Raw genomic sequence first — 57,215 nt, 5'->3', positions numbered from 1 at the left:
ACGCGGTGCGTGCCGCGCCCCACGTCCTGCATGATGCCGTTCATTTTCTGGGCGCCATGGCTCATGCCGATGGCGAACACAAGGAAGGGCACCAGCACCGAGTAGGGATCGAGCTCGTAGCCCAGCGTGGCCAGCAGGCCGCACTGCCACAGCACCGCCACCAGCGAGCACACCACCACCAGCGAAGTGCTGCGCCAGCAGCGCGTGTACCAGAACAGCACCGCGCCGGCGATGGCGATGGCCAGCAGGAAGAACAGCAGCACCTGCTGCAGGCCGTCGATCAGGTCGCCGACGATCTTGGCGAAGCCGGTGATGTGGATGCGCACGCCTTCCTTCTCGTACTTGGCGCGGATCTGTTCCAGCCGCGCCGACAGGTCGCCGTAGTCGAGCGCCTGGCCGGTCTGCGGATTGCGTTCCATCAGCGGCACGAACACGATGCTGGACTTGAAGTCGGCCGCCACCAGCTGGCCGATTTCGCCGGAGCGGGCCACGTTGGCGCGCAGCTGCGCCAGGCTGGCGGGCGAGCCGTCGTAGCCGTCCGGGATGACGGTGCCGCCGTCCAGGCCGTCCTCGGTGACGGAGGCCCAGCGCGTGCTGGGCGTCCACAGCGATTTCATGAAGGGGCGGTCCACGCCGGGCAGCAGGAACAGTTCATCGTTCAGGCGCTGCAGGGTGTCCATGTAGCTGCGCTCGTAGATGCTGCCGCCGCTGGCCGCCACGGCGATGCGCACCGAGTTGCCCAGGCCGTTCAGGTCCGACTTGTTGGCCAGGTAGTTGAGCACGTAGGGATGGGCGCTGGGGATCATCTTCTCGAAGCTGGCATTGAGCTTGATGCGCGTGGCCTGGTAGCCCAGCAAGATGGTCGCCAGCAGGCATAGCAGGATGACCAGCGGCCGGTAGTTGAACAGTGCGCGCTCGCCCAGGTTGCCCGAGGCGGTGTCGAAGTCCTGCAGCCGTTTCACCACCGGCTGTTGTTCCAAATCTTGATCTGTATGCATGATGTTTCAACCGTATTCGTGTGAGGGGACGGGCTAGCGCGGGGGCGCCGCGGCCGCTGCGGGCGGAATTGCCACGCGGCGCAAGCCGCGCAGGCCGGCCAGCACCAGGGCGCCGTCGCGCGCCTGCGCCACGGCCGCCAGCGGCAGGGCCGGCGGCAGCGCGGCCCCGGTCTGCGCGGCAAAGCTGCGGCCCTGGTCGCGGCTGAGCAGCACGTCGCCACCCTGGCTGACCAGCACCAGCGTGCCGTCCGCCAGTTCGGCGCCGCCGGCCAGCGCCGCCTGCACGCCGGTTTCGGCCTTGCTCCAGCTGGCGCCCTGGTCGCCGGACCAGAAGGCGTTGCCGCGCAGGCCGTAGACGACCAGCGCGCCGCCGCGCGCCGCCAGCAGGCCGAAGTAGCTGCCCTTGTACGGGGTGGCCAGGGCGCTGAAGTTGGCGCCCTGGTCTGTGGAGCGCAGCAGCAGGCCTTGTTCGCCCGCCAGGTAAAGCGCGCCGCCGGCGCCGCGCATGCCGTACAGGTGCAGGGCCTTGGGGTTGGCGGCGCGGCCCTGCCACGGCTGCCACGTGGCGCCGCCGTCATCGGTCCTGAACAGCAGGTTGTAGGCGCCCAGCACGTAGCCATTTCGCGGGCCGTCGAAGTAGACGTCGAGGAAGGGTTTGTCCGGGCCGTCGTCCACCAGGCGCTGTGCGTCGGCCTGCGCGCGCTCCTGCCCGGGGCCGGCGGCGCCGGCCGCAGCGCGCAGCGCCAGCTGGGCGGCCTGGATGCCGTCCAGCTGCTTGCTCCAGGTGGCGCCGCCATCGGCGCTGTGCAGCACCACGCCCTGGTGGCCAACGGCCCAGCCGCGCTTGGCGTCGACGAACTGCAGCGCCGTCAGGCTGACGCTGACCGGCACGCTGGCCTGGCGCCAGGATACGCCGGCATCATCCGAGTACAGGATGGTGCCGCGCTCGCCGGCCGCCACCAGCCGCTGGCCGGCGCTGGCCACCGCCAGCATGGCCGCATGCAGCGCCTTGGGCGTGACCAGCGCCGGCTGCCGCAGCGCCGCCGGAAGGGCGTTGGCGGGCGCGCTGGACGCGGCAGCCGTGGCGGCCGGGCCGCCGGCGCTGGCGATGTGCGCATCCTCGGCCCATGCCCCGGGCGCGAACGCCAGGGCCGCCGCCAGGGCCGTGTATGGAGTCAGTCTGTTCATCGAACGCCTCCTCACTTAGCGCGAACCCTGGTTGGCCAGTTCCTCGGGGCCGAAGTAGCTGGCCGGCAGGCGCGGGATTATCTTGTACTGCGACGACAGCTCGTTGGACGCCTCGTTCAGCAGGTAGGCGCCGGTTTGCACGTTGTATGTGCCCCACATGACGTTGCCCACCACGGCCGGCACGTCCGGCGCCAGCAGCGTCAGCGTGTAGTTGCCGCGCCAGATCTGGCCCTGCGCGTCGTAGCCGTCCACCAGGATGATCTGCCAGGTGTCCTCGTCGAGGTAGTAGCGGCGCTTGGCTACCACGTGGCGCTTGCCCGGCACCAGCGTCGCTTCCACTTCCCACACGCGGTGCAGCTCCCAGCGCACCAGGTCCGGGTTGAGGAACTGCGGTCCCACCAGGTCGCTGATCTTGGCCGAGGCGGCGCGGTTGTTGTTGTACGGGATGTACATCTCCTTCTTGCCGATCAGCTTGAGCTCATGGTGGTCGATGGGGCCGAACAGCATGAACGCTTCGTCGAATAGGCCGATGCCCGAGGTGACGGAGTCCGGCGTGTCGTAGGACACCGACGGCGCGCGCCGCACGCGGCGCTGGCCCACCAGGTACTGCCAGATGGCGCGCGGCTGCGCCTCGCTGATGCCGTCATGGACCAGGATGCCTTCGCCCGCCTTGGAGGCCGGCGCGCGCGTGATCAGGCGTCCCATCTGGTAGATGCCGTCGAATTTTTCCAGGCTGCCGTCCTTGAAGTAGTAGGGCCGCATGATGGTCTGCTCGGCCTCGGTGGCGGTGGCGCGCTTGCCGTCCGGGGTGACGATGGTGGTGCGCAGCGGGAACACGGTGGTCTCGCCGGTCCAGGCCAGGCGGTGGTTCATCAGGGCTTCGTAGCCGGTTTTCGGAATCGGGAAAGGAATGCCGCCGAATGCGCCTTCCACGCCGAAGCCGCCATCGATGGACTTGGCGCGCGTGGCGTTCTTGAAGGTGTTGTCATATACCCAGCCAGGGGCGCCGCCGGTGCGGTGGGTCGGGTAGACGTCGAGCCGGTAGTTGGGATACTTTTTCAGCAGCGCGACGGTGGCGGCCGACAGCTTGGCCGCATGCTGGTCGACGTTGCTGCCGGTGATGGCCAGCGTCGGCTTTTCGCCGGCGAAGGGATCGGCGCGGAAGTCGCCGGCCTTGAAGCCGGCGGGCACCTTGGCATACACGCCGTCCCAGGCCGGGATGGTGCCTTCCTTGTTGCCGGCCTTTTCGGCGCCCAGCGGCGTGAGCGTGGAGCGCAGCTTGGCCGCTTCATCCGGGGAAACGGCGGCGCCGGCGTGCGGCAGGGCGAAGGCCAGCGACAGGGCGGCGGCTGCGAAAGTCAGGGTCGTCTTCATCATGGTCTTGTCCTTAGAATGCGCGTTTGATATTGAAGGAGATGTAGTCGCGGTCCGCCAGCGACTGGGCGTAGCTCAGGATGGGCGTGTTGGTGGCCGGGTTGTTCTTCAGGAAGGTGCCGCTGGAGCCGAGGAAGCGCACGTAGCTGATGCCGAACTTCCAGTCCTGGCGGTAGGTGGCGTTGACGCCGATGTTGAAGTCGCCGCCGTGCGAGCTGCCGCCGTTGAAGTTGAACACCGCGCGCGAACGGCCGTCGATGTTGTAGCCGAGGCCGACCGGGATCGAGATGTCCAGTCCGTCCATCACCTGGTAGTACGCCGGTTCGAAGATCACGCGGGCCGAGGTGGCGTCGCGCGTGGTGTTGGGATCGAGCGAGCCCTGGAACCCCACGCTGGTGGCGCGGTTCCATGCCAGTTCGCCCAGCAGCGAAGCGCCCTGGAAGAAGGGATTGGTCGGCATCACGTAGATGGCGGACAGGTTGACGTGCGCCGTGTTGCCGACCGCGTAGGCCGGGTTGCCGCTGTTGTCGGCGAACCGGCCCACGCCGGCGCGCGACAGGAAATTGGGCGTGGGGTCGCTGACCAGCGGCGTGTTGCGGCGTACCGAGATTTCTGCCGCCACGTTGGCGCCCAGCAGCACCGTGCTGGCGCTGGCGCCGAAGGTGCGCACGCCTTCCGCGTACACCGCCTGCACGGTGGACGGCGCGCCGGGCGGGAAGGCGGGCGCGAAGCCCAGGTAGAAGTAGGGCGTCTTGTCGTGGTAGCGCGCCGCGTAGAAGCCGTATTCCACGTCCGAGCCGGTGGGCGTGTATTTGAGCTGCAGGCCGCCCTGGCCGGAGTTTTTCGCCTTCATGTCCGGCACGGTGCGGAAGGCCGGCGCGCCGCTGTTGGTGGGCGCCACCAGGAAGGCGGTGCTGCCGGCGCCGGCGGCGTCGTAGGAGCTGAGGTAGCTGCCGGCGCCAGGGATCTGCGTGGCGCGCCACTCGAACTGGTAATAGCCGCCCAGCGAGACGTTGGGCAGCAGCTGCAGCTGGCCGGAAATCTGGTTCACCGGCCGCAGGATTTCCTTGAACTGCGCGCCGGGAACGCTGAGCAGCTTGACCAGGTCCACCGGTCCCTGCGCGTTGGCGATGCCGTTGGCGCCGAAGAACAGGCTCTCGCCATACTGCAGCGTGTGGCGGCCCACGCGCACGGTGCCCGGCAGTTCGCCCAGCGAGCCCTTGGCGAAGACGAAGGCGTCCAGCAGCTCGGCGTTGCGGCCGTGCAGCAGGCGGGTGCCCTTGGCGAAGCTGTTGCCGGCCTGGCCGGCCAGCGTGACGGCGTTGCTGGCGGGGGAGGCGTTGTCGTTGCTGCGGTTGTAGACGCTGTCGTACCAGCCTGCCGCGCTGATGCGCATGCCCAGCGTGCGGGTGCCGGCATCGAACTCGGACAGCCAGTCGATGCGGCTGGACACGATGCCCTTGTTGCGGAAGTTCTGGTTGCCGTCGTCGAGGTTATAGCCGGTGAAGTCGCCCGGGCCGGCCGATGGATAGCCGCCCGCAAGCAGGCCAGCGTCGGCGTCCTTCAGGCGGTAGGCGGCGCTGTATTTGAAGGTGTTGTTCCAGCTGACCTTGAGTTCCGGATTGCCGGTGTCGAACTCGTGGGCGTGGGCCGGCAGGGTGGCCATCACGGCCAGTGCGAGCAGGGTCGGGCTCAGGCGCTTGTTCGCTTGCATTTTTGTCTCCTCGTTATAGTTGTATTGGCCGCTGACGCGCGGCTGGGCGAATCCTCAACAGATCAAATAAAGGTCGAAGCCAGCCCTCCGTCCACCGGCAGGTTCACGCCGCTGATCCAGCGCGCGTCGTCGCTGCACAGGAAGCCGATGGCGGCCGCCACTTCGTCGGCATAGGCCGGGCGCTTCATGCGGTGCGCGTCGCGCTGCACGCGTTCCTGGCCCAGCATGGAAACGAAGTCGCCCAGGATGGGCGTGAACACCGGGCCGGGCGCCACGCAGTTCATGCGCACCGAGTGGGCCAGGAACCACTTCTGCGACTGGGCGGCGTTCCACACGATCAGCGCCTCCTTGAAGTACTGGTAGCAGGTGTCGGCCGGCACCGGGTGCGCGTCCAGCCAGGCCTGGCCCTCCGCGTAGCCCTGCACGGCGGCCAGCTGCTTGTGCAGCTCCAGCCGCTGCGGCCACTCGGCGCCCAGGATGGAGGCCACGTTGACGATGGAGCCGCCGGCCGGCATGCGCGGCAGCACGGCTTCGGTCAGGTGGCGCAGGCCGAGGTAGTTGACCTTCGCCAGCAGCGCCGGGTCGGCGGTGCCGGGCACGCCGGCGATATTGCACAGCGCGTCCACGCGCTGCGGCAGCTGGGCGACGGCGGCGTCGATGCTGGCGGCCGACGCCATATCGACGGCGATAAAGCCGTCCAGCGTCAGGCCGGCCTCGTTGCGGTCCATGCCGATCACGGTGGCGCCTTCGAAGCGCGCCAGGCGCGCCACTTCGGCGCCGATGCCGGAAGCGGCGCCGGTGACGACGATGGTCTTGTTGCGTAACTTCATGTGGTCTCCTCGTTGGTGTGGTCAGTGGTTCAGAACGGGTAGCGCGGCGCTTCGGTTTTCACCGTCATCCACTGCCACTGGGTGAACTCGTCCCAGTCGGACGTGCCGCCGTGGCGGCCGCCGTTGCCCGAAGTGCCGCCGCCGCCGAAGGGCGCATGCGCCTCGGCCAGCACGGTCTGGTCGTTGATGTGGACGTGGCCGGCCGGCACCTGGTCGGCGATGAACATGGCGCGCGCCAGCGACGGCGAGATCACGCCCAGCGCCAGGCAGCCGGTGGTGGCCGAAGCCAGCGCGATGGCTTCCTGGTCGGTGTCGAAAACGGTGACCGAGGCCACGGGGCCGAACAGCTCTTCCTCGAAGCAGCGCATTCCGGGCCGCACGTTGGCCAGCACGGTGGGCTGGTAGAACTGGCGCTCATAGCTGCCGCCGGCCAGCAGCGTGGCGCCGGCCGCCACGCTGTCCTCGACGATGGCGTGCAGGCGCTGCACCTGGCGCGGGTTGATCAGGGGGCCGAGCGCCACCCGGCCGCTCATCGGGTCGCCCACCGGCAGCGCCTTGGCCTTGGCCACCACGCGTTCGATGACGGCGTCGGCGATGCCGCGCTGGAGCAGGATGCGGCCTGAGGCCATGCAGATCTGGCCCTGGTGCAGATAGGCGCCCCAGGCCACGTTGGCGGCGGCGAGGTCGGGATCGGCGTCGTCCAGCACGATCAGCGAATTCTTGCCGCCCAGTTCCAGCGACATCTTCTTCAGGTTGCGCCCGGCCAGCTCGCCGATGCTGCGGCCCACGGCGGTGGAGCCGGTGAAGGCGATCATGGCGATGTCGGGATGGCTGCACATGGCCTGGCCCGCCTCGGCGGCGCCGGGCAGCACCTGCAGCACGCCCTTGGGCAGGCCGGCCGCTTCGAATACGCGGGCGATCAGCACGCCGCCGCTGATGGGGGTTTGCAGATCGGGCTTGTGCACCACGGCGTTGCCGGTGGCCAGGGCCGGCGCGATCGAGCGGATCGACAGGATCAGCGGGAAGTTGAACGGCGAGATCACGCCCACCACGCCGTGCGGCACGCGCCGCGCAATGCTCATCTGGCCGGCGGCGGAGGCCAGCAGCTGGCCCTTGGGCTGGGTCAGCATGGCGGCCGCTTCCTGCAGGTGGGCGCCGGCCTCGCGCAGTTCCAGGTCGGCCTTGGGGCGGATGGCGCCGGTTTCGCGCACGATCCAGGTAGCCAGTTCGTCGTGGTGCTCGGCGATGACGGCGGCGGCGCGGCGGAAGATGGCGGCGCGTTCCTTGTAGTCGCTGGCGGCCCATGCCGGCTGGGCGGCGCGCGCCTGGCCGGCGGCGCGCGCCACGTCGTCGGCGTTGGCCAGGCCGACGCGGCCCAGCTGTTCGCCGGTGGCGGGTTCGGTGAAAGTGTGGGCGCCGCCGTGGGCGGCGATCCAGTCGCCGTTGAAGATGCGGTCCTGCCAGACGGCGGGGCGCAAAAGCGCATTAGCGTCAGTCATGCTGTCTCCTGTCGTTGATGGGTGGTGGGGAAGTCGGCCTGTTTGCGCTCGTTAGCACACAAGTTGCATCCAGGTCCGCTTGCCGCTCTTGCCTTAGCTATTACAAGTTGCGTGCCAGCTCGCCGCAACACGGCGCCGCTGCGGCGCAGCACACGGCCGGCGCGCTATGAAGATGGCGCCGTTCCGGGGCCGGCGTGGCGCGGCGCAGCAAAGGAAGAGGCGCCCGGCCGATTGATGAAATGATCAAATGGGAGGAATACCGATGTATGATTTGGTGAAAGACAAACAAGGCGGAGACATGAGCAAACCCCATCGCGTATCGCTGGCGGAGGTATCGCGCGCCACCGGCAAGATGCTGCAGCACGGCGACAGCCAGCACCTGAGCGCCGGCGCGGCGCCCTCGCTGGAAGACCTGACGCAAAGCCTGCACTTCTCGCCGGGCGACGGCCGCATCTGGCTCAACGGCCAGCGCATGCAGCTGCTGCATACCACCTCGCTGGGCGCGCTGCGGCGCGAGCTGCTGGAGAGCATAGGCGCCGAACGTACGCGCGGCCTGTTGACGCGGGTGGGCTATTCGGCCGGCGCGCGCGACGCGCAGCTGCTGCGCGAGCGCTGGCCGGAGGCCGAGCCGGGCTCGCTGTTCGCGGCCGGGCCCCGCATGCATTCGCTGGAAGGCGCGGTCAAGGTGGAGCCGGTGCATTTCGAATTCGACTTCGAGCGCGGCACCTACCACGGCGAATTCCTGTGGCACCACTCCAGCGAGGCCGAGGTGCACATGGCCGATTTCGGCATCGGCACCGCGCCGGCATGCTGGATGCAGACCGGCTACGCCATCGGCTATACCAGCGCGATGATAGGGCGGCTGACCGTCTACCGCGAGATCGAATGCACCGCCATGGGCCACAAGCACTGCCGCCTGATCGGCAAGCCGGCCGACGAATGGGACAACGTGGAGGAGGACCTGCGCTTCCTGAACGCGGAATCGTTCGTCAGCACCACCGCCTACGGCGGCCCGGGCCAGCACCAGCAGGCGGCCGAGCTGCCGGGCGACGACGGGCGCACCTACGGCGAGAAGGAGATGGTGGGCGTGTCATCGGCCTTCAACGCGGCCTGCCATATGCTCAAGCGGGTGGCGCCCACCGCCGCCACGGTGCTGTTCACCGGCGAGTCGGGTGTGGGCAAGGAGCTGTTCGCCTACATGCTGCACCAGATCGGCTCCCGCAAGGAGCAGCCCTTCGTGGCGGTCAATTGCGCGGCGATCCCGGAAACGTTGATCGAGTCCGAACTGTTCGGCGTGGAGCGGGGCGCCTTCACCGGGGCCAGCCAGTCACGGCCCGGCCGCTTCGAGCGCGCCTCCGGCGGCACGCTGTTCCTGGACGAGATAGGCACCCTCAGCCTGGTGGCGCAGGGCAAGCTGCTGCGCGCGCTGCAGGAGGGCGAGATCGAGCGGGTGGGCGGCGTGCGCAGCGTGAAGGTGGACGTGCGGCTGGTGGCGGCCACCAATGTCGACTTGCGCGAGGAGGTGCGCCTGGGCCGCTTCCGCGAAGACCTGTTCTTCCGCCTGAACGTGTTCCCCATCCGCCTGCCGCCGCTGCGCGAGCGGCGCGATGACATCCCGCTGCTGATGGGCTATTTCATGCGCCACTACGGCCAAAAGCACCAGCGCCGCGTCACCGGCTTCACCGCGCGCGCGGTCGACGCGTTGCTCAACTACCATTTCCCGGGCAATATCCGCGAGCTGCAAAACCTGGTGGAGCGCGGCGTCATCTACGCCGACGAGGACGGTCCGATCGACCTGCCGCACCTGTTCACCAGCGGCGAGGAAGCGCAGACGTCCTACTTCTCGCTGGCGCAGACCGGGCGGTTGACCAGTCACGGCGCGCCGGAAACGGCGCAGGCGGAGGCGCAGGCGGCGTCGGGCGGCGCCTTGCTCGATGTGCTGCCGGCCATGCTGCGCCAGCAGGCGCCGGAGCAGGGGCAGGAATGGTCGCTGGACCACCTGGAAAGCACGCTGATACTGGCGGCGGTGAAGCGGGCCGAGGGCAACCTGTCGGCGGCGGCGCGCACGCTGGGCATCACGCGGCCGCAGCTGTCCTACCGCATGAAGAAACTGCAGCAGGGCCAGGAATAAATCACTGCATGTAGATCTTCTGCAGCAGCCGGATCAGCTGCGCGCGCTCGTCGTCGGTGAGCGCGGACGTGGCGTCCATTTCCAGCTCGCTGGCTGTCTTTTCCGCCTTGGTGCACATGCTCAGGCCTGCGGGGGTCAGCGCCAGCGTCTGCGAGCGCCGGTCCAGGGGGCTGCGCTGGCGCAGCAGCAAGCCGCGTTCCTGCAGCCTGTCCAGCAGGATGGCCAGGTTCGGCGGCGACACATTCACCGCGTCCGACAGCCGTTTCTGGTTGATGTTGGGGTTCGCCTTGAGCAGGCTCAGAACACTGAAATCCACCGGCCGCAGCTGGTACTTCGCCATGCGCTTTTCAAACAGCGGCAGGATGTTGATATAGGCGCGCCGGCAGTTGTAGCCCACCAGGCCCGACAGGGTGCTCTGGTCCAGCGGCTGCTCCGCCGCCTCCTGGACGGCGTCGATCAGTTCGAGTTTCTTCTTGGGCTGCTTGGTCATGTCCCGATTCTAGCAAAGATGCCGCACGCCGGCCATCCAAAAGCTTGCAATGTGGCGAAAATGCGTATAGCCTATAATCATTATAAAACATAACTAAAATCCGAAAAACCTTCCACCCATCGAGGAGACACGATGAAGACCGCCGCAATCGCTACCGCGTTCCGTACCGCATTCGCTACCGCGTTTACAACCGCATGCACGGCCATGCTGGCCGCCAGCCCGGCCCAGGCCCAGGACACCATCCGCATCGGCGTCATCGCGGCGCTCACCGGGCCGTTCGCCAACACCGGCAAGCCGTTCGAGGACGGCATCAAGACCTATATGCAGCAATACGGCGACAAGGTGGCAGGCAAGAAGATCGAAATCATCTACCGCGACGACGGCGGCACCAACGTCGACCATTCCAAGCGGGCGGCGCAGGAGCTCATCACGCGCGACCGCGTCAGTTTCCTGGTCGGTTTTTCGCTCACCCCGAGCGCCCTGGCGGTGGCGCCCATCGCCACCCAGGCCAAGATGCCGATGATCGTGATGAACGCCGTCACCAACGGCATCACCGCCAAATCGCCCTACATGCTGCGCACCAGCATGACGATGCACCAGATGACCGGCCCGTTCGGCGACTGGACCGCCAAGAACAAGATCGGCAAGGTGTACACCCTGGTGAGCGACTACAGCACCGGGCTGGACGCCGAGGCGCGCTTCAGCAAGACCTTCAGCGCCGGCGGCGGCAAGGTGGTGGGCACGGCGCGGGTGCCGCTGGCCAATCCCGACTATTCGCCCTTCATCCAGCGCATCAAGGATGAAAAGCCGGACGCGCTGTTCTTCTTCGCGCCTGGCGTGGAGGACGGCGTCGGCCTGCTGAAGGCCTTCAGCGACAAGGGGCTGGACAAGGCCGGCATCAAGTTCCTCGGCGTGGGCGACATGACCAGCGAAACGCCGACGCTGGACGCGCTGGGCGACCGCGCGCTGGGTGCGGTGACGGTGCTGAACTACGCCCCCACGCTGGACAACGAGGCCAACAAGGCCTTCCTGAAAGCCTATGCGGCGGCCAATCCGGGCCGTCCTCCGGCCACCTTCGTCACCGTGGCGGCCTACGACACCATGGGCATGATCTATGAAACCATCCGCACGCTGGGCGGCACGGTCAGCGGCGACAAGGCCATGCAGGTGCTGGCCGGGATGAAGCGAGACAGTCCGCGCGGCCCGATCAGCATCGACCCTGCCACGCGCGACATCGTGCAGAACATGTACATCCGCGAGGTGAAAAAGGTCAACGGCAAGCTGGTGAACGAACCGATCGCCGTGCTGCGCGACGTCAGCCCTAACTGAGGAGAACCGCCATGACCATCGAACGACGCAACCCGAAAGGCGCGCCGCTGGCCGCGCTCGGCCTGGCGGCAGCGGCTTTGGGCACCCTGGGCGCCTGCGGCAGCCATAGTGGCGGCGCCGCTCCCGGCGGCGCGGCGACGCTGCCGCAGATGAGCGCGGCCAGCGGCGCCAAGCTGGCCTCCTGCGCCGATTTGGCCGGCAAGATCAACTATCCCAACACGGCCATCGCCAGCGCCGCGCCGGTGGCGGCAGGCGTGCTGACGGTGGCCGGCAAGCCGGTGCCGGCGCATTGCCTGGTCAAGGGCGCGATGCACCAGCGTGTCAGCCCGGTGGACGGCAAGAGCTACGCGATCGGATTCGAGATGCGCCTGCCGGTGGACTGGAACGGCCGCTTCTTCTACCAGGCCAACGGCGGCCTTGACGGCGCCGTGGTCACGGCGGTGGGCGAAGTGGGCGGCGGCGGGGCGCTGGACAACGCGCTGAACCAGGGCTTCGCCGTCATCAGTTCCGACGCCGGGCACGGCGCGGCCACGCCCCTGTTCGGCCTCGATCCGCAGGCGCGGCTGGATTACGGCTACCAGGCCTCGGGCAAGCTGGCGCCCATGGCCAAGAGCGTGATCCAGACCGCCTACGGCAAAGGGCCGGACCGTTCCTATTTCGGCGGCTGCTCCAACGGCGGGCGCCACACCATGGTGGCGGCGGCGCGCTACGGCGAGCAGTTCGACGGCTACCTGGTTGGCAATCCCGGCTTCCGGCTGCCGCTGGCGGCCATCGCCAATATCGCCGGCGGCCAGGCTTACGCGTCGCTGGCCACCACGCCGGGCGACCTGGGCACCGGCTTTACGGCGGCCGAGCGCGCGCTGGTGTCGAATGCGGTGCTGGGCAAGTGCGATGCGCTCGACGGCGCCACGGACGGGCTGGTGCAGGATACCGCCGCCTGCCAGGCCGCCTTCAGCCTGGAGCGCGACGTGCCGGTGTGCGGTGCGCAGGGCCGCGACGGGAGCTGCCTCAGCGCGGCGCAAAAGACGGTGATCGGGCGGCTGTTCTCGGGCGCCGTCACCGGCAGTGGCGCCAAATTCTATTCCAGCTTCCCGTACGATGCGGGCCTGGGCGCCGGCAACTGGGCGTTCTGGAAGTTCTTCAGTCCCTTGCAGCTGGACTCGGGCGCGGTGGCGATGATCTGGAAAGTGCCTCCGGTGGACCCGGCCACCTTCAACGGCGCGGCGTTCGCGTTGAGCTCCAATATCGACACGCTCCTGGCGCAGGTCGCCGCGACCGACGCCATCTACACGGAGAGCGCGCTGTCCTTCATGCTGCCGCCGCACCTGGCCGACTACAGCGCCATCAAGAACCGGGGCGCCAAGATGATGGTCTACCACGGCACCAGCGATGCGATCTTCTCCAGCGACGACACCACCGCGTGGTACGACAATCTGCGCGCCGCGAACGGCGGCGACGCCTCCGGCTTCGCGCGATTCTTCCGGGTGCCGGGCATGAACCACTGCTCCGGCGGCCCGGCGGCCGACCAGTTCGACATGCTGACGCCGCTGGTCAACTGGGTCGAGAAAGGCCAGGCGCCGGAGCGGGTGGTGGCCGGCGTGCGCGGCGCCGGCAATGCAGGCGGCGCCAATGCCGAACTGCCGGCTTCCTGGTCCGCCACGCGCACCCGGCCGCTGTGCCCTTATCCGCAGGTGGCGAAGTACAGCGGCAGCGGCAGCATCGAGGATGCAGCGAACTTCAGCTGCAAATAATGTGCACGCGGCGCGCCGGGCCTTACTTGCCCGGATCCTTCTGCTCGGCGAACTGGTCGAACTCGATGTTGTAGACCTCGTTGCCGACCTTCTCAACCTTGCGCACGTAGACCGTCTGCACGATGTCGCGCGTGGCCGGATCGATGGAGATCGGGCCGCGCGGGCTGTTGAGGCGCATGTTCTTCAGGATGGCCATGGCCTGGTCGCCGTCGATCTTGCCGTTCAGCTTGCGCGCCACCTCATAGATGGCGGCCATGCCGTCGTACGCCGCCACGGCCATGAAGTTGGGCCGCCCGCCGCTGGGGTTGGCCGCCGCGAAGCTTTTCAGGAAGGCCGCGTTCTCGGGCGACTTGTGCGCCGCCGAATAATGGAAGGTGGTGATCACGCCCAGGGTGGCGTCGCCCATGGCGGGCAACACGTGGTCGTCGGTCAGGTCGCCGGTGGCGATTACCTTGATGCCGGCCGCCGCCAGGCCGCGTTCGCGGTAGCCCTTCATGAAGGCGATGCTTTGCTCGCCGGCCGGCACGAAGATGAACACCGCGTCCGGCTTGGCGTCCTTGATGCGCTGGATGTAGGGCGCGAATTCCGGATTGCGCAGCGGTACGCGGATCGCCTCGGTGACCGTGCCGCCGCCTTTCACCAGCTCGTTCTTGAAGGCCGCTTCGGCGTCGATGCCCGGGCCGTAGTCGGCCACCAGCGTCACCACTTTCTTGATGCCGTTCTTCGCCGCCCAGGTTGCCATCGGCGCCGAGACCTGCGGCAGCGTCATCGAAAAGCGCGCGATGTAGTTGGACTTGGTGGTGATCACCGAGGTGGCGGCGTTCATGATGATCATCGGCTTCTTCGCCTGCTCGGCGATGGGCGCGACCGCCAGCGCCTCCGGCGTCAGGCCGAAGCCGGCCAGGAAGTCCACCTTGTCGCGCACCACCAGTTCCTGCGCCAGCCGCTTGGCGATCTCGGGCGCGGGGCCGGTGGTGTCCTTGAGGATGATCTCCACCTTCTTGCCCGCGACGGTGGCGCCGTTCTGCGCCATCCAGGCCTTGATGCCGCCCTCCATCTGCTTGCCGTAATCGGCGAAAGGACCGGAGAAGGCGGCGATCACGCCCACCTTGATGGTGTCCTGTGCCTGCGCCAGCGGCATGGCGCACCAGGCGGTGGCTGCAAGTGTCGCAATTGGTACAAGTTTCTTGATCGTCATGCTGGTCTCCTTTATGTAGTTGTTGACAGTGTCCCGCCTGATCCATAGTATCCAATATATGTGCGATTAACAAGCGAATGTGCGGTGATCGAACATTTCATCGGTGAGTATCAAAACGAAGTACCAAAACAATACTGGAGACTGGAATGAAGAAAGCAATCCGATGCGCTGCGGCGCTGCTGGCCGGTGCGGGGGCATCCGCTGCCATGGCGCAAAGCAATGTCACGGTGTACGGCCTGGTGGATACAGGCCTGGTGTACACCACCAACGTCAACGCCGCCGGCGGCAACATGACCAAGATGCCGTCGCTGACCGGTTCCTTCCCGTCGCGCGTGGGCTTTCGCGGCACCGAGGACCTGGGCGGCGGCCTGCAGGCCGTGTTCACGCTGGAGACCGGGCTGTCGCTGGACACCGGCGCCATGGGGCAGGGCAACCGCATCTTCGGCCGCCAGGCTTCGGTGGGCCTGAAGGGCGCCTTCGGCACCGTGACCTTGGGCCGCCAGATCAACATGACCTATCTGGCGATGATCAAGGCGGACGTGCTGGGTCCGAACCTGTTCGCCATCGGCAGCATCGACGCCTATCTGCCGAACGCGCGCAGCGACAACGCCGTGGGCTACCTGGGCAATTTCAACAACTTCGTGGTGGGCGCCACCTACAGCACCGGGCGCGACGCGTCGGCCGCCGGCGGCCCGGCCGCCACCAACTGCCCGGGCGAGGCGGCCGGCAATTCCAAGGCCTGCCGCCAGGTCACCGGCCTGTTCGGCTATGAGGCGGCGGACTACGGCCTGAACGCCTCCTACGACATCCTGTACGGGAACACCGGCGCGGCCGGCGGCCTGACCAGCAGCGGCAACAGCGACAAGCGCATCACCGTGAACGGCTATGTGAAAGTGGGGCAGGCCAAGATCGGCGCCGGGGTGGTGGACCGCAGCACGCGCGCCGCCACGGGCCTGAGCGAGTCGGACCTGTACTACCTCGGCCTGAGCTACCCGGTCACGCCGCTGGCCACCTTCGACGTGCAGGTGGCGCGCCGCGACACCAAGCGCAGCGCTTCGGACGTGAGCATGCTGGTGGGCCGCATGACGTACTTCCTGTCCAAGCGCACCGCGGTGTACGGCGCGCTGGGCCGCATGAAGAATTCCGGGACCTCCGCCGTGGCGCTCGATGCGGGCGGCACCGTGGGCGCGGGGATGACGCAGAACGGCGTGATGGCTGGCCTGCGCCACCACTTCTGACACGCCTAAGGCAGCAGTATCGAGAGTTCCTGGGCGCCGCGCAGCAGCACGGGCAGGAACTCCTGCTCCAGCTGCTGCACGCTGACGCGCGAGGCCTGCGCGCCGACGTTGAGCGCCGCCAGCACCGTGCCGGATGCGCCGCGCACCGGCACCGCGATGGAACGCAGCCCCAGTTCCAGTTCCTCGTCGTTGATGGCGTAGCCGGCCTGGCGCACGCCGGCCAGGATTTCGCGCAGGCGCTTCTGGTTCACCACCGTGTTCTCGGTCATCGGCCGCAGGCGGGTGGTGGCCAGGTAGTGGTCCAGTTCCTTGGGCGGCAGGTGCGCCAGCATCACGCGGCCCAGCGAAGTGCAGTAAGCTGGCAGGCGGCTGCCGGTATTGAGCGCCACCGACATCACGCGCGACGTGGCGGCGCGCGCCACGTACAGCACTTCGCCCTCGTCCAGCACCGCCAGCGAACTCGATTCGTTCAGGGTGCGGCTGATGCTGTTCAGGTAGGGCTGGGCCGACACCGTCAGCGGCGTCGACGACAGGTAGGAGTAGCCCAGCGTGAGCACCTTGGGGCGCAGCGAAAAGTTGTTCAGCTCCGCGTCCACGTAGCCCAGCTCGCGCAGCGTGTGCAGGCAGCGCCGCACGGCGGCGCGCGGAATGCCGGTCTTCTGGCTGATGTTGGCGATGGTTTGCGGCTTGCGCGAATCGCTGAAGGCCTGCAGCACGGCCAGGCCGCGCGCCAGCGAGGTCATGAAGCTGGGATCGGTGAGCGCGTCGATCTGCTCGGAGATGGTGGGCTCGCGCTGCTGCTCCGGCTGATGATCAGATTCCGGGCTCGGCTCGCCGGCAATGAGTTTGGTAGTCTTGGGCATGGCGTGATTCTAATCCAGACGGCGGATTCGATAGGCGTTTTTTTGTTGACCTCGGCGAGAGGGCGTTGCTAAACTGAGTGTGCGATAAACAATCATAAGTGCGATAATCGCACATGGAGACAAGATGAATCAAGATTACCTCAGCGTATACCTAGACGGATACCTAAGCGGATACCTAAGCAGGAGGCCGACATGCTAGCCAACTTCGCCGGCGTACTATTTGACGGCATCGCCTACGGCAGCCTGCTATTCCTTATCAGTGTCGGCCTGTCGGTCACGATGGGCATGATGAACTTCATTAACCTGGCCCACGGCGCCTTCGCCATGCTGGGCGGCTATGTCAGCGTGACCGTGCTGGCGCGCCTGGGCGTGCCCTTCCTGGCCTCGCTGCCGCTGGCCTTCCTGGCCTCCGCCGTGGCCGGGCTGGTGCTGGAGCGGCTGCTGTACCGCCGCCTGTACCAGGCCAGCCACCTGGACCAGGTGCTGTTCTCCATCGGCCTGACCTTCATGTCGGTGGCCGGCGCCACCTGGCTGTTCGGCCCCACGCAGCAGCCGGTGACCCTGCCGGACTGGCTGCGCGGGCAGGTGCCGCTGCTTGGGCTGGAAGTGGGCGCCTACCGCCTGTTCCTGATCGGGGTGGTGGTGCTGGTCACGCTGGCGCTGGGACTGCTGATCGAGCGCACCCGCTTCGGCGCGCAGATCCGCGCGGCGGTGGACAACCAGACCGCCTCCGCCGGCCTGGGCATCAATGTCGGCATGGTGTTCAGCCTGACCTTCGCGCTCGGCTCCGGCCTGGCTGGCCTGGGCGGCGGCCTCGGTATCGACGTGCTGGGCCTGGACCCCACGTTCCCGCTCAAATACATGGTCTACTTCCTGCTGGTGGTGGCCGTGGGCGGCGCCGGCACCATCAAGGGGCCGCTGCTGGCGGCGCTGATACTGGGCGTGTTCGACGTGGCCGGGAAATACTACGTGCCGCAGGTGGGCGCCTTCGTCATCTACGGCTTGATGGTGGTGCTGCTGATCCTGTTCCCCGCAGGCCTGATCAGGAGGAAAGCATGAACGCCTTCGCGCAAGCCGCCGTCAAACCGGCGCCCGCCGCTACCGAACAGGTGCAGAACACGCAGAACATGAATGCAAAAAATATGAACCCGCTCCGTTTGCCCAACGACCGCTGGACGGCGCTGGAAGTCGCCTTCTGGCTGCTGCCGGTAGCCGCCTACTTCGCCTTCCCCGGCTACCTGGTGCTGATCAGCCAGATCATGATCATCGGCCTGTTCGCGCTGTCGCTCGATCTGCTGCTGGGCTACGCCGGCATCGTCTCGCTGGGCCACGCCGCCTTCTTCGGGCTGGGCGCCTACACCGCCGGGCTGCTGTCGGTGCACGGCTGGAGCGAGCCGTTCAGCGGCCTGCTGGCCGGCGCCGCGGTGGCGGGGCTGGCCGGCTTCGTCATGTCCTTCCTGGTGGTGCGCGGCCAGGACCTGACGCGCCTGATGGTCACCCTGGGCATCGGCTTGATGCTGTTCGAGGCGGCCAACAAGGCCTCCTTCCTCACCGGCGGCGTGGACGGCCTGTCCGGCATGGTGGTCGGCAAACTGTTCGGCGTGTTCGAGTTCGACCTGAACGGCAACGTGGCCTTCTGTTACAGCCTGGCCGTGCTGTTCATCGTGTTCGTGCTGCTGCGCCGGGTGGTGAAGTCGCCGTTCGGCCTGAGCCTGATCGGCATCCGCGAGGGCGCGCGCCGCATGCCTGCGCTGGGCGTCAACGTCAACCGCCGGCTGGCGGCCGTGTTCACGCTGGGCGCCACGGTGGCCGGCCTGGCCGGCGCGCTGCTGGCGCAGACCACCCAGTTCGTGGGCCTGGATTCGCTGGGCTTCCCGCGTTCGGCCGAGCTGCTCATCATGCTGGTGCTGGGCGGCACCGGACGCCTGTACGGCGCGCTGATCGGCGCCGCCGTGTTCATGCTGGCGCAGGACTATATCTCCGGCCTCAATCCGGCCTACTGGCAGTTCTACATCGGCCTGCTGCTGGTGGCCATCGTGCTATTCGCGCGCGGCGGCATCCTGGGCGGGCTGGAAAAACTGGCCGCCCGTTTTACACGCAAGGAGCAGCCATGAGCATGGAGACGAACATGAGCACGAACATGAGCACGAACATGAGCACGAACATGAGCGCCGACATCACGCTGCGCACCGAAGGCCTGAGCAAGCGCTGGGGCGCCTTCGCCGCCAACAGCGATGTGAGCCTGACCTTCGCGCCGGGCGCGCGCCACGCGCTGATCGGCCCCAACGGCGCCGGCAAGACCACCTTCATCAATCTGCTGACGGGCGGCCTGATGCCCAGCGGCGGCAAGGTCTACCTGGGCGGCGAGGACATTACGCAGCTGCCGCAGCACCAGCGGGTGCAGCGCGGCATGACGCGCACCTTCCAGCTCAACACCCTGTTCGCCGGCATGACGGTGCTGGAGTCGGTGGCGCTGGCGATCTGCGAACGGCGCGGCCTGCAGTCGGTCTGGTACAAGACCGTGGCCAGCCTGACCGACGTGATCGACGAAGCCATGGCCCTGCTGGCCGCGCTCAAGCTGGCCGACCAGGCCAACAGCGTCACGCGCAGCATGGCCTACGGCAAGCAGCGCCTGGTGGAGATCGCCCTGGCGCTGGCCACCAAGCCGCGCATCCTGCTGCTGGACGAACCGGCGGCCGGCATTCCGCAGGCGGAGAGCAAGGAGCTGTTCGAGGTGCTGGCCCAGCTGCCGCGCGACGTGACGGTGCTGTTCATCGAGCACGACATGGGACTGGTGTTCCGCTTCGCCGACCGCATCACGGTCATGGTGGGCGGCAAAGTGCTGACCGAGGGCACGCCGGCGGAAATCGCGGCCGACCCGCGCGTCAAGGAAGTCTACCTGGGGGAGGCCGAACATGGCTGAATTGCTGGCGCTCGATAAGGTCACGGCCGGTTACGGCGAATCCATCGTGCTGGAAGAAGTATCGTTTGCGCTGAACGAGGGCGACAGCCTGGCGCTGCTGGGTCGCAACGGGGTGGGCAAAACCAGCCTGTTGGTGACGCTGATGGGATTGACGCGGCTGCACGGCGGCGCCATCCGCTGGGCCGGCGCCGACATCGCGCGCATGCCCACCTACCGCCGCGCCCGCGCGGGCCTGGGCTGGGTGCCGCAGGAGCGGCATATGTTCCCCTCGCTGACGGTGGAGGAGCACTTGACGGTGGTGGCGCGTTCCGGCCCGTGGAACCTGCAGAAGATCTACCAGCTGTTCCCGCGCCTGTTCGAGCGCCGCGCCAACATGGGCAACCAGCTCTCCGGCGGCGAGCAGCAGATGGTGGCCATCGCGCGCGCGCTGATGACCAATCCGCGCATCCTGCTGCTGGACGAACCAATGGAGGGGCTGGCGCCCATCATCGTGCAGGAGCTGGTGCGGGTGATCCGCCAGCTGGTGCGGGAGGAGGGCATGTCGGTGATCGTGGTGGAACAGCACGCGCGGCTGGCGCTGTCGCTGACGCAGCGCGCCATCGTGCTGGACCGGGGCCGCATCGTGCACGACTCGGACAGCGCCAGCCTGCTGGCCGACGGCGACCAGCTGGACCGGCTGGTGGCGGTGGCCTGACGCGCCGCCGCCGGCCGGGACTGGATTATTTGGGCTTGTAGATGCCGGCGCCGACGGTGTATTTATCCTCGGCCTGGCGGATATAGGAAGTCTTGCTTTCCAGCGCCTTGGTAACGGGATTGACCCAGACATAGTCGACCCAGCCGGGTTTCTTGGACTGGGCCACTTCCCGCATCTGCTGCACGAACTGCTTGCCGTCGGCGTCCTTCAGCTGCGACATGTCCTTGCCGTTCATGCGGGGCGTGGTGGCGTGGCACACCATCATCATCTGCGCGTCCTGCACGAACACGTACAGGTCGCCCTGGATATATCCGCCCTTGGGATCGGCGAAGTCCTTGCAGGCCTCCTCGATACCCTTTTTTTGGATGTTGGCCACGGCCTTGTCCACCAGGGCGACGGCGTCGGCCTTGGTGGCGTTTTGCGCGGACGCGGGCAGCGCGGCGGCCAGCAGCAAAGCGCCGGCCAGGCCGGTGATGCGGGTGAGGGGGGCGAGGCGGGAACGTTTCATGGTGTCTCCTTTGTATGTGAGAACTGCGTTGCGGCCCACCTATATTGCACCAGAATCAGCGCGCCGGAATCGGCCCTTGCATCAACTGTCGCGCGCTGCCAGCGGTGCGCGGCTTTGTTCGTTGTTTTCCTGCACCAGCTTGGTCAGCAGCTCCATGAATTGCAGCTGTTCCGGGCCGCTGAGGGGGGCCAGCAGGCGCCGCCGCAGGCGCTGCGAGCCGGGGATCAGGTCGGCCAGCAGCTGCTCGCCGGCCGGCGTGATGGCGAGCGCGCGCTGGCGGCGGTTGGTGGGGATCACGGTGCGCGTCAGCAGGCCCTTTTCCGCCAGCCGCGCGCACACCGTGGCGCCGGTCGAGGTATCGATGCCGCTGGCGGCCGACAGCGTTACCTGGTCGATGCCCGGATGGCGCTCCAGGTTGCGCAGCATGGCGTACTGCACCGGCGTGAGTTCGCTGCCCATTTCGTCGTAAAAAATCGACACCGAGATCTGCTGCGCGCGGCGCAGCAAGTGGCCAGGATGTTCGTACAGGTCTATCAGTTTGCTTTCGGTTTCTGGCATGGCGTACCGTAAAAAAGATTTCAAGCCGGGTGTTTACTTCTCCGGTTTCCGGTCTATACTTTACAACATTCAGTGCACTGAATATCAAAAACAGACAAGGAGACGAGATGTACCCGAAAAATACCTGGTACGTGGCTTGTACCCCGGACGAAATCGACGGCAAGCCGCTGGGACGCCAGATCTGTGGCGAGAAGATCGTGTTTTACCGCGGCGCCGGCGGCAAGGTGGCGGCGGTGGAGGACTTCTGCCCGCACCGCGGCGCGCCGCTGTCGCTCGGCTTCGTGCGCGACGGCCAGCTGGTGTGCGGCTACCACGGCCTGGAGATGGGCTGCGACGGCAAGGTGATCAGCATGCCGGGCCAGCGCGTGCGCGGCTTCCCGTGCATCCGCAGCTATCCGGTGGAAGAGCGCTACGGCTTCATCTGGGTGTGGACCGGCGAGCGCGAACTGGCCGATCCGGCCCTGATTCACCACCTGGAGTGGGCCGACAATCCCGAGTGGGCCTATGGCGGCGGCCTGTATCACATCAACTGCGAATACCGGTTGATGATAGACAACCTGATGGACCTGACGCACGAAACCTATGTGCATGCGTCGAGCATCGGCCAGAAGGAGATCGACGAGGCGTCGGTCAGCACCCGGGTCGAGGGCGAGCAGGTGGTCACCAGCCGCTACATGGAGAACATCATGGCGCCGCCGTTCTGGCGCGCCGCGTTGCGCGGCAACGGCCTGGCCGACGACGTGCCGGTGGACCGCTGGCAGGTGTGCCGCTTCACGCCGCCCAGCCACGTGATGATCGAGGTGGGCGTGGCGCACGCGGGCAAGGGCGGCTACAACGCCGCGCCGGAGCACAAGGCCTCCAGCATCGTGGTCGACTTCATCACGCCCGAAACCGAGACGTCGCACTGGTACTTCTGGGGCATGGCGCGCAACTTCAAGCCGGAGGACAAGGAGCTGACGGCCACCATACGCGAAGGCCAGGGCAAGATCTTCGCCGAGGACCAGCAGATGCTGGAGCTGCAGCAGGCCAACATCCTGCGCCACCCGGAGCGCAAGCTGCTGATGCTGAACATCGACGCAGGCGGCGTGCAGTCGCGCCGCCTGCTGGACCAGTGGCTGGAGCGGGAGGAGAAGAAGGAGCGTCAGCAGGAGCAGGCCGCATGAACACCGGGCTCCTTCAGGTCCGCGTCGAGCGCAAGCACCAGGAAGCGGAGGACATCTGCAGCTATGAGCTGGTAAGCGCGGACGGCGCGCCGCTGCCGCCCTTTACCGCCGGCGCCCATATCGACGTGCACACCGGCGTGGCCGGCCTGGTACGCCAGTACTCGCTGTGCAATCCGCCGCACGAGCGCCACCGCTACCTGATCGGCGTGCTGCGCGACCCGAATTCGCGCGGCGGCTCGAAAGCCATGCATGACGAGATCCACGCCGGCGCCACGCTGCGCATCAGCGCCCCGAAGAACCATTTTGCGCTGGCCGAAGCGCCAGGCAGCCTATTGCTGGCGGGCGGCATCGGGGTGACGCCCATCCTGGCGATGGCGGAAGCGCTGTCGGCCCAGGGCGCCGCCTTCGAGATGCATTACTGCGCGCGCTCGCCGGAACGCGCCGCGTTCCGCGCGCGCATCGCCGCCGCGCCGTTCGCGCCGCAGGTGCATTTCCACTACGACAGCGGCGAGGCCGCGCAGAAGCTGGATTTACCCGCGCTGCTGGCGACGTTGGACCGGCGCACCCGCATCTACCTGTGCGGCCCGGCCGGATTCATCGACTACGTGAAAGCCACGGCCAAGGCGCACGGCTGGCCGCAGGAACAGCTGCACCTGGAGTACTTTGGCGCCGGCGCCGGGATGGCGGAGGCGCAGGCCGCCGAAGGCGACCAGCCCTTCGACGTGAAGCTGGCCTCGAGCGGCAAGGTGTACGCCATACCTGCCGGCAGCACCGTGCTGCGCGTGCTGACCGATGCAGGCGTCTTCATTCCCGCCTCCTGCGAGCAGGGCGTGTGCGGCACCTGCCTGACGCGCGTGCTGGACGGCGTGCCGGACCACCGCGACCTGTATCTGGACGAATCCGAGCAGGCCGCCAACGACCAGTTTACCCCCTGTTGTTCCCGTTCCAAGACGGCCACGCTGCTGCTGGACCTATAACCTATAACCTATAACCTGTAACGAGGAGACACCATGCCAGAAAATATCAATCACCAGCGCCGCCAGCTGCTGCTGGGCGCGGCCGCCTTGTCGGCCGGCGTGCTGCCCGCGGTGCCAGCCGCCGCTGCGGAGCCGCTGAAGATAGGCCTGATCGTGCCGATGTCTGGCCCGTTCGCCTCCACCGGCCGCCAGATCGAGGCCGCGGTGAAGCTCTACCTGCAGCAGAACGGCGCCAGCGTGGCCGGCCGTCCGGTCGAGATCCTGCTCAAGGACGACGGCGGCGTGGCGCCGGACGTGACCAAGCGCCTGGCGCAGGAGCTGGTGTCACGCGACAAGGTGCAGGTGCTGGCCGGCTTCGGGCTGACGCCGCTGGCCTTTGCCGCCGCGCCGGTGGCCACGCAGGCCAAGGTGCCGATGATCGTGATGGCGGCCGCCACCTCGGTGATACCGCAGCGTTCCCCCTACATCGTGCGCACCGGCTTCACGCTGGCGCAGGTGACGGCGCCGATGGCGCAGTGGGCCGCCAGGAACAAGATCCGCAACGTGGTCACGCTGGTGAGCGACTACGGACCGGGCCTGGACGCGGAGAAAGTGTTCGTGAAGGACTTCGGCGAAGGCGGCGGCAAGGTGGCGGACAGCCTGCGCGCGCCGCTGCGCAACCCGGACTACGCGCCGTTCCTGGCGCGCGTGAAGGACTTGAAGCCGGACGCGCTGTTCGTGTTTGTGCCGTCGGGCGAGGGCGCCGCCGTGCTCAAGCAGTTCACCGAGCGCGGGCTGGCCGCCGCCGGCATCCGCCTGATCTGCACCGGCGACGTGCTGGACGACGACCTGATGGCCAGCATCGGCCCGGCCGCCGCCGGCGTGGTCAGCAGCCATCACTACTCGGCGGCCCATCCGTCGGTCGAGAACAAGGCTTACGTGGAGGCGTTCGGCAAGGCGAACAAGGGTATGCGGCCCAACTTCCATTCGGTCGGCGCGTACGACGGCATGCATTTGCTGTACCAGGCGTTGAAGCAGACCAAGGGCGACAGCAACGGCGACAAGCTCTTGGCTGCCATGAAGGGCATGGCCTGGACCAGCGTGCGCGGCCCGGTCAGCATCGACGCCGCCACGCGCGACATCGTGCAGACCGTGTATATCCGCCGCGCCGAACAAAGCGGCACGGCGTGGTACAACGTGGAGTTCGACCAGGCAGAGAAAGTGCGCGACCCGGGCGTATAGGCGCGCAGGCGTGCCGGTGGGGTGCGGCCCGGCGCGCGCCGCGCCGCGTCAGCCCGCCAGCAGGCGCCGCGCCGGCGCGGCGCTGCGCTGGTCTTCCTCCAGCTTGAACATGCCGGCCACCTGCGCCAGGTGCTGCGCCTGTTCCTGCATCGCCACCGAGGCGGTGGCCGCTTCCTCCACCAGCGCCGCGTTGTGCTGCGTGACTTGCTCCATCTGCGTAACGGCCTGGTTGATGCGCTGCAGGCCGATGGTCTGTTCCCGGCTGGCGCCGCTGATCTCGCTGATGATGCCGGTCACGCGGCCGATGCTGGTCACGATCTCGGTCATGGTGGCGCCGGCCTCGGTCACCAGTCTGCTGCCGGCATCGACCCGCTGCGTCGAGTCGCCGATCAGGCCCTTGATTTCCTTGGCCGCCGCCGCGCTGCGCTGCGCCAGGTTGCGCACCTCGGAGGCGACCACCGCAAAACCGCGCCCCTGTTCTCCGGCGCGCGCCGCCTCCACCGCCGCGTTCAGGGCCAGGATATTGGTCTGGAACGCGATGCTGTCGATGACGGCGATGATGTCCACCACCTTGCGCGCCGAGTCGTTGATGGCGCCCATGGTGTCGATCACCTGCGCCACCACGGCGCCGCCCCTGGTGGCGACGTCCGAAGCGGTCGCCGCCAGCTCATGGGCGCGCTGCGCGTGGCCCGCGTTCTGTTCCACGGTGGCCGTCAACTGCGCCATCGACGCGGCGGTCTGCTCCAGCGAGCGGGCTTGCTGCTCTGTGCGCATCGACAAGTCCTGGTTGCCGGTGGAGATGCGGCCGGATGCCGCCGCGATGGTGTCCACGCCGCTGCGCACCTGGCCGACCATGCGCTGCAGGCTGTTGCGCATTTCGCCCATGGCGAACAGCAGGCTGCTGTTGTCGCCGCGGCGGGTGGCGACCGGCACGCTCAGGTCGCCTTCGGCGATCTGGCGCACGATGCGGGACGCATGGTCCGGTTCGCCGCCCAGCTGTTGCAGCACGCCGCGCCCGATCAGCAGTCCCAGGCCCAGCAGCAGGCCGGCCAGCAGCAGCGTGCCGAGCGAAAACGCCAGCAGGCGTTCCAGCACGGTCTGGTTGACGGTGTCGAGGTAGACCCCGGAGCCGACGATCCAGCCCCATGGCGCGAAGCCCTTGACGTAGGAAACCTTCTGCTGCGGCGTGTCGCTGCCGGGTTTGGGCCACATGTAGAACACGAAGCCGCCGCCGCTGGCCTTGACCGTGTTGACGAATTCGACGAACAGGTGCAAGCCGTTGGGGTCGGCGTTGGCGGTGAGGTCCTTGCCGTCCAGCGCGGGTTTGGTGGGATGCATGATCATGCGCGGATGCATGTCGTTGATCCAGAAGTATTCCTCGCCGTTGTAGCGCAGGGACTTGATGGCGGCGATCGCCTGCTGCTTCGCGGCGTCGCTGGACAACTGCTTCTGCTCGACGAGGTGCTGATAGTGCACCAGCAGGCCGTGCACGGTTTCCACCTGCTGTTTCACCACCGCTTGCCGCTCCTCCCGGATCAGGGTGCGTTCGGACCACAGCAGCATGGCGGCGAGCAGCACCGTGCCCAGCATGGCGCTGGCGATCAGGAGACCTAGTTTCTTGGCGATAGTAATGGTGCGTAGCCTTTGCAGCATGATGCGTCCCCCTTATGTAACATAGTGTTGCAAGCATAGTAGCGCTTGCAACGAGATATTGCCATAGGGAACAACACGCGCTGCCCGTGGGGTGTGCGAAAGATGCTGTAGGGAAATCCTTCAAAGTCCGGTCATAAAGCCGCGCACCGCCTGTTCGAAGGCCTGCGGCTGTTCGATGCAGGCAAGGTGCGAGGCCTGTTCCAGCACCAGCAGCTGCGCCCCCGGCACGGCGGCCGCCAGGGTGCGCGCCATTTCCGGCGGCGTGCCCTGGTCCAGTTCTCCCGCAACCACCAGAACCGGCGCCGCGATTCCCGCCAGCCGCGCCGTGGTATCGACCGTGCCGACCGCGTTGCAGCAGCCGATATAGCCTTGCACGTCCGTGCTGACCACGCGGCGCCGGAAGCGTGCCACGGTGGCCGCCTGCGCGCTGCGGAAGCCGTCATGGAAGTAGCGGCCCATTACCGCGTCGGCGATGGCTTCGATGCCTTGCGCGCGCACGGTGGCGATGCGCTGGCGCCACACCTCGCGCGCCGCGTCGGGATAGCCCGAGGTGGTGTTGGCCAGCACCAGCGCGCGCACCAGCGCCGGATGGCGTAGCGCCAGTTCCTGGCCCACCATGCCGCCCATGGACACGCCTATCCAGACCACCGGCCCGGTATCGAGTTCGCGCAGCAGGGCGGCGGCGTCGTCGGCCAGGTCTGCCATGGAGTACAAGCCGTCCGGCGCGGCCGAGCTGCCGTGGCCCCGGTGGTCGTAGGCGATCACGCGGCAGTCGGCGGCCAGCTCATTGGCCAGCGCGTCCCACATGGTCAGGTCGCAGCCCAGCGCGTGGCTCAGCACCACGGTATGGCGCGGCGCCTTGCCGCTGCGCGGGGCGCGCACCGTGTAGTGCAGAGGCGGCTGGCCGGCGCTGCGGCCCTCGCGGCCCACGCCCGGATGGCTGGCGGCGGCTGGCGCCGCCGGTTCCAGCACATAGCCGATCTGCGGCCCGACTTCGCGCAGGATGGCCTGCGCGTGGGAGAAGGCGGTGTTGGCGGCGGGTACGCCGGCGTAGATGGCCGACTGTATCAGCACTTCCTTCAGTTCGTCCGGCGACAGGCGGTCTTCCGCGCCGCCCAGCAGCGCGGCGCGCGCGTGCAGCTCGAACTCTTCCCAGCGGCCCAGGGCGATGGTGATGGCGAGGACGACGGCGCGGCGGGTCTTCTGCTCCAGGCCGGGCCGGCCCCAGATCTCGTTCCAGGCAAAGCGCGTGATCAGGTTCTGGAAGTCCGCGTTGAAGCTGTTGGCGTTGGCCAGCGAACGCTCGACCCAGGCGTCGCCGAGGATGGCGCGGCGGTTGTTCAGCCCACGTTCGAAGTCGTGGTCGATGGGATCGAAACTCATGTATTCATCCTGTGATTGGTGCTGTCATGGAAAGGGGCGGCGTTCAAGGCGGCGATATCGTTGCGCAGCGTGTGCAACTGCTGCTGCGCCAGCCGCCGGGCCGGCTCTGCCGCAGTGGCCGGGTCGAACAGCGCCGCCAGCGCGGCCGGGTCGACCTGCCGGCGCAGGGCGGCGTCGGCCTGCACCGCATCGGCCAGCACTTCGGCCAGGTGGCGCCCGCCGGCAACGGCCTGCGCGCTCATGTTCTCCAGCAGGCTGTGGGCGGCAGGGCGGCCGATGCCGGCCGCCAGCCAGGCCGACGCCGACTCCGCGAACACCAGCCCCTGCAGGGCGTCGATATTGCGCAGCATGCGCGCCGGGTCCACCTGCAGGCCGGCGAAGGCGTCGTTCAGCGCTTGCAGGGCGCCGTGCGCGCTGAGGAACATGCCTGGCCATTCGGCCAGTTCGGCCTGCCAGTTGCCCAGGCCGCGCTCATGCTGCTGGCCCATGCTGGCCAGCAGCGCCGCGCCGTGCTGCGGCGTGCGGGTGGCTGCCGCCAGCGCGATCATGGCCGATACCGGGTTGCGCTTGTGCGGCATGGCGGACGAACCGCCACGGCCATTGCCGGACGGCTCCGCCAGCTCGGCGATCTCGCCTTGCGCCATCAGGCTGATGTCGGTGGCGATCTTGCCCATGCTGCCGGTCAGTACCGCCACCTCCAGCCCCAGGCGCACCCACTCGTCGCGCTGCGTGTGCCAGGCGGCGTCGGCCAGCTTCAGGCCAAGATCGGCGGCCACCAGCGCCGCCACGGCCGCGCCTTGCTCGCCCATCACAGCCAGCGTCCCGACCGCGCCGCCCAGCTGCAGCTGCAGCGCGCGCGCGGCGCATTCGCGCAGGCGGGCGCGCGCGCGCGCCAGCGGCGCCAGCCAGCCGGCCGCCTTGAAACCGAAACTGCTGACCTGCGCCGGCTGCATCAGCGTGCGCGCCAGCACCGGCGTGTCCACGTGCCGCTCCGCCAGCTGCAACAGGCGGCCGCACAGGTCGTGCAGGCCGTCGTCCAGCAACTGCAGCGCGTCGCGCGTGGCCAGCACCATGGCGGTGTCGATCACGTCCTGGCTGGTGCTGCCCCAGTGCACGCGCGCGGCCGCCTCGGCGTCGTACAGCGCCACCGCGCGGGTCAGCTCGCGCACCAGCGGGATCGCCAGGCTGCCGGCGCGCCGGCCGGCGGTGACGATGGCCGGGATGTCGTACAGCTGCGCGTTGCATACGCTGGCAATGGCGCGCGCGGTGGCCGGCGGCAGCATGCCTGTTTCGGCCTGCGCCTGCGCCAGCGCCTGCTCGAAGCGCAGCATGGCCTGCACGATGGCCGCGTCGTCGAACACGGCGATCATGTCCGGCGTGGTGAGGAAACTATCGAAAATGGATACGCTCAAGGGAACCCCGCTGCCAGGTCAGACATAGTCGAAGAATGCGGTTTCCTTATCGGACTGCATCCAGATGTCCCAATGATAGACCCCGGGCGCGGTCTTGCGCGCGATCAGGGTGTGGCGCCGTTCGGCCGGCACCTGCTGCAGTATCGCCGACTGCGCCAGGCCGGTGTCGTCCTCCAGGAACACGGCGCTGAACTGGTGCTTGACCAGGCCGCGCGCGAACACGGTGATGAAGGTGGCCGGCGCGCCGCTGGCCGGCGCCGCGCACTGCGACAGGCGCAGGCTGAATTCGCCCTGTTCGCCGCTGGGCACGCGGCGGAAGCCGGGCAGCGCCTGCGCCGCCTCGGCGCCCGCCGCCTCCGGCTGCCAGGCTTCGATCTGGGCGTCGTTCACGGGCACGCCGTCGCCGTCGTAGATGGCGCCGCTGATGGTGATGGTGGCGGCCGCGGTTTCCAGCTGGCCGGCGGCGCTGGCGTCGACCGCCCACTGCCAGGCTTCGTGCGAGAAGGGACCGATGGTTTGCGAGGTGGTAATCCCGGTCACGAGGTTAGTCATGCGTTGCTCCTTTAAATGCCCATGGGCGTGGCGTGGCGGCCGCGCAGCACGATATCGAATTCATAGCCCAGCATCTTGTCGCTGTCGGTGTACTCCAGGCTGTAGCGGGAAATCAGGCGCTGGCGCGCGTCCAGGTCCGGGATGCTCTGGAAAATCGGGTCGTAGTCGAACAGCGGGTCGCTGGGGAAGTACATCTGCGTGACCAGGCGCTGCGCGTAGACATTGCCGAACAGGGAAAAATGGATGTGGGCCGGGCGCCAGGCCTTGTCGTGGTTGCCCCACGGGTAGGGGCCGGGCTTGATGGTGACAAAGCGGTAGCGGCCGTCGTCGTCGGTCATCATCTTGCCCCAGCCGTTGAAGTTGGGGTCCAGCGGCGCATTGTGCTGGTCGCGCTTGTGGCGGTAGCGGCCGGCGGCGTTGCACTGCCAGACTTCCAGCAGCGAGTTGCGCACCGGTTTGCCGTCTTCATCGACCACGCGGCCGGTGACGACGATCTTTTCGCCCAGCGGCTCGCCGTCGCCGTGCGCCGTCAGGTCCATATCGTTGGGCAGCAGGATGCGCGGCGAAGGCAGCAGATTGTCCTGCACCGGCTGCCCGGCGCGGATGCGCAGCAGCGGCTGGGTGGGGCCGCGCTTCAGGGTGGATTTGTAGGGCGGATAGATCAGCTCCGGGTACACGCCGGGCGCGATGGCATCGAATTGCAAGGCAGGCCTCCAGTGGTTTGTTGTGCCGTTTATGTTATGAAAGGCGGCGCGGCGCCACAAGGCGCCCACGTCGGGTGAAATTCGCTATGCGCCCGATTTGTGCGATACTCGCACAAACCAGCAAATATCTTATCTATGGACACAGCAGACGAATTGCCGGCCAAGCGCGACATGGTGGCCGGCCTGGAAAAAGGCTTGCAGGTGATAGCCGCCTTCGACCAGGAGCGCAGCCGGCTGACCATCGCCGAGGTGGCCGAGCGCACCGGCCTGACGCGGGCGGCGGCGCGCCGCTACCTGATCACGCTGACGCACCTGGGCTATATGCGGCACGAGAACAAGCAGTTCGCGCTGACGCCCATGGTGCTGCGGCTGGGCCAGTCCTACCTGCACTCGGCGCGCCTGCCGCGCATCGTGCAGCCCTTGCTGTACCGGCTGGCCTATTCGCTGGGCGAGGCGGCATCGGCCGGCGTGCTCGATCACGACCAGCTGGTGTGCGTGGCCGCCGTCAGCGCCGGGCAGCTGGTGTCGGTCACGCTGCAGCCGGGCACCCGGGTGCCGGCCTACTGCACCGCGAATGGCCGCGTGCTGCTGGCGCACCTGCCGCAGCCGCAGATCGACGCCTTCCTGGCGCGCGCCCAGCCCGAGCGCATCACCGAGCACACCATCGTCAACAAGGAACGCCTGGCGCTGGAGCTGGCGCGCGTGCGCGCCCAGGGCTACGCGCTGGTGGACCAGGAGCTGGAGCTGGGCTTGCGCACCATGGCCGTGCCGCTGAAGAATTTCCGCGGCGAGATCGTGGCGGCGATGAACATCAGCGTGCATGCCGGCCGCATGCCGCTGGAGCAGATGGTGGAGCGCTGCCTGCCGGCGCTGATCAAGATCCAGGTCGAGCTGAACGCCTTGCTGTAGGTGGTGGTTGCCGTGTTCAGCCGGCCCGGAAGGCCTTGGGCGTCAATCCCATGCGTTTTTTGAACAGGCGGCTGAAGTAGGCCGGATCCTGGAAGCCCAGCTCGTAGGCGATGCTGGCGATGCTGGCGGGGAGATAGGTCAGCTTGCGGCACGCTTCCAGCATCAGCCTGTCCTGGGTGATGTCGAACGCCGATTTTCCGGACAGCTTGAGGCACAGGCGGTTGAGCCGTGTCGGCGTGGCCCGCAGCGCCTCGGCATACTGGCCCACCTGCCACTGCTCCTTGTAGTGCTGCTCCACTTCGGCGCGGAAGCGGCTGAACAGTTCAAAGTCGCTGCGGCCGGACTGGTCGGCAAAGCGGCGCTCCGCATGCAGGCGCACCAGCAGCAGCAGGGCGCTGCGCGCCAGCCATTCCAGCATCAGCGTGTGCCCATACTGCGGCCAGGCCGCTTCCTCCAGCAGATGCCGCAGCAGCGGTTCGAGCCGCGCGCATTCCGGCGCGCTGGCCAGGTCGAGCGCCAGCGGCTCCACGAACAGCGGCGAATACAGGTCGCCATGGCTGCCTCCGGCCGCGAACAGCACGTTCTGGTCCACCGTCAGCACGTAGCCGTGCGCCTCGGCCGAGAAGTCGAAGCCATGCACCACCGAAGGATGGATGGTGATGGCGGCCGGCGCGGCGCATTCCCAGACGGCGCCGTTGATGCTGGCGCGGACCTCTCCGCCGAACAGGAAAAGTACCTGAAACAAGCCGCTGTGGGTATGGTTTTCGATGTGCCAGTGGTGCACCCGGCTGCGCGTTTCGATCAGCTCGATGTGCACGAATTCGGCGCTGTTGCCCCGTGTTTGCTCGCCGTACAGGCCGAACTGGGGAACCTCGGGCAGGACGGGTTTTGCTTGGCGGGGCATGGGCGGGGCGGGCTGGAAAAGTGGAGGACTGTCGAAATAGTACAAGTTTTATGCGCTTTCCTCCATTTTTTTTCCAGCAGCCCGGCGCTACGATGGCTTCATTACATACATCACTAGACGGAGACACCATGCGTACCCAGGTAGCCATTGTCGGCGCCGGCCCAGCGGGCCTGCTGCTTTCCCATCTGCTGCACCTGAACGGCATCGAGTCCATCGTGCTGGAGTCGCGCAGCCAGGCCGAGATCGAAGCGACGATACGGGCCGGCGTGCTGGAACAGGGCACCATGGACATCCTCAACAACGCCGGCGTAGGCGCGCGCATGCAGGCCGAGGGCGCGCTGCACCACGGTATCGAGCTGGCCTTCGGCGGCCGCCGCCACCGCATCGACCTGACCGAGCTGACCGGCAAGTCCATCACCGTCTACCCGCAGCATGAAGTGATCAAAGACTTGGTGGCCGCGCGGCAGGCGGCGCAGGGGCAGTTGCTGTTCGAGGTCAGCGGCGTGGAGCTGCATGGCGTCGATACCAGCACGCCGTCGGTCAGCTTCAGCCATGGCGGCGCGGCGGCGCGCATCGAGGCCGATTTCGTCATCGGCTGCGACGGCTACCACGGCGTGACGCGGCCGGCCATGCCGGCGCAGGGGCGGCAGGATTACCAGCGCACCTACGGCTTCGGCTGGTTCGGCATCCTGGTCGAATCGGCGCCATCGTCCGATGAGCTGATCTATGCGCGCCACCAGCGCGGCTTCGCGCTGGTCAGCACGCGCTCGCCCACGGTGCAGCGCCTGTACTTCCAGTGCGACCCGGCGGACCATGTCGACAACTGGTCGGACGACCGCATCTGGGCCGAGCTGCATGCGCGGCTGGAGAACCGGGACGGCTGGCGGGTCAACGAGGGCCGCATCTTCCAGAAGAACATCATCGGCATGCGCAGCTTCGTGTCGACGCCGATGCAGGCGGGCCGGCTGTTCCTGGCCGGCGACGCGGCGCACATCGTGCCGCCCACCGGCGCCAAGGGCATGAACCTGGCGGTGTCGGACGTGCACCTGCTGGCGCAGGGGCTGGAGCAGTTCTACCGCCAGGGCAGCGAAGAACGCCTGCAGGGCTACACGGCGGGCGCGCTGAAGCGCATCTGGCGCGCCGAGTACTTCTCGTGGTGGATGACCAGCCTGCTGCACACCTTTGCCGACGCCACGCCGTTCAAGCGCGAGGTGCAGCGCGCCGAACTGGAATGCGTGGTGAGCTCGCGGGCGATGGCGACTGCGCTGGCGGAGAACTATGTCGGCGCGTTCTAAGGGGGGCTACCCGCTCTCCGCGCGGTTTGACCTGCGCCACGGGGCCGCCCAGCCAGACCGCCACGAACGCCAGCGGCACCAGCAGGGCGCCCAGACCCCTTGGCGAAGTCAACAAGAATTTCGGTCCCTATTTTTCTGTTGACGAGCCCAGGCGAACTGCCTATCATTTCAACAAATGACAACGTTGGACATTTTGCGGCGCGCCGTAATCGCCAACGTCAAAGAAAAGTAATCAAGGAGACGGTGTGGCAACAATTCACGATGTGGCCGAACAGGCTGGCGTGTCGATCAAGACGGTATCGCGCGTGCTCAATGGCGGCACCGAGGTGTCCGAAAAGACCCGCACGCGTATCGAGCAGGCCATGCGCGCGCTCGAATTCACGCCGTCGGCCGCGGCGCGCATGCTGCGCGGCAGGCCGACCGGGCTGGTCGCGGTCATCGCCGAGCGGCTTACCACCACGCCCGATTCGTCCGAGATCATCAAGGGCATCCACCAGGTGTGCGAGCAGATGGGCAAGGTGCTGCTGATCGGCGAGACCGGCGGCCATGCGGATGTGGCCAGCCGGCTGGTGGCGGACATGCGCGAACGGCGCGTGGAAGCGATCCTGTTCGCGACGCCGTTCCACCGCGAGGTGGCGCTGGAGCAGCAACTGGGCAGTACGCCCACCGCGCTGGCCAATTGTTTCGAGGCGCCCGGCCGCTACATGCAGGTGATACCGGACGACGAGGGCGGCGGCTACGCGGCGGCGCAAATCGTGCTGCAAGCCGGACATCGCAAGATCGCTTTCCTGCAGCTGATCCCCGGCATGGTGGCGACCGGCCTGCGGCTGAGCGGTTTTCACCGGGCCATGCGCGAACACGGCGTGACGCCCAGGCCCGAATGGCTGATCCACGGCGCCGAGGCCGGCCAGGCCGACGAGTTTTCGCACCTGGCGGACGCGGTGGACCGGCTGTTCGCCAGCGCCGACCGGCCGACCGCTATCCTGTGCGGCAATGACAAGATGGCGATGCGCGTGATCTTCATCCTTCAGCGGCGCGGTTTGCGCGTGCCGGCCGATGTTTCCATCGTCGGCTTCGACGATTTCAGGCTCATTTCCGAGGCGCTCGATCCGGGCCTGACCACGGTGGCGCTGCCATACCGGGAGATCGGCGAGCTGTCCGGCCGCTATGTGCTGGAGCCGGACGGCATGGCCGCCGGCACCGTGCGGGTGCCGTGCCTGCCGGTGATGCGCGGCACGGTTGCCGCCCCTGCCGCTGCGGCGGCAGGGGCCGGAAAGGCCCGGCGATGAAGCCCGCGATGACCATCCTGGCGGCCGCACTGGCGCTGCAGCTGTCGCCGGCGCTGGCCGCGCCGGCGGAGATCAGGCTGTGGCGCCACGACACCGGCGACCTGGATATGACGGCGGGGAGGGCGGCGGTAGAGCGCTTCAACCGTTCGCAGTCGCGCTGGAACGTCACGGTCGAGGCGATACCGCAAGGCTCGTACACCGAAGCCATCACGGCCGCATCCATGGTTGGCCAGCTGCCTTGCGTCATCGCGCTGGACCAGCCCACCGTGCCCAATTTCGCGTGGGCCGGCCATGTGCGGCAGCTGGACTCGTTGTTGCCGCCGGCCGCCGTAGGCCAGCTGCTGGAGGGCGGGCGCGGCAGCTATAAGGGACAGCTGTACAGCGTGGGCCAGCTGGACGTGGCGCTGGTGCTGTTTGCGCGCCGCTCGCAATTGGCGGCCCTGGGCGTGCGCAGCGCGACCATGGAGCAGCCCTACACGGCGGCCGAATTCCACGCCATCCTGGCGCAGGCCAAGCGCAGCGGCCGGTACCGCTTTCCGCTGGATCTGAACGCCCGCTTCACCGGCGAGTGGTACAGCTACGCGTTTTCGCCCTGGCTGCAGAGCGCCGGCACGGACCTGATCGACCGCGCCAACTACGTGCGGGTGGACGGCGTGCTCAACAGCGATGCGGCGCTCGGCGTGGGCCGCTACTACGGGCGCCTGTTCAAGGACAAGCTGGCCGAGCGCAATCCGGCCGACGACAAGGCGTTCGAGCAGGGCCGGGCGCTGTTCCACTACACGGGCTCGTGGAAGGCTCAGGATTACAGCGGGCGTTTCGGCGCCGACCTGCTGGTGATGCCGCCGCCGGACTTCGGCCACGGTCCCAGGATAGGGGCCGCTTCCTGGCAGTGGGGCATCACGCGCACCTGCAAGCAGCCGGAAGGCGCGGCTGCATTCCTGGCGCACCTGATCTCGCCGCAGGAAATCGCGGCCGCCTCGCGCACCACCGGCCTGGTGCCGGTCAGCGCCGAGGGCGCGGCCCTGACGGAACACTACCGCCCCGGCGGCGACTGGCGCCTGTACTTTGAATTCGCCAGGCGTTACGCGGTGGCGCGGCCGGCCAGCCCGGGTTACCCGGCGCTGTCGGCGGCCTTCGAGAAAGCCATGGCCGACATCCGCAGCGGCAAGGACGCGGCCGAAGCGCTGGACCAGGCGGTGGAAGCGGTGGAACACAATATTTCGCGCAACAACGGCTATGGATACAGCCTGACGGCGCGCAAGACCGGAGGCGGCTTATGAAACCCAAACTTGGCCAGGACAGCCCGTTCGCGGTGGCGCTGTTCGCCTCCCCGGCACTGCTGCTGTTCCTGCTGTTCGTCGCGCTGCCGATGCTGTTCGCCGCCGGCGCCACGCTGACCAATCACCGCCTGATGTCGCCCGAGCCGACGCAATACGTCGGTCTCGACAACTACCGCCGCCTGCTGGCGCTGGAGCTGGCCGTGATCGAGCCGCTGCGCGGCGAGGGCGGCGCCGTGCTGCGCAACGAGGACGGCGACGGCCCCCGTTATCCGACCTGGCGCCAGGTCCGCAAGCTGCATCCGGAGCTGGCCGGCTACCGCGAGGCCTTTCATCTGGACGCCGGCGGCTACCGCGTGGTTCTGGCGGCCAGCGATCCGCTGTTCTACCGCTCCCTGATCAATACCTTCCTGTTTGCCGCGCTGGTGCTGCCGCTGCAATGCGGGGTGGCCCTCGGGCTGGCGGTGCTGGTCAACCAGAAGATACGCGGCAGGATATTTTTCCGCACCCTGTACTTCGCGCCGGTGGTCACGTCCATGGTGGTGGCGTCCATCGTGTGGGCCTTCATGCTCAACACCGACCGGGGCATGCTCAATGAAGTGCTGCGCGGACTGCTGGACGACCCCAACGCCGGCCCCGACTGGCTGGGCGACAGCCGTTACGCCTTGCCCGCCATCGCGCTGATGTCGGCCTGGCAGGGCGCGGGCTTCCAGATGCTGGTGTTCCTGGCGGGCCTGCAGTCGATCTCGCCCGAGCTGTACGAGGCGGCCACGCTGATGGGCGCCAATGCCTGGCAGCGCTTCGTGCACGTCACTTTGCCGGGCCTGCGCAACACCATCATCTTCGTGCTGGTGTCGACCACCTTGCTGGCCTTCGGCCTGTTCACCCAGGTCGACGTGATGACTTCCGGCGGTCCGCTCGACTCGACATCGACGGTGGTCTACCACGCGGTGCGCAGCGGCTTCAAGGAGCAGGATATCGGCTACGGCTCCACCATCACGCTGGTGTTCTTCCTCATCGTGCTGGGGCTGTCGGTGCTGCAGCGCGTGCTGGTGGCTAAAGGCGATTCGAAAGGCAGTTCCAAAGGAGACCGGAAATGAATGCGCCCCTGCGCCACAAGCTGCGCGACGGCGCGCTGTTCCTCGCCATGAGCGCGATCGGCATCGTGTTCGTGGCTCCGCTGATGTTCATGTTCATCTCGTCGTTCAAGAACGACGCGGCGATCTTCGCCAACCTGAACAGCTGGTCGGCCTACCTGCCTTCGTCCGACTGGTCGATGCGCAATTACAGCGCGGTGTTCGAGAAGAGCGACTTGCCGAAGTTCCTGCTCAATTCCACCATGATCGCGGCGCTGATCGTGGCCGGCGGCATCCTGGTCAACAGCATGCTGGCGTTCGCGATTGCGCGCATGCGCTGGCGCGGGCGGCAGCTGGCGCTGGCCCTGGTGGTGGCGATGGTGATCGTGCCGTTCGAGGTGATCGCCATTCCGCTGCTGTCGCTGGTGGCGCGCCTGCCGTGGCCCGGCTTCGAACAGGGCCAGCTGGTGCTGCACACCGGCTGGTTCAACAGCCTGCACGTGCAGGTGATCCCTTTCCTGGCCAACGCCTTCTGCGTGTTCCTGTTCTACCAGTTCTTCCGGGATATTCCGCCCGAGCTGGACGAAGCGGCCAAGATGGACGGCGCCGGTCCGTGGACCATCTACGCCAGGATCATCATGCCCAACAGCGGCCCGGTGATCGCCACCGCCGCCATCGTGCTGTTCATCTCGGCGTGGAACCAGTACCTGTGGCCGATCATGGTGATCCAGGGCGAGGCGTTCCGGCCGGTGCAGCCGGGCATACAGCAGTTCTTCGGACGCACCAATTCGTGGGGCCAGATCATGGCCTACGCGTCGGTGATTACTTTACCCGTGCTCGCGGTGTTCCTGGCCTTCCAGCGGCAGTTCGTCGCCTCGGTGGCCGGCAGCGGCGTCAAGGGTTAACTTTGGAAGCATCATGACACTACAAATCAGCGACAAATTCATCTGGGATTTCTGGCATTTCGAGGAGGAGGGCGAGCAGCACCTGTTCTTCCTGCAGGCCGACCGCGCCATCGGCAATCCGGACCTGCGGCACTGGAACGTGTCGATCGGACACGCGGTGTCGCCGGACCTGCGCAACTGGACGCAGCTGGGTACCGCTTTCGGCCCGCAGGCAGGTCCGGCGTGGGACGACTACACCACCTGGACCGGCTCGGTCATCAAGGCCGAGGGCCGTTATCACCTGTTCTACACCGGCACCTGCCGCGCCGAGAACGGCATGCGCCAGCGCATCGGCCACGCCGTGGCGGACAGCATCAACGGCCCGTGGCAGCGCGTCGGCAGCGGCCTGGCGCTGGACCTGGACCGGCGCTGGTACGAGGAATACGAGGAAGGGCGCTGGCACGACCGGGCATTGCGCGACCCCTGGGTGCTGCCGGAAAAGATCGGCGGCGTGTACCACATGTTCTATACCGCGCGCCGCAACGACGGCCCGCTGTACGAGCGCGGCGTGATCGGCCATGCGGTGTCGGCCGACCTGCTGGAGTGGGAAGCGACCGCGCCGGTGTACGCTGGCGGCCACTACGGCCAGCTGGAGGTGCCGCAGGTGTTCGAGCGCGACGGCCGCTGGTACTGCGTGTTCTGCAACGTCGCTGCGCACTGGTCGGATGACATGCGGGCGAAACTCAATGGCGGCGTCTCCGGCACGCATTACCTGGTGGCGGACAACCCGCTGGGGCCATGGCAGCCTGCACCCGGCTTCCTCGACGGCGACATTCCGTGCCGCCGCTACGCCGGCAAGATCCTGCGCGACCCGGTCACCGGCCAGGACTGCCTGATGGCGTTTGACGACACCGGCGCCGACGGCCGGTTCGCGGGCCGCATCGGCGACCCCATTCCGCTGCGGATGGAGGGCGGCCTGTACCTGATCGACGATAATTTGGCGGACAAATGACAACGATAGACATCCTGCGGGCCGCTACCGCCTTGCTGCTGGCCGGCTGCGTGGGCGCCAGTTCGGCGGGTACCCCGCTGGCGCATTGGAGCCTGGACGAGCAAGGCGGCAAGCACGCCGCGGAGACCGTGTCCGGCCGGCGCGACCAGGTCAACTTCGTGTTCAACCAGGCGCGTTTCAAGCCCGATTCGGCGCCGCTGTGGCGCGCGGCCGGCAGCTGCATCCACAATGGCTGCCTGCTGTTCGACGGCTACTCGACCGACATAGTCGCGCCGCCCCTGGCGGCGGCCCAGCTGGCGCAAGGCTTTACGCTCAGCGCCTGGGTTGCCCCGCACGCCTTCGAATGGGGCGACGGCGGCCATTATTCCGCCTTCCTGAGCCAATTCGACGGCGAGGCCCGGCAGGGCTTCTCGTTCGGCGTGTACCGCTTCGGCACCTGGGGCATCAAGCTTGGCGCCGGCAGCGCGATCGCCGATGTGCGCGTGAAGGACCGCAAGCTGCCGCGCGACGCGTGGTCGCACGTGGCGGCCAGCTATGATCCCGTCCAGCGCCGGGTGGCGCTGTTCCTCAACGGCGAGCAGGTGGCCGCCGCCGGCATGCCTGCGGGCGGCGTGCTCGGCATGCCGCAGCGGCCGCTGACGATAGGGCGCCACTCGCAGCCGGAGCAGATAGGCGGCGTGTTCAAGCTGAACACCTTCCTCGGCCTGATGGACGAGGTGCGCGTTGCCGCCGGCCCGGCCGATGCCGCCGCCGTGGCGCGCGGCATGCAGGCCGACCTGGCGCGGCGCGGCGGCAAACCGCCGCAGTTGTCGCTGGCGGACATGCGCGTGCCGCCGTCGGCTTTCGCCGGCGACCGGCACCGCCCGCAGTACCACCTGATGCCGGATGCGGGCTGGATGAACGAGCCGCATGCGCCGTTCTACTACGCGGGGCAGTACCACCTGTTTTTCCAGAAGAACCCGTTCGGGCCGTTTTGGCACCAGATCCACTGGGGCCACTGGACCAGTACCGACATGGTGCGCTGGCGCGAGCTGCCGATCGCGCTGGCGCCGGAAGACGACGGCCTGGCGACCGATGGCATCTGGTCCGGCAGCGCCGCCTATGCGGCGGACGACTCGCCCGTGCTGTTCTTCACCGCCGGGAACGACAGCGCCAGGCCGAACCAGCGCACCGGCATGGCCACGCCGCGCGACCTGCGCGACCCCGACCTGGTGCAGTGGGACAAATACCCCGTGCCGGTCACCCTGCAGGACGGCGGGCCGGGCCGCTACGGCGAATTCCGCGACCCCTTCGTGTTCCGCGACGGCGCGCGCCGGCGCTGGTTCCAGCTGGTGGGATCGGCGCTGCCGGGCGGCAGCGGCACCGCGCTGGTGTTCGAGTCGGCCGACCTGCGCAACTGGACGCCGCGCGGCCCGCTGTTCTCGATCGACGCCAAGCGCTTCCCCGGTTTCGACGCGACCTGGGAGTTGCCGGTGCTGCTGCCCGTCGGCAAAGGCGCCGACGGCCGCGAGCGCCACGTCTTCCTTATCGACGTGCGCGCCCAGGCCTACTACTGGACCGGGGTGTTCGATGCGAAGAACGCGCGCTTCACGCCGGACGTGGAGGCGCCTCGCACCTTCGACGTGGGCCAGGGCCACTTCTCCGGCCCGAGCGGTTTCGTCGATCCGAAGACCGGGCGCAGCATCGTGTTCTCCATCGCCCAGGGCGAGCGCAAGCTGCAGGACGAATGGGACGCCGGCTGGGCCCACAACGGCGGCCTGCCGATCACGCTGTCGCTGGGCGCCGACGGCGAGCTGCGCCTGGCGCCGATCGCCGAACTGGCCAGCCTGCGCCGCCGCCAGCTGCTGGAGCTGCGCGGCGCCAGCGTTGCCGATGCCGCCGCCGCGCTGGCAGCGGTTCGCGGCGACGCGCTGGAGATCGAACTTGAGATTGCGCCGTCCGCAGCGGAGGGCAGGCGCGGCATGCGCGTGCGCATGGCGCCCGGCGGCGCCGAGCAGACCGACCTGTATGTGGACGCGGCGCGCGGCCGGCTGGAAATCGACCGCACGCGGACTTCGGGCCTGCAGGCATACGGCGTGCAGGGCGGCGGTTTCGACCTGAAGGGCGAGCCGCTGCGCATGCGGATTTTCCTCGACCGCTCCATGGTCGAGGCCTACGTCAACGAGCGCAAGAGCCTGACCAGCCGGATCTACCCGGCGCGCGCGGACGCTGACGGACTGGCCCTGCTGGCGGAGGCGGGCGACCGTATCGTGTCGCTCAAGGTATGGACCATGGGCACGACGGAAAAGGGAGACTGATATGGCATCCATCGCATTGCAGGGCGTCGGAAAGACCTACCCTGGCAGGGAGGCGCAGTACATCCTGCGCGACGTCGGCTTCACCATCGAGGACGGCGAATTCGTGGTCCTGGTGGGGCCGTCCGGCTGCGGCAAATCGACGCTGCTGCGCATGATCGCCGGGCTGGAGGAGATCAGCGCGGGCGAGATCCGCATTGCCGGCGAAAGGGTCAACGACACGCCGCCGGCCAAACGCGGCCTGTCGATGGTGTTCCAGAGCTATGCGCTGTACGCGCACATGAGCGTGTTCGAGAACATTGCCTTCGGCCTGAAGCTGGCGCGCGTGCCCAAGGCCGAGATCAAGGCTTCGGTGCAGTCGGTGGCGAAGATGCTGCAGATGGAGCATCTGCTGGAGCGCCGGCCGCCGCAACTGTCGGGCGGGCAGCGCCAGCGCGTCGCCATCGGCCGCGCCATCGTGCGCAAGCCGCGCGCCTTCTTGTTCGACGAGCCGCTTTCCAACCTGGACGCCGCGCTGCGCGCCGACATGCGGGTGGAAATCGCCCGCTTGCACCAGCAACTGGGCGCCACCATGGTGTACGTCACGCACGACCAGGTGGAGGCGATGACGCTGGCCGACCGCATCGTGGTGCTGGGGCCGGCCGGCGTGCAGCAGATCGGCGCGCCCATGCATTTGTACGACCGGCCCGCCAACGTGTTTGTGGCGGGCTTTATCGGCAGCCCGAAGATGAACCTGGCGCCGGGCACGCTGGACGCGGACGGCCAGCTGCGCCTTGGCGGCGCGTGCCTGGCCTGGCGGGCACCGCCCGGCGCGCCGGCCCAGCTCACCGTCGGCATCCGCCCCGAACACTTGCAGGCCGACCCGGCCGGCGCCATCGAAGGCGAGGTGCTGCTGGTTGAGCGTCTTGGCGCGGAGTCCTACGTGCACCTGGTGGTGGCGGGCCTGGACAAGCCGCTGATGGTGGTGATGCAGGACCAGCCGCCCGCCGCCGGCACGCGCTGGCGCGTCAGCCCGGTGCCGGGCCGGCTGCACGTGTTCGGCCAGGACGGCCTCCGCCTGGAAGCGGGCGCGCCGGAAAACAACGCAACTGCCGGCCAGGCCGGCTTACCGGAGGTAGCATGATCATCGTGTGTGGAGAAGCGCTGTTCGACGTGTTCAACGACGGCGATATTGGCGGCGGCAGTGGTGGATGCAGCGCCGGCGGCATCGGCTATGCGCTGTCGGCGCGCGTGGGAGGTTCGCCGTTCAACCTGGCCATCGGCCTGGCGCGGCTGGGCGTGCGGCCGATGTTTTTCGGCGGCCTGTCCACCGACATGTTCGGCCGCAAGCTGGCCGCCACGCTGGAGGGCGAGGGCGTGGACCTGTCCTGCGCGCCCCGGCCGGCGGCGGCCACCGCGCTGGTCACGATCGACCTCGGCGAAGGCGGCGTGCCGGCCTACACCCTGTATGGCCACGCCACCGCTGAACGCGCGCCTGCGCTGTCCGACCTGGAGCGCGTGCCGGCCGGCGCCGCAGCCATCCACGTCGGTTCCTACTGCATGGCGGTCGAGCCGGTGGCCGGCACCCTGCGCGAGCTGGTCGCGCGCCAGCATGGCCGCAGCCTGATCGCCTTCGACCCCAATGTGCGCCTGACGATACAGCCGGACCGCGCGGTCTGGAGCAGCGTGGTGGCGTGGATGCTGCCGCGCACCGACCTGCTGAAGATCAGCGACGAGGACCTGCGCCATCTTTACCCGGACCTGGCGCCGCGGGAGTTCATCGCCATCGCGCTGCGCGCCGGCGTGGCGCTGGTGGTGGTCACGCGCGGCGGCGAGGGCGTGCTGGCGGCGACGGCGGCGCTGGCGCCGTTCGAGCTGCCGGCGCTGAAGGTCGACGTGGTGGATACGGTCGGCGCCGGCGACACCTTCCAGGCGGCGCTGCTGTCCCACTTGTCGCGCCGGGGCTTGCTGACGCGTGCCGGGCTCGAGGGCCTGGACGCGGCGGCGCTGCGCGGGGCGCTCGGCTTCGCCGGCAGGGCGGCGGCGCTCACCTGCTCGCGGCGCGGCGCCGACATGCCGCGCTTGAAGGAGGTGCCGTCAGACGATTAGATAGCTGTAGCAGGGATGACAACGTTAGACAAAGCAACTACCCTGGCCGACGCAAGTGGCCTGATAATCATAAAAGGAGACGCAGCATGAACTATTCGATCACTCGTTACATCAGCCGCTCGGCGGCATTGGCCATCTGCCTGGCGCCGGCGCTGGCGTTTGCGCAGCAGCAGGGCGCAGTCCCCGCAGCCCCTGCCGCCCCCGCTGCCGCCCCGCAGCCGGCCGCCGAGCCGGCCGGCGTGGATCCGTCCACGGTGGTCATCGTGACCGGCGTGACCAAGACCACCACCAAGAAGAACGCCACTTTCTCGATCAATACGCTGGGCAGCGAAGAAATCCAGCGCCTGGCGCCCATGAGCACGGCCGACCTGCTGGCCAACTTCCCCGGCATCTATTCCGAGGGCAGCAGCGCCGGTGAAGCCAGCAACAACATCACCGTGCGCGGCCTGCCGGTCACCGGCGGCTTCCGTTATGCGCCGCAGCTGGTGGACGGCCTGCCGGCCTACGAGGAACCGGAGGCGCCGTTCATGAACAACGACGTCTTCGTGCGCGACGACCTGATGACCGAGAGCGTGGAGGTGGTGAAGGGCGGCCCCGGCGGCATCCTGTATTCGAACGGCCTGGGCGCCACCGTCAACCATGTTACCCGCACCGGCGGCGACCGCCTGGCCGGCGGCTACAAGGCGGAATACGCGGACTATGGCTTCCTGCGCCAGGACGCCTTCATTTCCGGCCCGCTCGGCGCCAACCTGACCGGCGCGGTGGGCGGCTTCTACCGCCGCAGCGACGGCGTGCGCGACACCGGCTACACCGCGGACCGGGGCGGCCAGGTGCGCGGCAACCTGGTCTACACCAGCGACGACCGCAAGACCACTGCCCGCGTCGATGCGCTGATGATCAACGACCGCACCGCCTTCTTCCAGAACCTGCCGATCTCGGTGCCGCGCTTCAGCAACCCCGGCACGCCGGTCAACCCGACCAAGATCGACCAGGACACGATACAGCCGCTGGGCATCGACTTCGCGCACGGCACCACGGCCTCGCCATACAACCGCCGCTTCACCATGATGGGCGAGTACGGCACGCGCACCATCGACCAGGCCGACGGCATCCATCCCAACTTCAAGATGTTCACCTTGAGCGGATCGAAGGAGTTCGCGGACGGCTGGAAGCTGTCGGCCGGGCTGCGCCACACCACCGGCACCAGCGGCTTCAACGCCGTCTTCACCGGCAACGACACGGCGACCGCCGCCAACTTCCTCAACGCCCGCTACCAGAACGACGTGATCTCGCCGGCGCATGGCGCGGCGCTGGGCTGCAATCTGAACAACGCCAAATTGATCGGCTACTTCAACGTCCCGGCCAGCAACGCCTGCGCCGCGTTCGCCAACATCAGCCGCGAGGACTTCATCAAGAAGTACGCCAAGGCGGCCGGGGTGGCGGGGCGTTACCTGAACGACGGTTCCGCCGTGCCGGGCACGGTCAACCTGAACTTCCAGGTGCCCTTTATTGCCGACGTGGACGCTTCCAGCACCTCGCTCGACCTGAAGACGCAGAAGTCGTTTGAGCTCAAGGGCTCGCACGACGTGACCTTCGGCGTCTACAAGAGCCGCTACAGCTATGCGCCCAACTTCCAGGCCGGCCTGCTGGTCACCGACGTGGCGGCGCAGTCGCGGCCGGTGGACCTGATCGTGGTGGATGCGCAAGGCGGCCAGGTGGGGCCCAGCCTGACTTCCGGCAGCGCCATCCTGCCCGGCTGGTTCGGGTTCGTCAGCCAGATCCACGGCGACGGCAACGCGGCCTATCTGCTCGACCACTGGGAAACCATGGGCAACAAGCTGAAAATGGACGTCGGCGTGCGCTGGCAGGACTTGAAGGCGGGGGTGACGCGGCGCGACCGCAACGTCAGCACCGACCTGACGCCGGCCGGCGTGGTGGCCGGCTCGATCCAGGACACCACGGCCGACAACGAAATCAGCCTGCCGGGCGATCCGCATACGCTGAACAAGACTTACCATGGCCTGGGCTGGTCGGTCGGCGCCAACTACAGCTTCAGCAAGGCGTTCGCCGTGTACGGGCTGGCGTCGAAATCGTTCCGCCTGCCCAGCCTGCAGGACTTGAATGACCTGAGCACCGCTGCCGCCACCGTGGTCAACGGCAAAACCGTGGAGATCGATGCGGTCGAGAGTATCCGCCAGTACGAGATGGGCCTGCGCTACCTGACGCGCGGCTTCGGCGCCTCGGTGGCGACGTTCTACAACAACTTCTCGCCGCGCAGCTCGGTCAATATCTACCGCGACATCGCCTCGTCCAGCTGCGCAACGCAGGGCGGCGTAACGCAGATTAACTCCTGCCCCGAAGTGGCGCAGCTGTACAAGCGCGGCGTGCGCAACATCGGCGCCGAGGTGGAGCTGAGCTGGCGCCCGGCGGCGGTGGACGGCCTGGAGCTGAAGGGCAACGTGGTGCTGCAGAATCCGAAGGTCACCGGCGCCAACTACACCATCACGCAGGAGGACAAGAATGCGCAGGGCGTGATCAGCGGCTACCACTACGTGCAGATCAGCGAAGACGGCCGCCGTCCGCGCCGCCTGCCGAAAGTGATGGTCAACTTCATGCCTTCGTACGACCTGAAGCCGCTGACCGACATCCCACTGAGCGTGTATGCGCAAGTCCAGTACTACGGCTCGCGCTTTTCGGAAGCGACCGACAGCAACGTGACGCTGTATCCGGCCTACCATATCGTCAACGCCGGCGCGCAGTACCAGGTGAGCGAACGCTGGAAGGCGCACCTGCACGTGGCCAACCTGACCAACCAGCTCTCGTTCACCGAAGGCGATCCGCTGTTCAACGACCTGCTGTCGCCGGACGGCACGCGTAACCGCGGCGTGGCCCGGCCGCTGTTCGGCCGCACCATCCGCTTCAGCATGACGTATATGTTCTAAGGCAGGCTTGCATCGTGGCGCCAGGCGGACCGCTTGCCGGTCCCTGGCCCACGCTACGTTTTCGCTAGTTATTTCGCTGTGACAAAGTGCGTATATCGGACGCATTCCTTGGGGGTATATTGCCTTTCCCACCCACGCCAACGGAAAGGAATGCCATGTCCGCCCCCAGCTCGACGCAACAGGATACCCGTATCGTCAAGGCCGCGATTTATCCGCCGATCGGCATCGCCCGGGTCGGCAACAGCGCCACGGAGTTCTACATCGGGCCCGAGGTGCCCGATCCCGTGCCGGAGCCGGCCGGCTATTACCGCGACGCGGCGGGCGCCATCAAGCGCCAGGCTGCGCGCTTCCGGGTGTATGGCCTGAACGCGGCCGGCGAGCCGGTGGCGGAACTGAACGCCAGCAATGCCGATATCGTCTGGTCGGCCACGCTGGCCAACACCAAGGCCGCGTGGTACCAGTTCCAGATCGCCCTCGACATCCCTGAGGCGGCCACGGCGCCGGCTTCCTTCCTGCGCAACATGGCGGTGGCGGAGCGCTCGGTGCTGGCCATCACGCCCGGCGAGCGCCGCATCTCGGGCTGCGAGCAGCCGGAAGTGCCGTTCGACAGCGGCAGCTTCATGGGCATCCCGGTCTATCTCGGCGAACTACGCACCGACACCATGGGGCGGCTGATCGTGCTGGGCGGCCACGGCAAGTCGGCCTCCTGGAACGGCGCGCGCGCCATCACTTTCGCCAACAACGAGGGCTGGTACGACGACACGTCGGACGGCCCGGTGAGCGCCACCGTGCACTATCAGGGCCAGCAGCTGGAGGTCGATCCGGCCTGGGTGGTGGTGGCGCCGCCCGACTATGCGCCGCAGCAGAAATCGGTGCGCACCATGTGGGACTTGATGCGCGACCTGTTCGTCTCCACCGGCAAGCTGGCGGCGCCGGCGCAGCCCTCGTTCCAGCACGACGTGCGCCCCATCTTCGAGCGGCTGTCCAACCTGCAGTGGGTGAACGCCGGCTTTGCCGCCGCCTTCGGCTGGGAAGGCAGCACGCCGTTCAGCCGCAGCGAATGGATGCAGCGCCTGGCCAGCCCGGACGAGAGCCGCAGGGAGTGGCGCCAGGTGATCTACAACCAGTTCCGCCAGTTCCAGCGCGACGCCTGGGCGCCGTCGCCGTGGCCCTGGCTGTACGGCGACGCGATGGCGGTGCCGCCGGCCGACACGCCGCGCCAGAACGTCGCCCTCAGCAATCTGCAACTGCGCTTCCTCAAGCAATGGGCGGACGGCGAGTTCATCGCCGACTACGCGCCGGACGCAGCGCCGCTGCATTCGCTGGACGACGTGCCGCTGGCGGCCCAGCCGGAGGCGCTGCTGCGCGCGGCCATGGAATTCTGCCTGGCGGACGCTTTCCACCCCGGCTGCGAAATGACCTGGCCGATGCGCCAGGCCAGCATGTACGCGGCGCCGTTCCGGCTGGCGCACCGGCCGCCGGGCTGGGTCGAGCCGGACTATGGCGCGGTGCTCACGCCGGACAATATCGCCGGCCCGTGCGCAGCGCAGATCGCCGGCGGCGTCACGCGCTGGATGGCGGTGCCGTGGCAGACCGACACCGCCAGCTGCCGCTCCGGCTACCAGAAGAGCTACGACCCCTATGTGCCGACCTTCTGGCCGGCGCGCGTGCCCAACCAGGTGATGAGCCGCGAGGCTTACGAGACGGTGATGAATCCGGAGCTGCCGCTGGGCGAGCGCATGGCCGCTTTCGCGCGGCGCGCGGCCTGGCTGCGCCCGCTGGGCAACACCAGCTACGAAGACCAGATCAACAATATGATCGCCGACATCGCGCAAATGGGCGTGGTGGAAGTCAGGCCGGGGCCGAAGGACGTGGCCCTGTTCCCGGCGGCGCTCCAAGTCGAGCAGCTGCCAGGCGCGCCGCACGGCAAAGGCTTGCTGCGCGCGGCGGCGGTGCCCGAGGAGTTCGAAGATATCGACCTGGAGGCCACCGAGAAGGCGCGCCACTTGCGGCGGCACGGCTCGTGAGCGTGTTGCGGGCCGACGTGCTGGTGCTGGGTGCGGGGCCGGCCGGGGCCACTGCGGCCCTGAACCTGGCCGGCGCGCGCCGCGTGCTGCTGGTGGAGCGCGCGGCCGAGGCCCAGCCGCGCATCGGCGAATCCTTGCCGGCAGCCGCCGCCCGCCTGCTGGGCGACATGGGCCTGCTCGACGACTTCCTGCGCCAGGGCCACGCGCGCTACCACGGCAACCGCTCGCTGTGGAACGGCGTGTTCGCGGAGCAGCACTTCATGCGCGATCCCGATGGCCCCGGCTGGCACCTTGACCGCGCGGGCTTCGACGCCTGGCTGCGCATGGAGGCCCGGCGGCGCGGCGCAGCGCTGCTGGCGCCGGCCGAGGTGGCCGGCATCGAGGCCGATGAAGACGCCGGCGCCGGTGCGGGCAACGATGCCGGCGGCCCGGCAGGCGCCGGCTGGCGGGTGCGCCTGCGCACCGCGCGCGGCGAGGTCGACGTGCACGCCAGGCTCGTCATCGACGCCGCCGGACGCGGCGCACCGCTGGCGCGCACGCTGGGCGCGCGGCGGCAGCGGCTGGACCGCCTGGCCTGCGGCTGGCTGTACGGGCGGGACGAAGCAGGGGCAGCGGATGGCGCAGTGAGCGTGGGCCGGGCGGGGCAGGGCTTTTCGCAAGTGGAGGCGTGCCGGGACGGCTGGTGGTACAGCGCGCCGCTGCCGGGCGGCCGGCGCGTGCTGGCCTTCCATACCGACGCCGACCTGGCGCCGCCAACCGGTTTGCGGGACGGAGCGGCGCTGCTGGCGGCGGCTTGCGCATTGCCGGGCATGGGACCGCTGCTGGCGCAGGCGCGCTTCGCGCCGGACGGCGGCGCGATGGCGACCGCCGCGCATTCCGCGCAGCTCGACGCGGCGGCCGGGCCGGGCTGGCTGGCTGCCGGCGACGCCGCCATCAGCTTCGATCCGCTCTCGTCGCAGGGCATCTTCAACGCGCTGTACACCGGCCTGTGCGCCGCCGAGGCGGCCAGCCGCGCCCTGCAGGGGGATGCCGCCGCGTACGGCGGCTACAACAGCGAAATCGCCGCCATCGGCGCGGCTTACCGGGGCCATCTGGCTTACTGCTACGGCCAGGAGCGGCGCTGGCCGGCAGCCCCGTTCTGGCGGAGGCGGCACGGCCAGGCGTGACGGCACCGCGATTCAGTGCAGCCATTGCCGTCCGGCGCCAGGCGCATCAGGCAAGACCAGACCCTTCTTAGCTCTCCGGCACGCCGGCCGGCAGGCGCAGCTTGGCATTCTCCAGCTGCAGGCGCAGGCATTCCATCATGGTGCTGGCGTGCAGCTGCTTCATGGAGGCGTTCTCCTGTTCAAGCGCGTGCACGCGCAAGCTCTCCAGATGCAGTCCGATGCGATGCACGCTATTGCGCAGCTCTTCAATCTGGTCCGGGCGATAGCGCCTGCCGTTGCGCTTGGGGCCCACCAGCAGGAGTCCGGTGATATGGTCGCGGACCAGCATGGGGAAGGCCAGCTCGCCGTATTGTCCCAGCTTGCACTCGCCGAGCCGCAGTACATCTTTGCGCAAACGTAGTTCCACCAGCAGCTCATGGTCTGGCTGCAGGCGTTGCGTGACATCATGCGTGGCCGCGTGGGCGAGCCGGAAGCTGCCGTCGTCCTGGCCTAGAAAGACCGCGCCGCCTGTCGGGCGGACAAAATCGTTCACTGCCGCCAGGAAGCGTGGCTGCAGCACCTCGGGATCGGTGTAGTAGGCTGCAGTCTGGATGAAGTGGCGCAGGCGCTCGGACGCCTGGTGCCAGCGGTGAAAGAAGGTGTGATCGACGCGGTGGTTGACGAAGTGGTGGAATCGGTTAAAGCAAAGGATCACCCCGAGCGCCACGGCGGCGTCGATGAAGATGTTCTGGCTGCGCGAACTGAAATGCAGAGTCTTGTCGACGACGAACTCGGCGAGGCCGAACACCACGATCAACGCGGAGCTGATGATGGTGTAGACCAGGGCGCGGTTGATGAAGAAGCCAAAGTCGAGCACGCGGTGGCGCAGGATGCCATACAGCAGCAACACATGGGCGATGAACGCGATGCCGTCGCGTGCGGCCTCCCTCCATGCGGGGTGCCACCCGACCAGGTCCGCCAGGCTGCCGAACAAGTAGCTCGCATAGGCAGTTCCCATGCTGATCCCGACCCATGCGAGCCGCACGCGCTGCAGACCGGCGCTGCAGCGCCACGAACGCCAAAGCGCATGTATGGCCACGGCGCAGAGCGAGACCGACAATGTATCGCGAATGGCCGAGCGCGGGAACCATGGCACGACGTCAATCCATTGCAGCTGGAGGGCGAGGCCGTAAGCCTGTATGGATAGTTCGCTGGCGAGGAAGAGGTAGAAGAGGCGGGCGGCCCAGCGGCGCGTGGAGATAGGCCTGTCCTCTGGATAGGTGAGCGAAAAATAGTAGAAACACATGAACGTCAACGCTGCGAACGCAGGGTGGAGAAATTCGGCCACCGCTTGTGCCGCGCCGGCCGGCAGGTAGAACTGGGAGAACCATCCGGTCAGAATGAGCAAGGCTTGGGACAAGGCGCGCATGGAACGGCTTTCCGGACGCCGCAGACCGACCAGCAGGCCGGCCGCCAGTGCGAACCAGGCGAGTCCCCACTGTACAAAAAACTCCGCCTGCCGGATTTGCAGCGCCTGTCCGGCCAAGGGCAGCGCTTGCAGCACCATATGCCGCGTTTGGCCGGTGGCGGCGGATTTCCACGTTACGCCGATCAGTTCGGCCTGGGACATGGAACGAACGCGGTCGCCTTCGCGGTCAAATGCCAGCTGGTCGCCGGGGCGTGCACCGGCGGATGCCAGCGGCGAGTCCGGAGCAAGCGTCAGTATCGTTCTGAAATTCTGCGTGGTGCGCGCCCCGGTCGTCACGCCAGGATGGCCGGCCACCTCCGGGTGCAGCGAGCGGGGCGCGTAACTCATGGCCCAGAGAGCCAGGGCGCAAAAAGCCAACGCCTGAGCAAGCAGGAACGACTTCCAAAAGCGTATCATCGCGGCGCATCCCATTCTTGTGGAATGGAACAATATTACCAAAGCAATGGTGCTGAAAATAAAAAAAAGATAACTATTTTCGCGGGTCCGTGCGGCCGCCGCCACGTGCACCGGGTGGGGCGGGCGGCGCGCGCGCCGCTGGCCCAAGGCGCTGCGGTGCTTTTTCGTTTTCAATGCACTAATTCTGTGCAAATATAGACGACTCAGCTACTTTCACACGCCGACCCATGAAAACTTCGCTTTCCAGTCTCCTCTTCAGCGTTGGACTGCTGGCCTTCGCGCCTGGCTTTGCTCACGCCGCCAAGGCCGCCACCCCGGCCACGCCGGAAAAAATGAACCAGATCTACGCGGAGTATTGGGAAGAGTATTCGAAGGCGAATCCGGTTTCCGCCACCTTCAACGGCGACAACCGCTATAACGACCGCTTCGGCGCCATCACGTCGAAAGAGGCGCTGGCCGAGCGCAAGCGCCTGGCCGACAAATACCTGGCCCGCACCGCCGAGTACGACCCGGCCAAGCTGGGCGCCGAGGACCGCATCAGCTACGATCTGCTGCGCTACAAGCTGCAGCAATCGCTGGACGACATGCGCTTTCCGTCGCAGCTCACGCCCATCAACCAGACCTTCAGCCTGCACCTGCTGTTCGCGCAGCTGGGTTCGGGCAAGCTGGCGCAGCCTTTCGCCACGGTGAAGGACTACGAGAACTGGCTGGCCCGCGCGGCCGGTTTCGCGCCGGCGGCGGACGCCATGATCGCCGACATGCGCGCCGGCATGGCGCGCGGCGTGGTCCAGCCGAAGATCGTCACCAGGCAGATCCTGCCGCAGCTGGAGAACCTGGGCACGGCCGACCTGGCCAAGAGCGTCTACATGGCGCCGGTGCGCCAGTTCCCGCAGGACTTCAGCGAGGCCGACAAGGTCCGCCTGACGGCCGCCTATTCGAAGCTGGTGGGCGAGCAGATCGCGCCGGCTTACCAGCGCCTGCTGGCCTTCATGCGCGACACTTATCTGCCGGCCAGCCGCGACACCGTGGGCCTGGGCGCGCTGCCGGATGGGAAGGCGTGGTACGACTCGAAAGTGCGCAGCTCGACCACGACCGCGCTGAGCGCGGAAGAGATCCACACCATCGGCCTGAACGAAGTGGCCCGCATCCGCGGGCTGTTCGAGCAGGCCAGGGAGCGCGTCGGCTTCAAGGGCACGCTGAAGGAGTTCTTCGTGCACCTGAACACCGCGCCGGAGCAGCGTTTCAGCACCCGCGAGCAGATCCAGGCGGCCTATGAAAGCCTGCGCCCGCGCGTGGAGGCGAAGACGCCGCAGTTCTTCGGCAAGATCCCCAGGACGCCGTTCGAAGTGCGCCCGGTGGAATCGTTCCGCGAAGTGAGCGCCGCGCCGGCGCAGTACTTCCCGGGCCTGCCGGACGGCTCGCGTCCCGGCATCTTCTACTACAACGCCTACAAGCCGGAAACCCGCACCCGCTTCACCACGGTGGCGTTCTTCCTGCACGAAGCGATTCCCGGCCACCATTTCGAAATCAGCCTGGCCAAGGAGCAGAGCGGCTTCCCGGCGTTCCGCCGCAACGAGGGCACCGGCGCGTTCAGCGAAGGCTGGGGCCTGTACAGCGAGATGCTGGGCCAGGAGATGGGCTTGTACGACGATCCGTGGCAATGGTGCGGCCGCCTGTCGGCCGAAATCTGGCGCGCGGTGCGCCTGGTGGTCGATACCGGCATCCACGCCAAGGGCTGGACGCGCGAGCAGGCGATCGCCTATTTCATCGACAACGTGCCGCAGAACGAAGTGGTGGCGGTGCAGGAAGTGGAGCGCTACATCGCCGCGCCGGGCCAGGCGCTGAGCTACAAGATCGGCGAATTGAAGCTGCGCGAACTGCGGGCGCGGGCCGAGAAGCAGCTGGGCGCGAAGTTCGATCTGCGCGCCTTCCACGACGAAGTACTGTCGCACGGCTCCGTGCCGCTCAGCGTGCTGGAAGCGGCAGTGGACCGCTGGCTGGCGCGCCAGGCGTCGGCTGCGGGCGCTAATGCGGGTGCTAGTGCAGGCTCTTGATTTTCCGCACCACGTTCTCGACTACCGGACCCACCTCGTTGACGATCTCAACGAGGGTTTCCTTCGGTACGCCGAGCTTTTTGCTCCAGTACGCCACTTCCCATTCTTTTTCCACGTGGATACGCGAGCGGTCCCGCTGAAACAGATCGACTAAATTTTCCGCCATGTGTGCTCCTGATTTTTGGGGCATCACTATAGCGTCGATGTGGTCCGGCTTCTGTGCGCCAACGCACATTGAACGCGCAACGACCCGCAGGAAAAATTTCCAATGTGATATTTCGTGTATTTCCCGTGGAAACGGCGACCTATATTGAATCGCAGTCCGGTGGTTTGATATTGATCAAAACTTCTACCCAAAAGAGGGAAATACCATGGCACTGAATCTGAACCAGACGCTTGCATGGACGAAGTCATTGGCGGCGCAGCTGCCGTCGGCGGCGGCCGAACTGGCCATGCTGAATGATCTGCAGGGAAATATCCTGAAAGGGCACGGCCGTGAGCACACGCTGAACTTCTTTATCGCCTTCGACAAGGCGCAACCCGATGCCGGCAAGGCGTTTGTACGCGAGATAGGTGCGGGCATCACGACCGCGCTCGACCAATTGACCGGTGCGCAAATATTCAAGGCGACGGGCAAATCCGCCTCGCCGTTCATGGCCTGCCTGCTGACGGCGGACGGCTACCGCGCGCTCAGGCTGGAGCACGCGATGCCTGAGGATGCCGCGTTTCGGGCCGGTATGAAAAACCGCCCGCTGAACGATCCTCCGCCGGAAGAATGGGACCCGGGCCTGGCGGCGGAGATCCACGCGCTCATCATCGTGGCCGCGTCGTCCGCCGACGAGCAACTGGCCTTGCAGGCGGAGTTTGAACAGCGCATCGCTCAGGCCGGCGGATCGGTGACCCTGCTGGCGACCGAATTGGGGCGCGCCGTCTTCAATAGCGACCAGAACGGTATCGAGCACTTCGGCTATGTTGACGGCCGTAGCCAGCCGCTGGCGCTGCAGGAGGACGTGGACCGGGAGGCCAAGCTGGGCGGGATCGATCAGTGGAATCCTGCCATTCCGCTGAGCCAGTTGCTAGTGGCTTGCCCGGGGGGCGCGCTAGAGGTGAGTTGCGGCAGCTATTTTGTGTTCCGCAAGCTGGAGCAGGACGTGCAAGGCTTCAGGCGCAGGGCGATCGATCTGGCCGAGCTGATGTCGGGCGACGGAGCAAGGGCCGGCGCCAGCGTGGTGGGACGCTTCGAGAACGGCACGCTCGTCACGCTCAGCGACGTTGCGATTCCCGTTGCGGCGCCGGGCGCCGCCGGGTTGCCCAATAACTTCAATTACGCGAAGGACAAAGACGGCCTCAAATGTCCGTTCGCCGGCCATATACGGAAAACCAATCCGCGCGATGATACCGGCGATTCGAAAGACCACCTGATGGCGCGGCGCGGGATTCCGTATGGAGAACGCAAGGACGATCCCCAGGATGGCAAGCTGGAAACCAAGCCGACGGGCGGCGTCGGCCTGCTGTTCATGGCCTACCAAAGCGATATTGCGAATCAGTTTGAATTCACGCAAATGATGTGGGCCAACAACAAGGATTTCCGCCGTCCGGGAACCGGCATCGACCCGGAAATCGGCCAGCCTAAAGGCGCAGGCCCCCAACGCTATCCCAAGGTGTACGGAAAGTCCTTGACGGACCCATTCGACTTCTCCGGCTTTGTGACGATGAGAGGCGGTGCGTACTTCTTCGCGCCGTCCATTTCCTTCCTGAAAACGGTGGAATAGGGAGAACGAGGGATAAATAGGCAGAATGTCAAATCGCGGTTAGAATACGCGGTTTCCACACCAGCGAATTGACCGACGTGCTACGCCGTATGCTGCCCCTGCTGATTGCTTACCTGTTGCTGATGTCGCAACAGGTAGCGCTGTCACACGGCTATACGCACTGGGCGCCGATGCAAAAGGCGGTCAGCGGCGAAGTGCTGGCCTCGGCCGGCGCCGCGCCGGAAGCCACGCTGGTGGACCACATCTGCCTGCAATGCGTGGCCGCTGCGGAACTGGCCTTTGCCGTTACCAGCCCGCTGCTGCGCTTTGCGGCGCCGGACAGCAAGCCGGTGCTGCCGGCGCAGCTGTTCCTGCAGGTGCGCGAGCGCCTCGCCACCGTCGTATTCCAATCCCGGGCTCCCCCGGTCCTCTGACAGAAAAACGCACCCAGTCAGGCATGCGCGCCAGGAAGGCGCGCAGCCGCTTCACGTCTTTTTTTGTTTTAGAGGTTCATATGATTTTCACCCGTACCCTGATCGCCACGGCGGTCCTGTCCGCCATTTCGTCCGCCGCTTTTGCCCAGTCCACCGACGCGGCCATCCCCAAAGTGCTGGTTACCGCCAGCCCCTTCAAGACGGCGGAGGGCGACCAGATCCTGACCCCCGCCAAAGTGCTGGCCGGCGACGAGCTGCGCGACAAGATGGGCAGCTCGCTGGGCGATACGCTGTCGCAGGAACTGGGCGTGTCCGCCTCGGCCTTCGGCGCCGGCGCTTCGCGCCCCATCATCCGCGGCCTGGAAGGCGCGCGCGTCAAGATGCTGGAGAACGGCATGGCGGTGTCGGACGTGTCCGGCCTGTCGAACGACCACGCGGTGGCGGCCGAAGGCGCGGTGGCGCGCCAGGTTGAAATCCTGCGCGGCCCGGCGGCGCTGCTGTACGGCTCGGGCGCCATCGGCGGCCTGGTCAACGTGGTCAACGAGCGCATTCCAACCGCGCTGGAAAAGAAGCCGACCGGCCAGCTCGAGGCGCGCTACAGCACGGTGGACAGCGGCAAGAACCTGTCCGGCACCGTCGATGGCGCGGTGGGCCAGTTCGCGCTGCACGTGGACGGCAACTTCCGCAATGCGGACGACTACAAGATTCCTGGAAACCGCGTGGTCAACGACCCCGACTCGGCTTCCGGCCGCCTGCCGCATTCGGCCACGCGCGAACGCAACGCGGGCCTGGGCGGTTCCTATATCGCGGACTGGGGCTTTGTTGGCGCTTCCGTGTCGCGCCTGGACAATGTGTACGGCATCCCGAGCGACGAAGGCTCGAAGATCGACCAGAAACAAACCCGCTACGACATCGACAGCCTGGTGCGCAAGCCCTTCGACGGTTTCGAGAGCTTCAAGTTCAAGGCCGGCTACACCTCCTACGAGCACGCGGAGCTGGACGAAGAGAACGCGCCTGTCGTCATCTTCAGCAACCGTTCGCTGGAAACCCGCGCCGAGCTGGCGCACAACCCGATCGCCGGCATGCGCGGCACCTTCGGCGTGCAGACCGAGAACACGCACTTCTCGGCGCTGAGCCCTGAAGGCGCGGCCGACACCGTGCCGGTCACGCATTCCACCTCCACCGCCGCCTTCCTGGTGGAAGAGGCCAAGGTGGGCGACTTCCTGCTCAGTGGCGGCGTGCGCGCGGAATCGGTCAAGCGCAAGCCGGTCACCGGCCAGGACCGTTCCTTCAACCTGAATTCCGGCTCGCTGGGCGCGCTGTGGACCTTCACGCCGGGCTACGGCGCCGGCGCCACCTTCTCGTACGCCGAGCGCGCGCCGGCCACGGAGGAGCTGTACTCCGGCGGCCCGCACGACGCCACCGTCACCTTCGACATCGGCAACCCGGACTTCAAGAAGGAGGCGTCGCGCAATATCGAATTGAGCGTGCAGAAGACCACGGGCCTGGTGCGCTGGAAGGCCAACGTCTACCGCAACAAGGTGCGCGACTTCATCTACGGCCATATCACCGGCAACCTGCTGGACGAGGAAGGCAAT

47 protein-coding genes (2 of these 47 cut by a window edge) are annotated in these 57,215 nt (G+C 67.5%); 28 read left to right on the top strand and 19 right to left on the bottom strand.

Annotated features, from left to right (window positions below; all coding sequences use genetic code 11):
• The 6 genes from AC56DV_RS32525 to AC56DV_RS32500 form a co-directional block, all read right to left on the bottom strand.
• Positions 1-998, bottom strand: partial view of an efflux RND transporter permease subunit gene (locus tag AC56DV_RS32525; RefSeq protein WP_496318331.1) — the start only. It extends 1,468 nt beyond the left edge of the window; 998 of the gene's 2,466 nt are visible here — the first part of the coding sequence; the start codon lies at positions 996-998; its stop codon lies beyond the left edge, outside the window.
• A 33-nt stretch (positions 999-1,031) separates the two neighbouring features.
• The gene (locus tag AC56DV_RS32520; protein ID WP_496318330.1) at positions 1,032-2,186 is read right to left on the bottom strand and encodes a WD40/YVTN/BNR-like repeat-containing protein; all 1,155 of its coding nucleotides are present in this window, start codon (positions 2,184-2,186) and stop codon (positions 1,032-1,034) included.
• Between the two features lie 15 nt (positions 2,187-2,201).
• Complete coding sequence (locus tag AC56DV_RS32515; protein ID WP_496318516.1) at positions 2,202-3,560, bottom strand: DUF1329 domain-containing protein; 1,359 nt, start codon at positions 3,558-3,560, stop codon at positions 2,202-2,204.
• A 13-nt stretch (positions 3,561-3,573) separates the two neighbouring features.
• Positions 3,574-5,274: a DUF1302 domain-containing protein gene (locus tag AC56DV_RS32510; protein WP_496318329.1), complete on the bottom strand. Its 1,701-nt coding sequence runs from the start codon at positions 5,272-5,274 to the stop codon at positions 3,574-3,576.
• 62 nt (positions 5,275-5,336) lie between these two features.
• On the bottom strand, positions 5,337-6,104 hold the full coding sequence (locus tag AC56DV_RS32505) for a coniferyl-alcohol dehydrogenase (protein WP_496318328.1): 768 nt from the start codon (positions 6,102-6,104) through the stop codon (positions 5,337-5,339).
• A gap of 29 nt (positions 6,105-6,133) precedes the next feature.
• The gene (locus tag AC56DV_RS32500; RefSeq protein WP_496318327.1) at positions 6,134-7,603 is read right to left on the bottom strand and encodes a benzaldehyde dehydrogenase; all 1,470 of its coding nucleotides are present in this window, start codon (positions 7,601-7,603) and stop codon (positions 6,134-6,136) included.
• Between the two features lie 298 nt (positions 7,604-7,901).
• Between AC56DV_RS32500 and AC56DV_RS32495 the strand changes: the two genes are divergently transcribed.
• A complete protein-coding gene (locus AC56DV_RS32495) occupies positions 7,902-9,734 on the top strand; it encodes a sigma 54-interacting transcriptional regulator (RefSeq protein WP_496318326.1) in 1,833 nt (610 codons plus the stop codon).
• A 1-nt stretch (position 9,735) separates the two neighbouring features.
• On the opposite strand, the gene AC56DV_RS32490 is transcribed toward AC56DV_RS32495, so the two are convergent.
• Positions 9,736-10,224, bottom strand: a complete 489-nt coding sequence (locus AC56DV_RS32490) for a MarR family winged helix-turn-helix transcriptional regulator (protein WP_496318325.1) — start codon at positions 10,222-10,224, stop codon at positions 9,736-9,738.
• Between the two features lie 132 nt (positions 10,225-10,356).
• Here AC56DV_RS32490 and AC56DV_RS32485 point away from each other — a divergent pair, with 132 nt between their 5' ends.
• Together AC56DV_RS32485 and AC56DV_RS32480 are read left to right on the top strand one after the other, a co-directional pair.
• Positions 10,357-11,553 (top strand): ABC transporter substrate-binding protein, encoded by a 1,197-nt coding sequence (locus AC56DV_RS32485; protein ID WP_496318324.1) that lies wholly within the window; start codon positions 10,357-10,359, stop codon positions 11,551-11,553.
• Between the two features lie 11 nt (positions 11,554-11,564).
• Complete coding sequence (locus tag AC56DV_RS32480) at positions 11,565-13,304, top strand: tannase/feruloyl esterase family alpha/beta hydrolase (protein WP_496318323.1); 1,740 nt, start codon at positions 11,565-11,567, stop codon at positions 13,302-13,304.
• Between the two features lie 22 nt (positions 13,305-13,326).
• On the opposite strand, the gene AC56DV_RS32475 is transcribed toward AC56DV_RS32480, so the two are convergent.
• Positions 13,327-14,502: an ABC transporter substrate-binding protein gene (locus AC56DV_RS32475; protein WP_496318322.1), complete on the bottom strand. Its 1,176-nt coding sequence runs from the start codon at positions 14,500-14,502 to the stop codon at positions 13,327-13,329.
• 146 nt (positions 14,503-14,648) lie between these two features.
• On the opposite strand from AC56DV_RS32475, the gene AC56DV_RS32470 reads away from it, so the two are divergent.
• Positions 14,649-15,740: a porin gene (locus AC56DV_RS32470; protein WP_496318321.1), complete on the top strand. Its 1,092-nt coding sequence runs from the start codon at positions 14,649-14,651 to the stop codon at positions 15,738-15,740.
• Between the two features lie 5 nt (positions 15,741-15,745).
• On the opposite strand, the gene AC56DV_RS32465 is transcribed toward AC56DV_RS32470, so the two are convergent.
• Positions 15,746-16,603, bottom strand: coding sequence for an IclR family transcriptional regulator domain-containing protein (locus AC56DV_RS32465; protein ID WP_496318320.1), 858 nt, complete (start codon positions 16,601-16,603; stop codon positions 15,746-15,748).
• A 192-nt stretch (positions 16,604-16,795) separates the two neighbouring features.
• Here AC56DV_RS32465 and AC56DV_RS32460 point away from each other — a divergent pair, with 192 nt between their 5' ends.
• The 4 genes from AC56DV_RS32460 to AC56DV_RS32445 all read left to right on the top strand — a co-directional run bounded on the left by AC56DV_RS32460 (position 16,796) and on the right by AC56DV_RS32445 (position 20,220).
• Complete coding sequence (locus AC56DV_RS32460) at positions 16,796-17,662, top strand: branched-chain amino acid ABC transporter permease (RefSeq protein WP_496318319.1); 867 nt, start codon at positions 16,796-16,798, stop codon at positions 17,660-17,662.
• Between the two features lie 68 nt (positions 17,663-17,730).
• Complete coding sequence (locus AC56DV_RS32455) at positions 17,731-18,717, top strand: branched-chain amino acid ABC transporter permease (protein ID WP_496318515.1); 987 nt, start codon at positions 17,731-17,733, stop codon at positions 18,715-18,717.
• Between the two features lie 14 nt (positions 18,718-18,731).
• Positions 18,732-19,526, top strand: a complete 795-nt coding sequence (locus AC56DV_RS32450) for an ABC transporter ATP-binding protein (RefSeq protein ID WP_496318318.1) — start codon at positions 18,732-18,734, stop codon at positions 19,524-19,526.
• Positions 19,519-20,220: an ABC transporter ATP-binding protein gene (locus AC56DV_RS32445; RefSeq protein WP_496318317.1), complete on the top strand. Its 702-nt coding sequence runs from the start codon at positions 19,519-19,521 to the stop codon at positions 20,218-20,220. Before AC56DV_RS32450 ends, AC56DV_RS32445 begins: the two co-directional genes overlap by 8 nt.
• Positions 20,221-20,245: 25 nt before the next feature.
• On the opposite strand, the gene AC56DV_RS32440 is transcribed toward AC56DV_RS32445, so the two are convergent.
• Positions 20,246-20,728 carry a cache domain-containing protein gene (locus AC56DV_RS32440; protein WP_496318316.1) on the bottom strand — a complete coding sequence of 161 codons (483 nt, stop codon included), beginning with the start codon at positions 20,726-20,728 and terminating at the stop codon, positions 20,246-20,248.
• Between the two features lie 81 nt (positions 20,729-20,809).
• On the bottom strand, positions 20,810-21,286 hold the full coding sequence (locus AC56DV_RS32435; protein ID WP_496318315.1) for a MarR family winged helix-turn-helix transcriptional regulator: 477 nt from the start codon (positions 21,284-21,286) through the stop codon (positions 20,810-20,812).
• A 107-nt stretch (positions 21,287-21,393) separates the two neighbouring features.
• Between AC56DV_RS32435 and AC56DV_RS32430 the strand changes: the two genes are divergently transcribed.
• Genes AC56DV_RS32430 through AC56DV_RS32420 form a run of 3 tightly spaced genes read left to right on the top strand, consistent with a single transcriptional unit; the run spans position 21,394 to position 24,647 of the window.
• Positions 21,394-22,449 carry an aromatic ring-hydroxylating dioxygenase subunit alpha gene (locus AC56DV_RS32430; protein ID WP_496318314.1) on the top strand — a complete coding sequence of 352 codons (1,056 nt, stop codon included), beginning with the start codon at positions 21,394-21,396 and terminating at the stop codon, positions 22,447-22,449.
• Positions 22,446-23,426 carry a PDR/VanB family oxidoreductase gene (locus AC56DV_RS32425; RefSeq protein WP_496318313.1) on the top strand — a complete coding sequence of 327 codons (981 nt, stop codon included), beginning with the start codon at positions 22,446-22,448 and terminating at the stop codon, positions 23,424-23,426. The genes AC56DV_RS32430 and AC56DV_RS32425 overlap by 4 nt, the downstream gene beginning before the upstream one ends.
• A 33-nt stretch (positions 23,427-23,459) precedes the next feature.
• Positions 23,460-24,647, top strand: a complete 1,188-nt coding sequence (locus AC56DV_RS32420) for an ABC transporter substrate-binding protein (RefSeq protein ID WP_496318312.1) — start codon at positions 23,460-23,462, stop codon at positions 24,645-24,647.
• Between the two features lie 48 nt (positions 24,648-24,695).
• On the opposite strand, the gene AC56DV_RS32415 is transcribed toward AC56DV_RS32420, so the two are convergent.
• From AC56DV_RS32415 to pcaH, 5 genes are all read right to left on the bottom strand, one after another.
• Positions 24,696-26,300, bottom strand: a complete 1,605-nt coding sequence (locus tag AC56DV_RS32415) for a methyl-accepting chemotaxis protein (protein ID WP_496318311.1) — start codon at positions 26,298-26,300, stop codon at positions 24,696-24,698.
• A 120-nt stretch (positions 26,301-26,420) separates the two neighbouring features.
• Complete coding sequence (gene pcaCD / locus AC56DV_RS32410; RefSeq protein ID WP_496318310.1) at positions 26,421-27,683, bottom strand: bifunctional 4-carboxymuconolactone decarboxylase/3-oxoadipate enol-lactonase PcaCD; 1,263 nt, start codon at positions 27,681-27,683, stop codon at positions 26,421-26,423.
• A complete protein-coding gene (gene pcaB, locus AC56DV_RS32405; protein ID WP_496318309.1) occupies positions 27,680-29,095 on the bottom strand; it encodes a 3-carboxy-cis,cis-muconate cycloisomerase in 1,416 nt (471 codons plus the stop codon). Before pcaB ends, pcaCD begins: the two co-directional genes overlap by 4 nt.
• Positions 29,096-29,113: 18 nt before the next feature.
• Positions 29,114-29,635, bottom strand: coding sequence for a peptidase associated/transthyretin-like domain-containing protein (locus AC56DV_RS32400; protein WP_496318514.1), 522 nt, complete (start codon positions 29,633-29,635; stop codon positions 29,114-29,116).
• Positions 29,636-29,658: 23 nt separating this feature from the next.
• A complete protein-coding gene (gene pcaH / locus AC56DV_RS32395; protein WP_496318308.1) occupies positions 29,659-30,351 on the bottom strand; it encodes a protocatechuate 3,4-dioxygenase subunit beta in 693 nt (230 codons plus the stop codon).
• Between the two features lie 135 nt (positions 30,352-30,486).
• Here pcaH and AC56DV_RS32390 point away from each other — a divergent pair, with 135 nt between their 5' ends.
• Positions 30,487-31,260 carry an IclR family transcriptional regulator domain-containing protein gene (locus tag AC56DV_RS32390; protein ID WP_496318307.1) on the top strand — a complete coding sequence of 258 codons (774 nt, stop codon included), beginning with the start codon at positions 30,487-30,489 and terminating at the stop codon, positions 31,258-31,260.
• 16 nt (positions 31,261-31,276) lie between these two features.
• On the opposite strand, the gene AC56DV_RS32385 is transcribed toward AC56DV_RS32390, so the two are convergent.
• The gene (locus AC56DV_RS32385) at positions 31,277-32,164 is read right to left on the bottom strand and encodes a helix-turn-helix domain-containing protein (protein ID WP_496318306.1); all 888 of its coding nucleotides are present in this window, start codon (positions 32,162-32,164) and stop codon (positions 31,277-31,279) included.
• A gap of 128 nt (positions 32,165-32,292) precedes the next feature.
• Here AC56DV_RS32385 and AC56DV_RS32380 point away from each other — a divergent pair, with 128 nt between their 5' ends.
• From AC56DV_RS32380 to AC56DV_RS32325, 12 genes are all read left to right on the top strand, one after another.
• A complete protein-coding gene (locus tag AC56DV_RS32380; protein ID WP_496318305.1) occupies positions 32,293-33,459 on the top strand; it encodes a 4-hydroxybenzoate 3-monooxygenase in 1,167 nt (388 codons plus the stop codon).
• A gap of 245 nt (positions 33,460-33,704) precedes the next feature.
• Entirely contained in the window at positions 33,705-34,748 is a 1,044-nt protein-coding gene (locus AC56DV_RS32375; RefSeq protein WP_496318304.1) for a LacI family DNA-binding transcriptional regulator, read from the top strand.
• Positions 34,745-36,028 carry an extracellular solute-binding protein gene (locus AC56DV_RS32370; RefSeq protein WP_496318303.1) on the top strand — a complete coding sequence of 428 codons (1,284 nt, stop codon included), beginning with the start codon at positions 34,745-34,747 and terminating at the stop codon, positions 36,026-36,028. Before AC56DV_RS32375 ends, AC56DV_RS32370 begins: the two co-directional genes overlap by 4 nt.
• A complete protein-coding gene (locus AC56DV_RS32365) occupies positions 36,025-37,125 on the top strand; it encodes a carbohydrate ABC transporter permease (RefSeq protein WP_496318302.1) in 1,101 nt (366 codons plus the stop codon). The genes AC56DV_RS32370 and AC56DV_RS32365 overlap by 4 nt, the downstream gene beginning before the upstream one ends.
• Positions 37,122-38,006, top strand: a complete 885-nt coding sequence (locus AC56DV_RS32360; protein WP_496318301.1) for a carbohydrate ABC transporter permease — start codon at positions 37,122-37,124, stop codon at positions 38,004-38,006. The genes AC56DV_RS32365 and AC56DV_RS32360 overlap by 4 nt, the downstream gene beginning before the upstream one ends.
• A gap of 13 nt (positions 38,007-38,019) precedes the next feature.
• On the top strand, positions 38,020-38,997 hold the full coding sequence (locus AC56DV_RS32355) for a family 43 glycosylhydrolase (RefSeq protein ID WP_496318300.1): 978 nt from the start codon (positions 38,020-38,022) through the stop codon (positions 38,995-38,997).
• A complete protein-coding gene (locus AC56DV_RS32350; RefSeq protein ID WP_496318299.1) occupies positions 38,994-41,294 on the top strand; it encodes a GH32 C-terminal domain-containing protein in 2,301 nt (766 codons plus the stop codon). The genes AC56DV_RS32355 and AC56DV_RS32350 overlap by 4 nt, the downstream gene beginning before the upstream one ends.
• Before the next feature lies 1 nt (position 41,295).
• Entirely contained in the window at positions 41,296-42,414 is a 1,119-nt protein-coding gene (locus AC56DV_RS32345; protein WP_496318298.1) for an ABC transporter ATP-binding protein, read from the top strand.
• Entirely contained in the window at positions 42,411-43,379 is a 969-nt protein-coding gene (locus tag AC56DV_RS32340) for a carbohydrate kinase family protein (protein WP_496318297.1), read from the top strand. Before AC56DV_RS32345 ends, AC56DV_RS32340 begins: the two co-directional genes overlap by 4 nt.
• 86 nt (positions 43,380-43,465) lie before the next feature.
• Positions 43,466-46,321, top strand: coding sequence for a TonB-dependent receptor (locus tag AC56DV_RS32335; protein ID WP_496318296.1), 2,856 nt, complete (start codon positions 43,466-43,468; stop codon positions 46,319-46,321).
• A 155-nt stretch (positions 46,322-46,476) separates the two neighbouring features.
• A complete protein-coding gene (locus tag AC56DV_RS32330) occupies positions 46,477-48,348 on the top strand; it encodes a LodA/GoxA family CTQ-dependent oxidase (protein ID WP_496318295.1) in 1,872 nt (623 codons plus the stop codon).
• On the top strand, positions 48,345-49,514 hold the full coding sequence (locus tag AC56DV_RS32325) for an FAD-dependent monooxygenase (protein ID WP_496318294.1): 1,170 nt from the start codon (positions 48,345-48,347) through the stop codon (positions 49,512-49,514). Before AC56DV_RS32330 ends, AC56DV_RS32325 begins: the two co-directional genes overlap by 4 nt.
• Before the next feature lie 67 nt (positions 49,515-49,581).
• Here the strand turns inward: AC56DV_RS32325 and AC56DV_RS32320 are convergent, their stop codons facing one another.
• Positions 49,582-51,552, bottom strand: coding sequence for a hypothetical protein (locus tag AC56DV_RS32320; protein WP_496318293.1), 1,971 nt, complete (start codon positions 51,550-51,552; stop codon positions 49,582-49,584).
• Between the two features lie 53 nt (positions 51,553-51,605).
• Between AC56DV_RS32320 and AC56DV_RS32315 the strand changes: the two genes are divergently transcribed.
• Complete coding sequence (locus tag AC56DV_RS32315) at positions 51,606-53,432, top strand: DUF885 domain-containing protein (RefSeq protein WP_496318292.1); 1,827 nt, start codon at positions 51,606-51,608, stop codon at positions 53,430-53,432.
• Here AC56DV_RS32315 and AC56DV_RS32310 read toward each other — a convergent pair.
• Positions 53,416-53,598 (bottom strand): DUF3606 domain-containing protein, encoded by a 183-nt coding sequence (locus AC56DV_RS32310; RefSeq protein WP_057156374.1) that lies wholly within the window; start codon positions 53,596-53,598, stop codon positions 53,416-53,418. The genes AC56DV_RS32315 and AC56DV_RS32310 overlap by 17 nt on opposite strands.
• A gap of 205 nt (positions 53,599-53,803) precedes the next feature.
• Here AC56DV_RS32310 and AC56DV_RS32305 point away from each other — a divergent pair, with 205 nt between their 5' ends.
• From AC56DV_RS32305 to AC56DV_RS32295, 3 genes are all read left to right on the top strand, one after another.
• On the top strand, positions 53,804-55,204 hold the full coding sequence (locus tag AC56DV_RS32305) for a Dyp-type peroxidase (RefSeq protein WP_496318291.1): 1,401 nt from the start codon (positions 53,804-53,806) through the stop codon (positions 55,202-55,204).
• 89 nt (positions 55,205-55,293) lie between these two features.
• Entirely contained in the window at positions 55,294-55,617 is a 324-nt protein-coding gene (locus AC56DV_RS32300; protein ID WP_496318290.1) for a hypothetical protein, read from the top strand.
• 80 nt (positions 55,618-55,697) lie between these two features.
• A protein-coding gene (locus tag AC56DV_RS32295; RefSeq protein WP_496318289.1) for a TonB-dependent receptor crosses the window boundary here: on the top strand, positions 55,698-57,215 show its 5' portion. 468 nt of this gene lie beyond the right edge of the window; only the first 1,518 of its 1,986 coding nucleotides appear in the window; the start codon lies at positions 55,698-55,700; its stop codon lies beyond the right edge, outside the window.

Source organism: Massilia sp. BGA-UO-ETr-WB1 (genome assembly GCF_059567845.1).
Note: the sequence above shows the minus strand (reverse complement) of the source record. Positions and strands in the feature narration are given on the sequence as shown.

Excerpts from the sequence above, each read along its gene's own strand:
- AC56DV_RS32480 (WP_496318323.1), top strand. The coding sequence starts at position 11,565 with ATGACCATCGAACGACGCAACCCGAAAGGCGCGCCGCTGGCCGCGCTC.
- AC56DV_RS32330 (WP_496318295.1), top strand. The coding sequence starts at position 46,477 with ATGTCCGCCCCCAGCTCGACGCAACAGGATACCCGTATCGTCAAGGCC.
- AC56DV_RS32455 (WP_496318515.1), top strand. The coding sequence starts at position 17,731 with ATGAATGCAAAAAATATGAACCCGCTCCGTTTGCCCAACGACCGCTGG.
- AC56DV_RS32360 (WP_496318301.1), top strand. The coding sequence starts at position 37,122 with ATGAATGCGCCCCTGCGCCACAAGCTGCGCGACGGCGCGCTGTTCCTC.
- AC56DV_RS32300 (WP_496318290.1), top strand. The coding sequence starts at position 55,294 with ATGCTGCCCCTGCTGATTGCTTACCTGTTGCTGATGTCGCAACAGGTA.
- AC56DV_RS32420 (WP_496318312.1), top strand. The coding sequence starts at position 23,460 with ATGCCAGAAAATATCAATCACCAGCGCCGCCAGCTGCTGCTGGGCGCG.
- AC56DV_RS32350 (WP_496318299.1), top strand. The coding sequence starts at position 38,994 with ATGACAACGATAGACATCCTGCGGGCCGCTACCGCCTTGCTGCTGGCC.
- AC56DV_RS32520 (WP_496318330.1), bottom strand. The coding sequence starts at position 2,186 with ATGAACAGACTGACTCCATACACGGCCCTGGCGGCGGCCCTGGCGTTC.
- AC56DV_RS32305 (WP_496318291.1), top strand. The coding sequence starts at position 53,804 with ATGGCACTGAATCTGAACCAGACGCTTGCATGGACGAAGTCATTGGCG.
- AC56DV_RS32490 (WP_496318325.1), bottom strand. The coding sequence starts at position 10,224 with ATGACCAAGCAGCCCAAGAAGAAACTCGAACTGATCGACGCCGTCCAG.
- AC56DV_RS32425 (WP_496318313.1), top strand. The coding sequence starts at position 22,446 with ATGAACACCGGGCTCCTTCAGGTCCGCGTCGAGCGCAAGCACCAGGAA.
- AC56DV_RS32485 (WP_496318324.1), top strand. The coding sequence starts at position 10,357 with ATGAAGACCGCCGCAATCGCTACCGCGTTCCGTACCGCATTCGCTACC.
- AC56DV_RS32440 (WP_496318316.1), bottom strand. The coding sequence starts at position 20,728 with ATGAAACGTTCCCGCCTCGCCCCCCTCACCCGCATCACCGGCCTGGCC.
- AC56DV_RS32465 (WP_496318320.1), bottom strand. The coding sequence starts at position 16,603 with ATGCCCAAGACTACCAAACTCATTGCCGGCGAGCCGAGCCCGGAATCT.
- AC56DV_RS32470 (WP_496318321.1), top strand. The coding sequence starts at position 14,649 with ATGAAGAAAGCAATCCGATGCGCTGCGGCGCTGCTGGCCGGTGCGGGG.
- AC56DV_RS32500 (WP_496318327.1), bottom strand. The coding sequence starts at position 7,603 with ATGACTGACGCTAATGCGCTTTTGCGCCCCGCCGTCTGGCAGGACCGC.
- AC56DV_RS32370 (WP_496318303.1), top strand. The coding sequence starts at position 34,745 with ATGAAGCCCGCGATGACCATCCTGGCGGCCGCACTGGCGCTGCAGCTG.
- pcaCD (WP_496318310.1), bottom strand. The coding sequence starts at position 27,683 with ATGAGTTTCGATCCCATCGACCACGACTTCGAACGTGGGCTGAACAAC.
- AC56DV_RS32515 (WP_496318516.1), bottom strand. The coding sequence starts at position 3,560 with ATGAAGACGACCCTGACTTTCGCAGCCGCCGCCCTGTCGCTGGCCTTC.
- AC56DV_RS32510 (WP_496318329.1), bottom strand. The coding sequence starts at position 5,274 with ATGCAAGCGAACAAGCGCCTGAGCCCGACCCTGCTCGCACTGGCCGTG.
- AC56DV_RS32365 (WP_496318302.1), top strand. The coding sequence starts at position 36,025 with ATGAAACCCAAACTTGGCCAGGACAGCCCGTTCGCGGTGGCGCTGTTC.
- AC56DV_RS32435 (WP_496318315.1), bottom strand. The coding sequence starts at position 21,286 with ATGCCAGAAACCGAAAGCAAACTGATAGACCTGTACGAACATCCTGGC.
- AC56DV_RS32415 (WP_496318311.1), bottom strand. The coding sequence starts at position 26,300 with ATGCTGCAAAGGCTACGCACCATTACTATCGCCAAGAAACTAGGTCTC.
- AC56DV_RS32430 (WP_496318314.1), top strand. The coding sequence starts at position 21,394 with ATGTACCCGAAAAATACCTGGTACGTGGCTTGTACCCCGGACGAAATC.
- AC56DV_RS32450 (WP_496318318.1), top strand. The coding sequence starts at position 18,732 with ATGAGCACGAACATGAGCACGAACATGAGCACGAACATGAGCGCCGAC.
- AC56DV_RS32495 (WP_496318326.1), top strand. The coding sequence starts at position 7,902 with ATGAGCAAACCCCATCGCGTATCGCTGGCGGAGGTATCGCGCGCCACC.
- AC56DV_RS32460 (WP_496318319.1), top strand. The coding sequence starts at position 16,796 with ATGCTAGCCAACTTCGCCGGCGTACTATTTGACGGCATCGCCTACGGC.
- AC56DV_RS32310 (WP_057156374.1), bottom strand. The coding sequence starts at position 53,598 with ATGGCGGAAAATTTAGTCGATCTGTTTCAGCGGGACCGCTCGCGTATC.
- AC56DV_RS32345 (WP_496318298.1), top strand. The coding sequence starts at position 41,296 with ATGGCATCCATCGCATTGCAGGGCGTCGGAAAGACCTACCCTGGCAGG.
- AC56DV_RS32315 (WP_496318292.1), top strand. The coding sequence starts at position 51,606 with ATGAAAACTTCGCTTTCCAGTCTCCTCTTCAGCGTTGGACTGCTGGCC.
- AC56DV_RS32505 (WP_496318328.1), bottom strand. The coding sequence starts at position 6,104 with ATGAAGTTACGCAACAAGACCATCGTCGTCACCGGCGCCGCTTCCGGC.
- AC56DV_RS32390 (WP_496318307.1), top strand. The coding sequence starts at position 30,487 with ATGGACACAGCAGACGAATTGCCGGCCAAGCGCGACATGGTGGCCGGC.
- AC56DV_RS32355 (WP_496318300.1), top strand. The coding sequence starts at position 38,020 with ATGACACTACAAATCAGCGACAAATTCATCTGGGATTTCTGGCATTTC.
- AC56DV_RS32340 (WP_496318297.1), top strand. The coding sequence starts at position 42,411 with ATGATCATCGTGTGTGGAGAAGCGCTGTTCGACGTGTTCAACGACGGC.
- AC56DV_RS32380 (WP_496318305.1), top strand. The coding sequence starts at position 32,293 with ATGCGTACCCAGGTAGCCATTGTCGGCGCCGGCCCAGCGGGCCTGCTG.
- AC56DV_RS32335 (WP_496318296.1), top strand. The coding sequence starts at position 43,466 with ATGAACTATTCGATCACTCGTTACATCAGCCGCTCGGCGGCATTGGCC.
- AC56DV_RS32385 (WP_496318306.1), bottom strand. The coding sequence starts at position 32,164 with ATGCCCCGCCAAGCAAAACCCGTCCTGCCCGAGGTTCCCCAGTTCGGC.
- AC56DV_RS32445 (WP_496318317.1), top strand. The coding sequence starts at position 19,519 with ATGGCTGAATTGCTGGCGCTCGATAAGGTCACGGCCGGTTACGGCGAA.
- AC56DV_RS32475 (WP_496318322.1), bottom strand. The coding sequence starts at position 14,502 with ATGACGATCAAGAAACTTGTACCAATTGCGACACTTGCAGCCACCGCC.